The organism is Embleya sp. AB8, assembly GCF_049739465.1.
In the GTDB taxonomy this organism is placed as follows: domain Bacteria; phylum Actinomycetota; class Actinomycetes; order Streptomycetales; family Streptomycetaceae; genus Embleya.
This window is the reverse complement of sequence record NZ_JBMHHY010000011.1, coordinates 1-57671: the sequence shown is the minus strand read 5'-3', so window position 1 is coordinate 57671 and position 57671 is coordinate 1. Positions and strand designations below refer to the sequence as shown.

Here is a 57671-nt window from a genome sequence, read left to right as displayed (position 1 = left end):
AGGGTCGCGGTGGCGCCGGCGAGGACCGTGTCGGCCTCGGCGAACAGTTCCGCCTCGACCTCGGGGTGGGTGCCCAGCAGGTGCAACGCCCAGGCCAGCGACGCCGACGTGGTCTCCGCGCCGGCCAGGACGAGCACCATGATCTGGTCGGACAACTCCTGTTCGGTCAGCCCCGTGCGGTCGTCGTCGCGGGCCTCGATCAACCAGGACAGCAGGTCCTCCCCGGCGCCGTCCCGCTGTCGGCCCTCCGCGACGATCTGCCGTACGTAGCCGCGCCATTGTGCGACGGCGCGTTCGTAGCGGCGGTTGGCCGGCGTCGGCAGTCGGGTGGCGGCCGGGAGCAAAACGCGGGTGACCGTGCCGCGCAGGAACACGTCGAGGCAGCGGCGCAGTTCGACGGCGGTCCGCGCGTCCATGCCGGCGGCGAAGAGGGTACGTACGGCCACCGAGGTGGTGAGCGTGAACATCTCGTCGACCAGGTCGACCACTTGGCCGGGCCGCCACGACCGCGCCAGTGTGTCGATCTCGGCACACATCAGCGCCGCGTACCGCTCCATCCGGTCGCGGCGAAAGGCCGGCTGCACCATCCGCCGCTGTCGCCGATGTTCGGCGTGCACACAGGTGGCCAGGCCGTTGCCCATGTCCGCGCGCATCGCGTCGTAGATCGGCCCGGTCCGGTCGAAGGTAAGCCCGTCGGCGAACGCCTTCTGGGCCACGTCGGGATGGCAGGCGACGTACATGCGACGTTGTGGAAACCGGATCTCCACGAGATCCCCGTGTGCGGGCAGGGTGCCGAGGAACTTCAGCGGGTCGCGGCCGAAGGCGGGCAGGTGGCCGAGTACCGGCCAGGCTCCCGGGGCCAACTCCGGTCGTTGCGCGGCCGGTTGCGTATACGTCACGGTTCCTGTCCCTTCGGGAGAGCACGCCTGATCCATCCCCCGTGGTCGCCGACGCTAACGGAAACCACGGCGGCGATCGGGCCGGACGCGCCGCCGGCGCCCGAATGCCGGGGGCGTGCGCCGGGGCGGAAGGCGGTCCGGGGCGGGTCAGGCGTCTCCCGGAAGGAGGTGTTGGGCGACCTCCTTGAACGACCACGTGCCGGCGGTACGGGTGAGCACCCAGACCAGGTCGAAGCGGTTCGGCCAGGTCGCGGGGGCGCCGCTGCCCGGGGCGAGTGCCTTCACGATGGCCGGGATTCGGGAGTGTTCCCAGCAGATCAGTACCGGGCCGCCGGCCGTTGCGACGGCAGCCGCCAGGTCGGCCTCCTTCGACTCGGCGTAGGTCAGGTCGACGGTCAGGCCGAGCCGTTTGGCCAACGGGGTGACGGTCTGCCGCATCCGGTGGCCGCCGGCATGCGGGCCCTGGTCGGTGGCGGCGTAGATCCTGGTCGGCACCACCAGCCCGGCGACCGGTGGGACGAACAGCCGCGGCAGCGCTTCGGCTCGGGCCCAGCCCCGCTCGGTCAGCGAATGGCTGTCCGGCTTCCCGTTGTCGTCCCGGCCGGTTTCGCCGCCGGTGGGCTTCTCACCGTGTCGGATGATCATCACGACCAGATCGCCGCCACCACCGCCACCACCCCCGGCGGCGGCGGTCGGCACGCTCGCGGCCGCGGTGGGCCGGGACGCGGCGTGGCTCTCGTCCTTCGAGCCGCAGCCGACCAACAACAGCGACATCGCCCCGAGTCCGGCGATCAGCCGACGGCGGCCGATCGCGGGAGGTTCTTCTTCGTACACGTTCCCGATCGTGTTCTCGGCGATGTTCTCGGTGGTGTTCCCGGCGCTGTTCTCGGTCGTGTTCCCCATGGCTGAAGACGCCCCCTGTCCGTTCGCAACTGCCCTGCCCGGTCCGTGCCCGAGCACAAGAGCGTATCGGCGGAGGGCCGAGAGTCGTTGACAAAGCGGAACGAGGTTCCATATCTTAATTGGAACAACGTTCCGCTTTTTTGGTGGAGCTGTGACCAGTGAAGGGAACCACGCGTCATGAGCGAATCGACGTACCCGGCCGACACCTTCGGCCCGCCGCCCGTCCCCATCCCCATCCCCGCCTCCGCCCCCGTGCTCTCGGTCGGTCCGGTGGTGCTGCGCGCTCCCGGCCGAGCCGTCGACCTGGAGGTGCGCGTGTCCGCGCCGGTGACCGGGAACGACCTGCCGGTCGTTCTCCTCTCGCACGGCCAGGGCCCCTCGAACCACCTTTCCTCGCTGCGCGGTTGCGCCCCCCTTGCCGATTTCTGGGCGGCGCACGGGTTCGTGGTGATCCAGCCCACCCATCTGAGCTCCACGACGCTGCGTCTGGACCCCGACACCCCCGGGGCGCCGCTGTATTGGCGATCGCGGGCCGAGGACATGACGTACATCCTCGACCGGCTCGACACGATCGAGGCCGCCGCACCGCAGCTTCCCGGGCGGCTGGACCGCGGCCGGGTCGCGGTGGCCGGATACTCGATGGGCGGGCACACCGCAAGCCTCCTGCTGGGCGCCCGGCTCACCGATCCGCAGGACGGGACGGAAGTGGACCTGACCGAGCCCCGGATCAAGGCCGGTGTCCTGCTTGCCGCGCCCGGCCGAGGCGGCGACGCGCTCAGCACGTTCGCGACGGAGAATCTCTCCTTCCTCTCGACCACGGACTTCTCCACGATGCGGACACCCACGCTCGTCGTCGCCGGCGACAAGGACACCTCCCCCCATCTGACGGTCGTCGGCCCGGACTGGCACACCGATCCGTACTTCCTGTCCCCGGGCCCGAAGTCCATGCTCACCCTGTTCGACGCGGAGCACGGGCTCGGCGGGATCGCCGGGTATGACGTCGCCGAGACCACCGACGAGAGCCCCGAACGGGTGGCCGCCGTACAGCGACTCACCTGGGCCTACCTCCGCACCGAGCTCTACCCCGGGGATCCCGCCTGGCAGACGGCACACAACGCGCTCGCCGCCGACCACCACCCGCTCGGACGCGTCGAGTCCAAGTAGGCCGAGTAGTCCGAGTAGGTCAAGTTCCGCGCCGCAGTTCGAGCAGGCCACTGCCCAGCCGGCGGGTGGTGAGGCCGGCTTCGGCGGCCTCGGCCTCCAGGCGCGCGGTCGGGATCGGATACATCGTGAAGACCGCCGAGCGTTCGTCTAGCACCCGCCCGGCCCCGGTGGTGCGGTACGTCATCGTCCAGTCCATCGTGCCGGGCCCGCTGGGCTCGGCCTGCATCCAGCCCTCGTAGGTGAGTTCGCCGACTGCGGTGGTGTGGTAGCGGGTTCGCGGGACATGGCACGGCTCGGGCGGTTCCTGTACCTCGATGAACGCCGACGCCCCGGGAGCCAACCGCTCGGCCAACAGGCGGGCCAGGAACCGCCGTTCGGCGGCGTCGAAATGATGCAGTACGGCGGTCGCCACGACGGCGGACAACACCGGCGGCAATGCGGCCTCGGCGAGCGTGTCGGCCCGGACCGTCACCCGCCCGCGCAGCGCGGGGTCTTCGGCCACGCGCGCACGCAGCGTGGCGGACATCGCGGCGGATGGTTCCAGGGCCACGATGCGCGCGTCGGGCAGCGCGTCCGCGACGACCCGGGTGGACAGACCCGTACCGGCGCCGATGTCCAGGACCGGGCCCGCCGTGGGGTCGACGTGGCGCAGGGCGTCGGTCAGCACCGGGCGCAGTTGCCGCCAGTAGGGCTCGGACATCAGGTGGTAGTAGTCGGCGGTCGCGCCGTAGGGGTCGTTCACGGTCGTCTCCGGTGTCTTCGGTGTCTTCGGGCGTCACTAGTGGAAACGATTATCATGATCGATAGGGTGTGATGTCCACCGGGCGTCCGAGACCTTGCGGCCGGATCCCCGCCAACGAGAGGGAAGTGCCACGTGAGCGAGACAAGCGCGACAAGCACGACAACCGCGACGAGCGCAATGAGCGGCAGGAGCGCGACGAGCGGGACATTCGACGTGGTCGTGGTCGGCGCCGGTCCGGCGGGGCTGAACGCGGCCCTGGTGTCGGGGCGGCAGCGGCGGCGCGTGCTGCTGATCGACAGCGGCCGGCCGCGCAACGCCCCGTCCCCCGCGACCCACATGTTGCTCAGCCGGGACGGGTTCTCCCCCACCGCGCTGCGCGCCGCCGCGCGCGCCGACCTGGCGGCGTACGACACGGTGGAGATACGCGCGGGCGAGGTGGCCGACGCCCGTTCGCTGGACGACGGGTTCGAGCTGGTACTCGCGGACGGGAGCACGGAGCGTGCGCGCAAGGTGATCCTGGCCACCGGGCAGGTCGATGTACTGGCCGATATCCCCGGTCTGGCCGAGCGGTTCGGTCGCGGCGTCTTCCACTGCCCGTTCTGCCACGGCTACGAGACCCTCGGTATGACGGTCGCCGTGGTCGGTGCGGACCCGGCCAGTGTGATGCTCGCGCTGTATGTCGCCGACCGGTTCAGCGAGGACGTGGTCCTGGCCACGCTCGGGCAGGGGCCGACCGACGAACAGCGTGCACTGCTCGCCAAGGCCGGAGTGGGCCTGCGGGCGGAGGGGTTGACCTCGGTCTCCGGTGAACCGGGCGCCCTGCGCCTGGAGTTCGCCGCCGGCCCGGCGCTGGGCCGAGGGGCGATCTTCCATCGCACCCGGATCCACCAGCACTCCGCACTCGCCGCGCGCCTTGGTTGTGTACACCTGCCGGACGGGTGCGTGCGCGTGGACGAGTTCCAACGCACGTCCGTGCCGGGCGTGTTCGCGGCGGGCGACATGGCCCGCCTGGAGGCGCTCCCGGATCCGCTGACGTTCGTGGTGACCGGTGCGGCGGACGGCGCCCGGGCCGCGGTGTGGGCCGATCAGGAGTTGTTCCGGGCCGACGCCGAGCTGTAGTCGGGCGGTTCGCGCACCACAGGCAAACAAACACAAACAAGCAAATACAAATACAAACACACGCAAACACACGCACGCGCCGGGCGGGGAGATCCCCGCCCGGCGCGGTCGCCGTTCAGCGCACGGTGCCGTGCTCCTCCCGGATCGCCTCGGCGAGCGCCGCCACGGTCGGCGCGGTCAGGAACGTGCGTGGCGGCACCCGGCCCACGCCGCCGCGCGTGAGGCCGGCCAGCAGCCGTACCGCCAGCAACGAGTCCCCGCCCGTCGCGAAGAAGTCCGCCGCCCGGTCCACCGGTTCGCCCGCCGGCAAGCCGAGCACCGCGCGCCAGGCGTCGGCGATCGCCTCCTCGAGGCCGTCCCGAGGAGGGCCGGCCGCGGCGCGCGCGACCTCGCGGGCGCGGGCACGGGCGTGCAGGCGAGGTGTGTCCGAGTCCGGGTCGTGGCCGGGGTCGAGCGGCTGCGGCAACACGTGCACGATCCGCCATCCGTCGGCCTCGGCGAGGGCGTCCACCAGTGTCGTGAAGTCGGTGAACAGCGCGTCCAGGTCGGCGGGCGCGAAGAGTTCCTCGACCGCCGACATCCCGATCACCAGTTCGTCGCGGGCTTCGTACAGGCGGGCCTCGAGGGCGACCTGCGGCGTACGCAGTTCCTGGTGATGGTCCTTCAGGTCCACCGTGCCCAGCGGTCCGGCGTCCTCGGGGATCGCGCCGCCCATCGCGGCGTCGACGCCGAGCGTGCTCTGGAACACCACCGGTGCGACCGGGCGGGTGGTACCGCGCCGGCGGGCCAGTTCGCGGCCGATCTCCACCCCCGACACCAGGTTGTGTGCGAGCGCCTCGCCCAGATCCTCGCTCGCCGACCGGGCCGCGTCGGCGAGCGTGGTCCGCTCGGCGAGCTCGATCGCGAGCGGGACCGTCGTGGAGAACGCCCCGATCATCCGCTGCACGTCGGGATGCAGCGGCAGGCGGCCCAGTTGGAGGGTGCCGAGCAGGAAGCGCCGATGCCCCGCCGCCCGCGCGAGCGCCACCGTGTATGCGGCCAGCGTCGCCGCCGACGGCGTCACCGCGTGCGCGCGGCACTGCTCCTGAAGGGCGCGCCAACGCGTGGCCGACAGGCGCACCTCCCGTCCGGACATCATCGGTTCGGCCACCGCGTCCGGCTCGACCGCCAGCGGTAGTGCGGGCGATTGGGGCAGTTCCGCGAGCCGTTCCCACCACCAATCCCGGTCGGCGATCCACCTCGGCGTCGTCGGCAACGCGGCCAGCGTGGTCGCGTAGTCGCCGAAGTCCACGTCCAGCGGCGCCGGAACCGCGTTCCAGTCGGCGGCGAAGGCCAGCAGGTCGCGGTACAGCAGCCCCGAGGACCAGCCGTCGATCAGGAGCAGGCTGGTCGCGGAGTGGATCCGGGCTCGCCCGCCCGGCAGCAGGCTCAACCGGATGTCGATCCCGGGCCCCGTCTGCGGATTCGGCCCGTGATGCCGCATCCGCTCCCGCAACTCATTCACCCGCGCCCCGACTTGCTCCGGACTCGCCTCACGCCAGTCGTACACCGTCGGCGTCACGATCGCGTCCGGGTCGTCGGGGTCGAGGATGTGTTGGCGTCCGTCGGCGGTGATCCGGGCGCGCAACATCGGTTGATGGGCCATCAGGCGTTGCAGGGCGTCCCGCAGTGCCTCGGGCGCCTCGTCGGCGTCCACGTCGTGCAGCGCGAAGTCGAGGCAGTGGTGGGCGGATGTGTAGGACAGCTCCCACGCGCCCTGTTGGCCGACGAAGTACCCCTGCTGCAACGGGAGTAGCGGGAAGGGCGCAAGCGCGTCGGGGCGCGGGGTCACCTCCAGTCCCGGGGCGATCGATCCGCCCGACGGGTGTGCGCGGGCGGCAACGGCGGTGGCGAATTCGGCGAGGGTGTTCTCCACGCGTACGTCGGACAACGCGAGTACGGCTCCCGCCCGGCGGCGGACCAGGGCGGCGGTCCGCACGGCGAGGATCGAGTCGCCGCCCAGGGACAGGAAGGTGTCGTCGGGGCCGATGTCGGCCGCCGGTACGTCCAGGATGTCCGCCCAGATGCGGCGGACCAGGGTCAGCGGGTCGGTCGGCGCGGCGGGCGCGGGGGTGGTGGGCACGGGTACCTCCGAGGCGGGGTCACGGACGGGGTCACGGACGGGGTCACGAGCGGGTCACGAGCGGGGTCACGGGCGGGGTCATCGGGTGACCGCGATGGTGCGGGTGAGGGTGTCGACGGCGTGCGCCTCGATCGGGGCGAGCGCGGCGGGCAGTAGCTCGGCCGCGGCGGTCAGCACCACAGCCGGGTCGGGACGTGGTGGCGTGGGCTCGCGGCGGCGGGCGGTGAATACGTGTTGTCCGGCGGCGGCCAGGGGGCCGGTCGGGCCCGGGTTCACCGCGACGTGGTCGAAGCCTGCCGCGTGCAGCGACGTGGTCCATTCGGCGACGGTCGGGAAGATCCGGTCCTGCCCGGCGCGGAAGTCGGCGAAGCCGGGCGTGGGCTCGTCGGCGCGTGCCGACATCAGGAAGTGCATCCCGGTGGAGAGCACGGCATGCTCGCGGCACGATTCGAGGAAGACCAACGTGCCGTCGGGAGCCAGGAGTTCGCGGAGGGATGCGAGGGTGCGGGTGGTGTGGCGGGCGTTGTGCAGCACATTGGCCGCGAGGATCACGTCGAAGCGCGGTTCCGCGCTCAGCCATGGCGGCGTCGGGGCGTTGATGTCGACCAGCGCGTAGCGCAGTCGGCCCGGGTGGGCGGCGAAGCGGTCCCGGGCGGCGTCCAGGAAGAAGGCCGAAACGTCGGTGAACAGGTAGTCGGGCGACCCGAGTTCGGCCAGCACGTGCTCCGTTGTCGCGCCGACTCCGGCGCCGATCTCCAGGACGCGCGGTCGGCCGGCGGCGGCGCGGGCCACGGCCGTGGCGGCGACGGTGTTGAGGTGCCGGCTGATCACGTTGTCCCGGTAGTTGCCGGTCGCGGTGTCGGTGGCCCCACCCTCGAACAGGACGGACTGCACGGTACGTTGCCCGCTCACCAGCGTGGGCAGCCCGCGCAATGTGCTCTGCAGGAAGCGGCCCATCGCCGCCGGGTAGCCGAGGTCGCGCCGGGCGGCGTCCGACTCGGCCATGGCCGCGCCCAGTTCGGCGCGGGTGACGGCGCGCAGTGGGCCGTGGTGCGACTGTGGCGACGCTCCCCCGAGCAGGCCGTGTTCGGTCAATGCGGCCGGCCAGCGACGGACGATCCAGCGATGGCGTTCCGGCGCGCCCAGCGCGGCGCAGATCTCGGCCGCGGTATGCGTCGTGCCCGGGGCGAACAGGCCTGCCCCGCGCAACGTCTGCGCGATGGCCAGGACGGCGGCCCGGTTCAGGGCAGCGATGGCCGGTGCCACGTCGGGGCCGGGGTAGGGCGGGCTCGGGGTGGGCGTTCCGGGGGTGGTGGGGCCGTCGGGTGGGTGGTGGCCCCGGACCAGTGCGGCGACGGCGGCGGTGCGGCCGTGGGTGATCCGGAAGACCTCGGCCTCGGCGACGTCGGGGAGGGATTCGAGGACTTCGCGTACGCGGAGCAGGTCAGCGGACACTGGCGGCCTCGCGGGTGTCGGGCGGTGCCACGGACAGGCGCGGCGGGGTAATCGTGGGCAGGCGGGTGCGCAGGTGGTCGCGGAGGAGTTCGGGCAGGCGGCGGGCGACGAAGGCGGGCAGCGGTTCATGGGCGAGCGGCGGGCCGTCGGCGAGGTCCTCGACGGGTCGAAAGCGCGCGTTGTCGGGCCCGGCGACGGCCAGCCGGGTGGGGTCGTCGAGGTCGACCAGGACGACCGCGTCCCGGGTGGCGGCGTCGAGGTGCAGCTCGTGTGGCGTGCGTGCGTGGGCGTGATCGGTCAACAGCGCGTTCGGTACGGATGTCGACGGGCGCGTGGGCGCCGAGTCGGCCGGGGCATCGACGCGCAGGAGGGCGTCGTAGCGGTATCGGGTGAGTTCGGTGTCGGCGGCCATCGTGCGGGCGCGCACCGAGAGTTCGACCCGGCGGCCGGTCCCGGACGCGGCCCGGGCGAGGGCGCGCGGGTCGAGCGACATCTCCTCGTCCTGCGCGGCGCGGACCACGGCACGACGCGCGATCTGGTCGGGCGAGGCGTCGGCGTCCCTGGCCCGCTCGACCCAGCGGCAGTAGTGATCGAGCAGGCCGGCCTGGCGAATGTCGCCGACCAGTACGTAGCCGCCGGGGGCGACCAGGGCGATCAGGTCGTGCAGCACGGCCCGCAGGTAGGCCAGGTCGGGGAAACACTGCGTCACCGAGTTGAGCAGGATCAGGTCCGGCGGCATGTCCGGCCCGAATGCCTCGGCCAGCGCGCGGGCCACCACCGGCGATCGGGTCTCATGCGCGCCGGCCCGGACGATCGTGGCGTGTGGGAGGTGTTGCGCCCGCAGCCGGTCGACGGCGGCGCCGGAGACGTCGGTGCCGACGTACGCCGATACCCGGCCGCCGAGCGCGTGGGTGAACATCCCGCTGCCGCAGCCCGGTTCCAGCACGCGCGTGGGTCGGCAGGAGAGCACGAGTGCGGTGGTGGTGTCGCGCCAGTCCGCCATGTGCGCGGCGGGCAGCGGACGTCCGGTGTCGGAGGCGAGCCACCCGGAGAGGTCGGCGTCGGCGGGGCGTTCGGGGCCGTCCGGTCGGTCGTACACCCAGTCGTAGACGTCGCTCCAGTGATCGAGAAACTCGCGCAGCAGACCGCCCGGGGCGGGCCGCACGGCCAGGGCATCGGGGTGCGGTACGACGACCAGCCCGCCATCGGGTGCGGACCCGACCTCGGCAACCCAGGGATGCGCGCGCAGTTCGCGCAGAAGGAGGGCGTCGTCTTGGTGGTGGGTCATGGGCTTCCTTGGGGATCGAACGAAGTGGTGTGGGTGGTCGGGTCGGGCCGGATCGGGTTCGTCCGGCGGATCCGGCGCCGACTCGACGAGCGTGCCCGCGGCCACCCGCAGGACGCGGTCGGCGCGAGCGGCGACGTCGGGATCGTGGGTGGCCATCAGCACCGCCAGGCCGTCGGCCCGAAGGCCATCGAGCAGATCCAGGAGGGCCGCTGCCGTGTCGGCGTCCAGGGCCGAGGTCACCTCGTCGGCCAGCAGGATCTCCGGCCGAGCCGCCAACGCCCGGGCCAGGGCGACCCGTTGCCGCTGTCCGCCGGACAACCGCCCGGGTCGCCGGCGGCCCGCCGCCGGGTCCAGGCCGACGGCGGCGAGCACCCGCAGCGCCTCGTCCCGGGCGGGCGTACGCGCCAACCCGGCCGAACCGCGCAGCGCACGGGCAACGGCGCCGATCGCCCGGTGGGCCGGGTTGAGTTCGTCGCGTGAATCCTGGCCGATGTACTGGATGCGGCGTAGGTCGGCACGCGAGCGGGCGGCGGCCGACACGGCCAACGAGCGCTCCTCGGCCCCGAGGTGCAGGCTGCCGGCACGTGGTGGATGCAGTCCGGCCAGCGCCCGCAGCAGGGTGCTCTTGCCGCTGCCGGACGGCCCGAGCAGGGCCACGAACTCCCCCGCACGCAGGGTCATTCCGGCCTCGTCGAGCAGCACTGGACCGGAGTCCGCATGGCCCAGTTCCAGACCACGCGCAGCCAGGACCACGGGCCCGACGGGCACCGGCGCGCGGCGCGGCGCCACACGTCGGGTCGTCGGTCGGTCGAACCGCACGACGACGTCGGCGAGTTCGGCGATCAGACGCCGGTCGTGGGTGGCCATCACCGTCGCCCGGGAGCCGTCGCGGTGTCGTTCGCGAAGCAGGCTCGTCACCTGCTCGGCGGCATCCCGGTCCAGGCTCGCGGTCGGCTCGTCCAGGAACACCAGCTCCGGATCGGCCACCAACGCAACGGCCAGGCCCGCCCGCTGCGCCTGACCGCCGGACAACGCACGCGGCCGACGCCCGGCGAGCGCGTCGTCCAGTCCGAGTCGGGCCAGCATCTCGACGGCCTGTTCGCGCGCGGCCCGGCGGTCCGGTCCGCGATCCGCGGCGGCCTCCGTGACCTGGTCGACGACCGGCCGCCGCGGGTCGAGCGCGCCCTGCGGATCCTGGCCAAGCAGGCCGATGTGGCGCAGTCGCCGTACCCGCCCCGCACGTCCGGTCGGCAAGGCGGCACCGCGCCATGTCACCGCGCCGCCGGTAATCCGCAGACCGGCCGGAAGCGCGCCGAGCAGCGCGCGCAACGCCGTCGTCTTGCCACAGCCGGAGGGCCCGACCAGCGCCAGCACTCCACCGACCGGCGCATGCGCGCCGAATCCCTCCAGAATCGGCCGGCCGGCGGCGTCGACGACGCATACGCCGTCCGCACGCAAGCCCTCGGCGCAGGCGGTGGAATCCGCCGCCGGGCCGACCGCGAGCGCCGCGGGTCCGGGGGAAGTCATCCGGCCCCCGTTCCCGTACTCGCCCGCGCGGCGGTGTGTGCCGCGCCGGCCACGGCGAGCGCAAGGACCGTGAGCAGCAGCGCAGGTGCGGCCAGGGCGGCCGGGTTGAGCGTCGCGCCGGGCAGGTTCTCCCGGAGCATCACGGCCCAGTCCCCCGCCGGCGGGACGGTGCCGCCGAGGCCCAACACTCCCAGTACGCAGGAGAGTTGCAGTGCGGTCACGAAGCGTAGGCCGAAGTCGGCGGCGAGCAGCGCGGACATCGACGGGACCACCTCGCGCAGCAGGATCGTCGGCAGCCGCTCGGCGCGCAGTCGCGCCGCCCGGACGTAGCCGGAGGCCAGTGTCCGGGTCGCGGCGTCGGCCACGATCCGTGCGGTGAGCGGTACGCCGGACACCACGGTCGCGGCGATCACCGCACCGGGGCCGGGCAGCGCGGCGGCCAGAAGCAGCGCGGGCAACACCGCCGGCACCGCGATCAGCACATCCGCGACCAGGTCGACGGCCCGCCCGACACTCCTCCGCGCGCCGGCTGCGGCCAGCCCGCACAGCGTGCCGATCACGCACGCCAACGCCGCGGCCGGCGCGGCCACCGCAAGCAGCCGCCGCCCACCCGCCAACACCCGGGACAACACGTCGCGCCCCAACACATCGGTACCAAGCAGGTGTCCGCCATCCGCCCGGGCCCACGGCACATCGACCGGAGCGGCCGGATCGTAGGGGGTCAACGCCGGCCCGACCACGACGACCACCACCGCCAGGCAGGCCGTGGCGGCCGGCAGCAGCCGCGTCATCCTCCCGGGCCGGCGCACCGGGCCTCCCGCTCCGCGATCAGGTCGGCGACCGACGACACGGCGAGTACGACCGCCGCCGAACCGACGGCGAGCAGGTGCACGACGGGGGTGTCCCGGGTGGCGACAGCGGTGACCAGCAGCTCGCCCACGCCCGTGTATCCGAATGTGGTCTCGGCCAGGGCCGCGCCGGCGATCGTGGCCGAGACCGCGACCGCGAGCACCCGCAGTGCGGGAACGGTCAGCGCGGGCGCGACCTGCCGCCGCAGGATGCGCCCGGGCGGCACACCGCGCAACCGCGCGTCGGCGACATGGGGGGCAAGCAGCACATCGGCCACGGCGCCGCCGAGCAGCGCGGTGGCGAACGCCGCGATGGGCAGGGCGATCGTGAGTACCGGCAGGATCAGAATGCGAGGCTCCGTCAGGGGATTGCCACCGGCCGGCAGCAGCGATACGGGTGGAACGACGGCGAGGCCGCCGGAAAGCAGCGCGGTCAGTCCGGCGGCCACCACGGGTTGCGGTACGGCCGCCAGCGCCGTGGCGAATCCGGCGGGACCGGTATGCGGGCGGCGGATGGCCCGGCGCCCGGCGAGCAGGCAGCCGGCCACGCACACCAGCGCGGCGCACGCGAGCGACAGTCCGGCCAACACCAGCGTGGCGGGCAGCCGTTCGCCGATCACCTCACGCACCGAACGGCCGGTGAGCAAGGAATGTCCCGCGTCACCGCCCACCAGGTCCCGCGCGGTATGCCACCAACGCACCCACATCGGCTCCGACAGGCCGCGCCGGGCACGCAGTTCGTCGAGTTGTGTGGAGGTGACCCGTCCGCCACCGAGCGTCTCCGCCGCATCACCGGGAAGTGCGTCGCAGGCGGCGAACACGGTCGCGGAGCCGGCCACGAGCAGAACCACCGCGCGCAGCAAGGCGCCGAGCACCCGCACCCAAACGTGAAGTCGCGGTCGCGGTCGCGGTCGTCGTCGCAGTCGCGGACGGGTCGTGCTCATCGGCGTACCCGGCGATTCACCCGGCGATCCAGGCGGTGTCCAGCAGGAACCGTCCGAATCCCGGCGTGGTGGGCATCCCGTGCACGGCCGCCGAGGTCAGGTCGAGCCCGTCGCCCAGGCCCCACACCAGGTAGCCGCCGTCCGCCCACAGTTCCTTCTGGAGCGTGCCGAGTCGGGTCTGCCGGGCCCGGTCGTCCCGGTCGCCCATCGCCTCCCGGAATCCGGCGTCCCACGCGGGGCGACGCCACGCGCTCTCGTTGCCCGGCGACGTGGAGAGCAGCGTGACCCGGGCGACGTCCGGGAACGGGATGCCGCCGAAGTAGCCGGTGTAGAAGTCGGCGGTGCCCCATACGGCGGTGAAGTAGGTGTCGGGCGGCTCGTTGCGGACGGTGACCTGCACGCCGATCTCGGCGAGTTGGCGGGCGTACAGGGTCGCGGCGGTGTCCATGCCCGGGTAGGACGTGGTGGTCCGCAGGGTGACCCGCAGTCCGTCCGAATGCCCGGCCTCGGCGAGCAGTTGCCTCGCGCGGGCCAGGTCACGGGGTCGCTGGGCGAGGTCCTTGGGGTACGAGGGGTCGTACGGCGTCGGCAGGTCGTTGCCGACGTTGCCGAATCCGAGGAACACGGTGTCCACGAGGGCCTGGCGATCCGCGGCCAGTTTGAACGCCTCGCGCACGCGCGGGTCGTCGAACGGCGCACGATCCAGCCGCATCACGAACGGGTACGCGGTGACCGCCGTACGCCGGACCACCCGCGCCCCGGCGCCTGCGGTCTTCGCCGCGGCGGGTCCGACGCTGCCGGCGACGTCCACCTGCCCGGAGGTGACGGCCGCCGCGCGGGCCTGGGGGTCGGCCACGGCGCGGATCCGGACTCGATCCGGGTGCGGACGCGGGCCCCACCATTGGGTGTTGCGACTGAGCGTCGCGGTCTGCGCGTCGGCCGAGTCGAGTCGGAAGGGGCCGGAGCCCGGCGCCGGGCGGGCGAAGTCGGTGGTCCCTTCGGGTACCACGAAGGTGATGGATTCGAGGGCCTCGGGAACCAGTGCGTCGGGGGTGCGGCTGACCAGGACCACGGTGTGTTCGTCCGCGGCCGTGGCGGCGTCGGTGTCGAACTGGGCGAGCCTGCCGTAGTTTTCGGCGGCCTTGGTCTGGATGCGGCGCAGCGAGTACAGCACGTCCGCCGCGCGCACCGGGCGCCCGTCGGTGAAGCGCGCGTCGGTGCGCAGGTGCAGCGTCCATCGGGTCGAGGTCGGGTCGGCGTCCCAGGACGCGGCGAGGCGGGGTGCGGCGCGGCCGTTGGGGCCGGGCACGGTCAGGACGTCGTAGATCAGTGCGAAGCGCTGGACGTCCGCTTCGTTGGCGAGTCCGCCGTGCGGGTCGTTGCTCGCGGTCGCCGGGCTGCCCGCGAGGGCGTAGCGCAAGGTGCCGCCGTCGTGGGGCGCGGTGCCGGTGTCGGCGGCCTCGGGGGCGGGTGCGTCGGAGCCGGTGGAGCACGCGGCGAGGAGGCAGGTCGCGACGGAGAGGTGCAGGAGGGTACGAACGGCGTGGTGTCGGCCGGTCGCCCGGGGTCGGGCGGTGCGCATGGGGTCCTCGGGATCGTGGAGCGGTATCGGTCGGTATCGGTCGGTCCTGGTACGGGGTCGGCGGCGACGCCGGGTCAGGGACGCTCGTCCGGCAGTCCGCTCAGGGCCAGGTCCACCAGCGCCGTCACGTCGCCGAGCGCGGGGTCGCGCAGCAGCGCGTAGTGGTGGGCGTCGACGTCGACGCAGCGCGGCGACGCGGCCAGGAAGGGCGTCCAGCCCAGGTCGTCGCGTCCGGGAACGTCGTCCACGCCCATGCCCGTTCCGCTGTTGCGCGGGGACGGTCGGGTGGCGCGCACGATGAGTGTGTCGGTCGTGGCGTCCTTGAGGAGGTGGGCGGTGTGTGTGCCGAGCAGGCGTAGGTGGCGGGTGAAGACGTCGATCCGCTCGGCGGCGGTGTCGCGGGCGCCGAGCAGGCCGGCCGCGCGTAGTCGGCGGGTGACCTCGGGGATACGTTCGGCGGGCGGCAGGGCGCCGAAGTCGGTGTCGGCGGTGGCGAGGTCGAGGTCGAGGTCGAGGAAGGCTTCGAGGGAGGCGAGGTAGCGCAGGTTGGGTTCGGTGTCCCGGGTCTGTTCGGGTTCCTCGGGGAACGTGTGGATGTGGTCGGGCAGGTTGGCGTCGAGCAGCACGAGCAGTTCGACACGTTCGCCGGCCGCGCTCAGTCGGCCGGCGATCTCGTGGGCGAGGATGCCGCCCATCGACCAGCCGCCGAGGGCGTAGGGTCCGTGCGGTTGGTGCGAGCGGATCGCCCGGACGTGCCGCTCGACCAGCGCGTCCGGTTCGAAGAGGGCTTCGGCGCCGACCAGTTGCGGGTCGGTCAGGCCGATCACCGGACGGTCCGTGGTCAGTCGTCGGGCCAGTTCGCCGTAGCAAAGCACATCGCCGCCGGAGGGGTGGACCAGGAACAGCGGGCGCGGATGGGTACCGGCGCGCAGCAGCAGGGCGATGTCGTCCGCGTCGGGCTCGTCGCCCCACGCCCCGGGGTCGTCCGCGAGTCGCCGCACGGCGGCCACGTAGCGGGCGAACGCCGCGTCCACGTCGGCCGGTTCGAGAATCGTCTCGGCGGCGTCCCACTGCAGCAGCAGTGCGCCGCCCTGTTCGAATGCCTGGTGGTCCAGCCAGACCTGCGGCGTCTGGCTGACGCCGTGTACCGGGGTGCCGATCCAGTCCAGGTCGTGGCCGCCGTCGAGCACGTCGGCCAGGCCGAGCGCGCTGGTGAAGACGACGGGGGCGCCGGGCAACCGGGCGGTGCGGACGCCCTGTTCGGCCAGGACGTCCAGTGCGCCGAAGTCTCGATGGTCCAGGTCGGCGAACAACCGGCGCTGCGCCGCGCGGGCTCGGTTCGCGAACGGTTCGGGGGGTGTGGGGTGTTCGCTCTCGTGCAGGAGCAGTGTGGTGAAGTCGCCGACCACACGGTTGACGTCGGGATGGATGGCGGGTCGGTCGAAGAGGGTGAGGTTGACGCAGAACCGTTCGTTGCCGGACCAGCGGGCGAGGGTTTCGGTGTAGACGGCCAGGAGTACGGCGGTGGGGGTGAGTCCGCGTCGTGCCGCCGCGGTACGCAGTCGGCGCCACGTGTCGGGCGCGAGCCGTTCGGCGCGGCGGGCGAATCGGGGTGCCTGTTCCGTGCTCGGATCGGGCGTGCGCGGCAGTTCGGGTGGGCCGGGCAGGTCGGCGAGCCGGGCCCGCCAGTACGCGGCGGCGGCGTCGAACGTGGGACCGGCTCGGCGGGCCTCCAGGGCCGCCGCGCAGGTGGCGAAATCGAGTTCGGGGAGGGGAAGCTCGGCGGCGGGGTGGTCGTGGAAGTGTTTGATCTCGCGGTCCACCAGCAGGTAGCTCGCGGTGTCGCAGACCAGCACGTCGAAGCCGGTGAACAGGCGGATCTCGCCGCCGGGCAGTCGTGCGGCGGTCACCTCGAACAGCGGCCAGCGGTCCGGGCGTGGCGCGCGATGCGACAGCTTGGCGCGCAACTCGGCAAGTCTGGCGGCGCGTTCGGCCGGGCTCAGGCGGGTGAGGTCGTGGACCCGGATGCGGTACGTCGGCACCCGGTCGAGGACCCGGTTGCGGCCTTCGGGGGTGATCACGGCGCGGAGCATCGGGTGCCGGGCGACGACCCGGTTCAGCGCGTCCTGGTAGCGGTCCAGGTCCAGTTCGGGGCAGTGGTGTTCGAGGAAGAAGTGGCACGCGGTACCGCCGTGCCGATAGCCGCCTCCGCCGCCGACCCAGTAGGCGTGCTGGACCCGGGTGAGCGGGAAGTCCCGTACCGCAGGCGACGCATCCGCCCGGGGTGCGGCCGGCGGCGCCACGGCGACCGGGTCGGCGCGGTCGAGCAGGCGGGCCAGTCCACCGGCGGTCGGGTGGTCGAGGAGGTCGGCCAGCCGTAGCCGGACGCCGAAGGTGTCGGCCACCCGGGCCAGCATCCGGGTGGCGAGCAGCGAGTGTCCGCCGAGCGAGAAGAAGTCCGCGTCCGGGTCCGTGACGGCGAAGCCGAGCAGGTCGGACCAGATGGCCGCGACGGCCTGCGCGCGCGGATCCGGTCGGTCGGCGGCATCGGGTGCGGGGGGAGGCGAAGCCGCCAAGGTCGGCGTCGGCGTTGCGTCGTGCCGCAGGCGGGCGGCCAGGTCGGCCGGGGAGACGGCGACCACGGCCGGGGCGGTGTCCCCCATCGCCGCGGCGAGCAGCAGGTCCAGGGCCCGCGTGCCGTCCTCGGCGCCGAGGGAGTGGGCGGCGGCGACGATACGTTCCCGGCCCGCCGGGCCGACCCGCCAGCCGTCCCAGGCCGCGCACAACCACGTGGTGTGTTCGTCGGTGTGACGGGCGGCGGCTGCCTCCAGGGCGCGGTTGGCGGCGGCGTAGGGGCCCAGGCCCAGGCCGCCCACGGCGGCGGTCGCGGAGGACATCGCCAGGACGATCGGGGCTCGGAGTGTTATGGGTAGTCGGGCGATGGCGGTGTGCAGTGCGTCGGCGGCGCCGACCTTGGCACGAACATGGGCGGTGATCGTGTCCGGGTCGCTCGCCCGCAGGGGCGCGATGCCTGTGGAGGCGACGACGCCGGCGGCGTGCACGACCAGGCCGGGGCGGCCGTGTTGTTCGCCCAGGTCGCGCAGAAGCCGGTGGACGGCGTCCGGGTCCGCCGCGTCGCACCCGGCGATCTCGACCTGCCGACCGTGTGCCCGCAGGTGCTCGACCCAGGCTCGCCGGTCCGCGACGGCCTGCTCGGGCGGGGTGTTCGTCGGGGCGGGGATCCCGGTGCGTGAGGTCAGCACCACGCGCGCGTGCCGGCCCAGGTGTTCGGCGAGGGTGAACCCGACGTCGCCGAGGCCGCCGAGAATGACGACCGTGCCGCCGGGCTCGACCACCGACGTGCGGTCGGTGGGCCGCCAGGCGGCGAACGAGCGGACCCGGCGGACACGTTGGCGGATCGCCACCTCACCCACACCGTCCCCGGTCCGCAGGTCGGCGGCCTCGCGGACGACCGCGAGCACGTCGTCGTCGAGCCCGCCGAGGTCCACCGAGCGCCAGCGCAACCCCGGAGTCTCCTGGGCAAGGATGCGCGGCAGCGCCCGAACCGCGGCTGCGGCGGGATCGAACACATCGGTGTGCTCGACTCGTTCGCCGTGCCGGGTGAGCACGATCAGCCGGGTCGGCGGGTGCGCCCGAGCGGCCAGGCCGGCGGCGAACCGACCGAACGCGGCGATCGCGGACACCACGGCGGGCGCGGACCCGGTCACGGCCGGTTCGACGTCGTGCACGAAGACCGCTCCCGTACAGGGGTGTTCGTCATCGAGTGAGGCCGTCTCGGCACCGGCCGCCGCAAGCGCGCGGCGGACCGCGTCCGCGGTCCGGCCGTTCGAGCCGCGCTCGGGCTCGGGCCCGGGCTCGGACTCGGACTCGGGCTCAGGCCCGGACTCGGACTCGGGCTCGGGCTCGGGCTCGTGCTCGGCGACGATCCAGCGTTCGCCGTGCAGCGTGGGCGCCGCCAGTGGCGCGCTCTCCTGCCAGACCGGCACCTGGAGGAGCAAGTCCGGCTCGATCGAGGGCGGTTGCACCGGTGCGGGCTCGATCCACAGTCGGCGACGTCGGGTCGGATGGCCGGGCAGGGTGACCCGGCGGCGTCCGGGTCGATGCAGGGCTCGGGCGTCCAGGTCGATGCCGTGCGTCCACAGTCGGCCGGCCGCTGCGAGGAGCCCTGCACGTTCGTCGGTGCTGCCGAATCCGGGGAGTGCGGTCAGCAGCGAGGGAGGTGGTTGTCGGCGTGCGGCCAGGGCGAGTTCGCTGCCCGGGCCGGCCTGGAGCAGGATGGCCGCCTCATGCCCGGCGGCGGTGCGCAGGGCACGGGAGAACAGCACGGTGGAGCGCAGGTGCCGGACCCAGTGTTCGGGGTCGGCGCGCTCCTCCGGGCCCAGTTCCGCGCCGGTGACGGTAGTGATCAGCGGGATGGTGCCCGGTGCCGTGCGCACCCGCCGTGCGGCGGCTCGCAGGTCGGGCAACACCGGGTCGACCAGGCGGGAGTGGGCCGCCGCGTCCAGGCGCAGACGCTTGGCGTCGACCCCGCGGGCGTGCAACTCCCGGTGCAGGGCCAGGATCGCGTCCGTGGGTCCGGCGAGTACGCATGCGTCGGGCGCATTGACCACGGCCAGGTCGAGGTGTGGATGGCGGCGGGTCAGGTGCCGGGCCTCGGCCTCGGACAGTGGTACGGCGAGCATCGCGCCGGCGCCCGCCGCGTCGGCCATCCCGGCGCAGCGCACGGTGACGAGGTGGGCGGCGTCGGCCAGGGTCAGGATGCCGGCGGTGACGGCGGCGGCGTACTCGCCCAGGCTGTGTCCGAGCACCACGTCGGGTTCGATGCCCCACGAGCGCAGCAGGCGTGCGGTGGCCACCGAGACGGTGAACAGCGCGGGCAGTCCCACGCGCGGGTCCCGGGCGGCCACGTCGGCGCCGGGTCGGCGGGGGTCGGCGAGCAGCAGGTCGCGGACGGGGTGCGCGAAGTGTGCCGTGCAGGCGTCGACGGCGGCGGCGAACTCGGGTTCGTCCCGGTAGAGTTCGGCGCCCATTCCGGCGTACTGGGCGCCGCCGCCGGGGAAGGCGAAGAGCACGCGCGGGGCGGCCGGTTCGGCCTGCCGTCCATCGGCCGCGCGCAGCGCCGTGGCGGCCGTGGTCCGGTCCGTGCCGACGGCGGCGATCCGGTGGCGCAGCGCGGGTCGGCCGGTGTGCAGGGTCGCGGCGACGTCGGCGAGGGTGTCCGGGCCGTCGGGGTCGGTCAGCACGTCGGTGAGCGCCTCGACGGCGTCCGGGAGCGCGGCGGCGTGGTGCGTGGACAGCAGGATGAGCTGTGCTCGTGGATCGGGCGCGACCGGTTCGGGTGCGGGGGCCTGGCCCAGGACGATGTGGCAGTTGGTCCCGCCGATGCCGAAGGCACTCACCCCGGCGTATCGGCGTCCCGGCCACGGTCGTGTCGTATCGGCGACGGTGAACGGCGAGTGGGCCGGGTCCAGGGCCGGGTTGATCGGGTGGGCGTGCAGGGATGCGGGGATGATGCCGTGGTGCACGGCCAGGACGGCCTTGACGAAGCCGGCGATACCGGCCGCCGAGTTGGTGTGTCCGATGTTGCCCTTGACCGAGCCGAGTGCGCACCAGGCCGGGCCGGTGGTGCCGAACACCTGGTGCAGGGCCGCGACTTCGACCGCGTCGCCGAGTGGGGTGGCGGTGCCGTGTGCTTCGAGGCAGCCGATGTCGGCGGGTTCGAGTCCGGCGACGACGAGGGCTTCGCCGATGGCGCGGGCCTGGCCGCGTGGCGAGGGTGCGGTGAATCCGGCCTTGTCGGCGCCGTCGTTGTCGACGGCGGACCCGAGCAGTACCGCCAGGATCCGGTCCCCGGCGGCGACCGCGTCGTCCAGGCGGCGCAGGACGACCGCGCCGACGCCCTGGCTGTGCACGATTCCGGTGCCCTGTGCGCTGAACGGGCGTACGTGTCCGTCGGCGGAGAACATCGCGTCGGGCACATGCAGGTAGCCGCGTCCCTGCGGCACGATCAGCGATACGCCGCCGGCGAGTGCGGTGTCGCATTCGCCGGAGAGCAGGGCCTGCGCGGCGACATGGACGGCGACCAGCGATGTCGAGCACGTGGTGTTGACCGCGAGCGCCGGGCCGGTGAGGCCGAGGCGGTGGGCGACGTGCAGTGGGAGGTAGTCGGCGATGCCGGCCATCGCGGCCTGCAGGCTGCCGATGGGATCGGTACCGGTACCGGTGGGGTCGTGGCGGTCGCGCAGGTTGTGCGCGAGGTAGGCGCTGTACGCGGATCCGGCGTAGACGCCGACGGTGCCCGCGTCGGTGCCTTCGCCGTGGCCGGCGTGGTCGAGGGCCTGGCGGCAACATTCCAGGAACAGGCGCTGTTGGGGATCGGCGAGGGCACCTTCGGCGTCGGTCATGCCGAACAGGTCGGGGTCGAAGAGGTCCTGGCCGTCGATGATCGCGCCGACGGGGACGTAGTCGGGGCGGCGCAGCAGGTCGGCCGGGACACCTCGGTCGGCGAGTTCGTCGGGGGTGAATCGGGTCAGACCCTCGCGGGCGTGGACCAGGAGGTCCCAGTAGGCGTCGGCGTCGGGGGCACCCGGGAATCGGCAGGCGAGGCCGACGACGGCGACGGCCGGGCTGGGCGCGGGATCGGGCTCGGGGTGGGTCATCGGGAGATCTCCTGGGCGCGGGCACGGGCGTTCAGGCGTGAACTCCGGGCGGGCGCGCGGGTCTTCGTGGCTGCGGCCGGGGGCGGGGAAGGGGGTGCGGCGCGGCCGATGTGGGCGGCGAGGGCGTGGGCGGTGGGGTGTTCGAACAGGTCGACGACGGCGAGATCGCCGGTGCCGAGGGCCCGAAGCCGGCGATGGGCGCGGACCAGGTCGAGTGAGGAGGCGCCCGACACGAAGAAGGAGGTGTGCGGTTCGACGGGTCGATCCAGGAGTTCGGTGAACACGTCGACGACGGCGCGCAGTACGGCGGGGTCGATCCGGTTCGGCGCGGTCGGCGCGGTCGGCGGGGTCGGCGCGGTCGGCGGGATCGGCCGGGCCGGGGCCGGGTCGGGGGCGACGGTCGTCGGGTCGTCGTCCACCCTCGGCTCGCCCTGGTGGATCGGGATGCGGAGGGCCACCAGGGCCCCGGCCAAGGCCGTCTCCGGCAGCACGGTCGTGCCGTGTGCGGCGGCGGCGGTGGCGGCCGTGCTGCGGGCCCATTCGGCCGCCGCGGCGAGCGCTTCAAGCGCGTCGAGCGGGTCGCCGTCGCGCCGACCCGGGCGCACCGTCAGGACCGGTTCCAGACCCAGCCGGTGGGCGTGTGCCACGGCGTCGCGCAGCCATTCGGCGGGGTGCGTTTCGACGGCCGGTTCGGGCGCCGCCGGGCCGGTGTTCGGGTCGTTTCGGGCGGGTTCGGCCAGTGCCGCGTGGTCCACCTTCCCGTTGGCGGTGACCGGGAGTTCGGCCAGGACGACATAGCGGGCCGGGATCATGTACGCGGGCAGTCGGTCGCGCAGCGCCCGGGTCCAGCGTTGTTCGGTGTCGGCGTCGGGGTGCCGGCCGTGTTCGGGTACCACGTAGGCGATCAGCCGGGGCCGCCGGTCCGCCGTGTGTACCGCGGCTGCCACGCATTGCCGCACACCCGGTTCGCGGCCCAGGACGGCCTCGATCTCGCCGAGTTCGATCCGGTGACCGCGGATCTTGACCTGGCGGTCGACCCGGCCGAGGAACTCGATCGTGCCGTCCGGGCGCCAGCGGCCCAGGTCGCCGGTGCGGTACAGGCGTTCGCCGAGGTGCGGGTGGAACCCGAAACGTTCGTCGGTCTGCGTCGGGTCGGCGACGTAACAACGCGCCAATCCGGCGCCGCCGATGTGCAGTTCGCCGGTCTCCCCGAGCGGTACGGGGGTTCCGTCCGCGGCCAGGATGCGGAAGCTCTGTCCGCGCAGCGCGCGGCCGTAGGGGATGCTCGTCCAGGTCGGGTCGACCTGTTCGATCGGGTGGCTCACCGACCAGATCGAGGCCTCGGTGGCGCCGCCGAGGCCGACGATCCGGGCCTGTGGGGCGAGTGCGCGCAGCCGGTCGGGCAGGGTGATCGGGATCCAGTCGCCGGAGAGCAGCACCAGACGCAACGATCGCAACTGCCGGCGGCTTCGGGCGGGTTCGAGTTCGGCGTACTCGACCAGCATTTCCAGCAGGGCGGGTGCCGTGTTCCATACGGTGACGGCGTGTGTGTCGGCGAGGTCGAGCCAGTGTTCGGGGTCGCGTTGCCGGGTGGGTTCGGGCAGGACGAGGGCGCCGCCCGCACCCAGCACGCCGAACACGTCGAAGACGGACAGGTCGAAGCTCAGTGCGGACAGGCCCAGTACCCGGTCCTCGGGCCCGATATGGAAGCGCTCGACGATGTCGTCCACGGTGGTGCGGGCGGCCCGGTGCTCGACGGCGACGCCCTTGGGGGTGCCGGTGGAGCCGGATGTGAAGATGGCGTAGGCGAGTTCGTCGGGATCGGGGCGGCGACGTGGGGTCTGCGGGGCGTCCGGGCGGGGCGTCCGGTCCGGCGGGACCAGCACGATCCCCGCCGGCCAGCCGGCGGCCGCGTCCGGCGTGGCGACGGCGTGGGTGAGTCCGGTGCGTTCGCACACCGACGCGACGCGCGCGGCGGGCCAGGTGGGTTCGACGGGTACGTACCACGCGCCGAGCGCGCCGACGGCGAGGACGGCGGCGATCTGCTCGCCACCCTTGTCCAGCGCGACCGCCACCGGGGTGCCGGCGACGACCCCGGCGGCGGCCAGGGCGGCAGCGAAGTCCCGGACCCGGTCCGCGAGTTCGCCGTGGTCGAGGCTGCCGGATCCGAGTACGGCCGGGGTGTCGGGGGTGCGCCGGGCCGCCTCGATCCACGGGTCGTCCAGGAGCGGGCCCGCGCCCGGGAACGGGCTGGGGGCGGGTGGTTCGTCGGCGCGGAACGCCGGGTCGGCCGCGAGGGTCGGCGACGTCCAGGCGTCCGGTTCGGTGAGCCGGCGCAGCAGCCTGGTCTCGGCGGCGACACTCTCCCGGATCCAGTCGGCGGGCAGCGCGCCGTCCACGACGTCCCACGCGACGCGCAGCGTGCCGCCGTCGTCGCGCACGATGTGGTCGAGCAGGATCTGCGGGGTCTGGGAGATGGCGTACACCTCTTCCCCGAGCCATTCGGTCACCCGCGAGGTGCCGTCGGCGAGGCCGATGCCGCTGGTGAACACGACCGGGTGGGTGGGCGTACCGCCGACCCGGCCCGCGTCGCGGAGCACCTCGACGCCGGAGACGGCACGGTGTTCGAGGTCGGCCCAGAACCGCCGGTTGACCTCGCCCGCCCAGTCGGCGAACGTCCACGGCCGGGACAGGTCGGGCAGCGGCGGCTCGACCAGCACGGTGGTGGTGAAGTCCCCGACGATGTCGCGGAGTCCGGGGCCTTCGGGGCGGTCGAACAGGGTCGTGTTGAGGCAGAACGGCGTCCCGGCGCCGCGCCGATTCAGGGTCAGTGCGAATGCGGCGAGCAACACACCGGTGGCACTGAGCCCGTGCTCGGCGGCGCGGGCCCGCAGCCGGGCCCATTCCGGTGTGGTCAGCCCGTCCTCGTACCGGGAGAACCGCGGTGGGACGCCGGCCGTACGCCCCGCCTCGGCCCAGGGCAGTACCGGTCCCGGGGGCAGCTCGGCGGCCCGACCCGCCCAGTACGCCCCGGCCCGCGCCCGGCGTCGCATCTCCCCCGGATCGGCGGCCCGTTCGCGCAGGAGGGTGCCGAAGTCGGTCACGCAGGGTGCGGGGACGGCAGTCGGGTCGGCGACGAGTGCGCCCCATTGACGCATGATCAGCAGCCAGCTCGCCAGGTCCATCGCGAGCACGTCCATGCCCACGTACAGCCGGGTCCGGCCCTCCGGGAGCAGTGCGGCGTGGATGTCGTACAGCGGCCAGACCTCGGTGGGGCGCGCCTGATGCGAGCGCTCGGCGCGCAACCGCCCGAGTGCCCTTGCCCGTTCCGCCACGTCCACGTCCCGTAGATCGGTACGCCCGATGCGGTAGGGACCGGGGTCGGCGAGGATGCGCTGCATCCCGTCGTCGTCGATCACCACGCGCAACATCGGGTGCCGGCGGACCAGCACGTTCCAGGCGTCCTCCAACCGCCGCAGGTCGCCGTCGTGGTCCGCGTCCGTCGCCGGGCGCTCGAACTCGTGGAAGTAGAAGGTCGCCACGCCGCCCAGCGGGAAGGACGGATCCCGACCGACCCAGTAGGCCGACTGGACCGGGGTGAGCGCGAACGTATCCGGCTCGGGCTCGACCGCGGGCGGCAGCCGGGCCGCCAGCGATCGGGCCGAGGCCTCCCCCAGGAAGTCGGCGATCGGCAGGTCGGCCCCGGTCCGTTCGCGCAACCGCCGCCGCAACCGCACGGCGGTGAACGACTCCAGGCCCAGTTCGGTCAGCCGGACGTCGGGATCCACGGCGTCGTCGATGCCCAACACCTCGGCCACACAACTCGCGACGGCGGATATCGAATCGGGGCGAACGGGCGTGCCGGATCGAGGCATGGAGGTCTCCAGGGCAGACGAGGCAGAGGGCGTCGGCGCGCCCTCGAGGCATGGGCCGAGACCGGCGGAACCGGCATGGCGCACCCATGTCTATCAATACTGAAAATGATTTTCAATACCGATTGCTCGTCGCCGCCTCCCGCGCGGCGGCCCGGATCAGGCGTCCAGCGGCTGCCAGGCGGGCCCCTCCCCCGACCGGACCCGGCCGAAGACCACGTCCGCGAAGTGCACGCCGAAGCCGATCGTGTCGGGCTCGGCCAGTTCGGCCACCAGTCGGCGACGGTGCTCGGCGGAGCGGGCGCGGTCGTGGTCGAAGGCCGCGGACCAGTCGGGGTGGTCGATCTGGATCGACGTGTGCAGGGCGTCGCCGAAGGCGATCAGGCGTCGTCCGCCTCCGGTGATGACGTATTCGGTGTGTCCGACCGTGTGGCCGGCGGCGACCCGGGCCCGCACGCCCGGGAAGACCTCCTCGCCGTCCGCCACCGTGCGCACGCGCGGCGCGAGGGCGGCGGCCTCCTCGGCCGTGCCGTACTCGGCCCACTCCGGCTCGCTCACCAGGTACTCGGCATGGCCGAACGCGGGCCGGTCGTCGCCCGGTGCCGGATGCCGGGCCCACCCGATGTGATCGACGTGCAGGTGGGTGAAGGCCACCGCCTCGATGTCCCGCGGCCGACGGCCCAGTTCGGCCAGGCTGTCCAGGAGCGCACCGCCGTGGATCGCACCGCGCGGGCCGTCCGGCGCGGGCGGCATCGACTGCGGCCCGAAGCCGGCGTCGATCAGCAGCGCCCGGTCTTCGTACTCGACCAGCAGGCCGCCGATGCTCGCCACGAGGTTGCCGCCCTCGGTCAGGAACTCGGGGTGGGCGGCCCATACTTCGTCGGTGCCGTCCGGGAGCAGGTCGCGCGCCCTGAGCTGCACGGCGCCGTCCGGTAGGTAGGTCACCTTCGTGTCCCCCAGCCGGATCGAGCGGATCCCCGCCTGCCGCCGCAGCCGCTCGCCCGGTTCGGCCTGCTCGCCCCGCCCGTCCGGCTCGGCCCGGCCGCCCTGCCCGTCCGCGAAGTTGGTCATGTCGGTTCTCCCCTGTCGAGGTCGGGTCGCCGTGTCGTCCCTCGCGGGGCGACCACGCCACGATATGCATCAAGCTAGAACCATGCAAGCTTCAACTATGCTGGCTTGATGCACTTGGTAGGGTGGGCGCATGACGACATCCCCGGACCCGCAGGTCATCGCCGAGCGGCAGGTGTGCGGCCTGGTGAGCGGGCTGGCCCAGCAGATCGCCGACCACGTCCGCGAACGTGCCCTCACCCTGGGCCTCACCGCGCCCCAGGCCACCGCACTGCGCGAGCTGTCCGGGCCGATGACCATGCGCGAGCTGGCCGAACGCATGAGCTGCGAGCCCTCCAACGCCACCTTCGTCGTCGACAAACTGGAGAAGCAGGGCCTGGTCGAACGCCGCGCCCACCCCACCGACCGCCGCGCCAGGCACCTGGTCCTCACCACCGAGGGCGCCGCCCTCCGCGGGCAACTCCTCGACCTGCTCGCCCAAAACTCACCGCTGGCCGCCCTGACCCCGCACCAACAGCGCGCCCTCCAGGACCTCCTCGAACAGGCCATCGTGGGGCGCCGGTAGGAACCACGGCAGCCCAGAGGCGGGGGCTCCGAAATCGGGCGCCCGCCCCGGGCACAACCCGCACAACACCCGGAAGGTGCGACGGACCCGGGGTGGACGCCCGACAACTCTCGCAGGTGCCACGCCCGTTCGAGGGACATTCACCCGAGCGGGTCGCGGTCTTTGCCGGCCGCCGGTCGGCCGCCGGCTTCCGCGTTCATGAACGGGCGTTGTGGTCAGCGCCCTTCGGTCGCGAGCCGGCCGGTACCGGACCCCGGAGCGGTCAGCAGTAGTTCCAGACGGACCAGACCGGAGCCCAGTTGCCGTGCGCGTCGCTGGAGGGCGCGCCCGGAGTGGTGTAGAGCCAATTTCCGTTCTTCCCGTACATACCTGTCGTGGTGCCGTTGGTCTGGTTGTTGTACCAGGAGCCGCCGCTGTTCAGCCCGTCGGGGATCTCCTGCCGGTAACAGTCCTTGTAGCGGAACGACAGGTTCTTGAAGTTGGCGCTCTTGTACCCACAGAAGTAGCCCTTGGGACAGTCCGCGGGCGCCGCGGCCAACTGCGGCTGCCCCGCGGCTGATTGCGGCTGCGCCGATGCGGCGGTCGTCGCCCCGACCAGGCCCCCCGCCACCAATCCGGTAGCGGCGATGCTCATGAAAATCTTGTTCTTGAGAGCCATTCGAAAGGTCCTCTCCCGAACACGCGCCGGCCTCGGTGACCGGCAGGCGCGAGTCTTTCGCGGCCGACGCTCGGCCGGTAGGTGCGTTTCCTGCCAAGTTTCCTGCCAAGGTCATGCTTCCGGCGCCCCTGCATCCGACCCCGACCCGGCCCGCCGGCAAAGTCGGGAATCGGCCCGTCGCCGCCGGTGCGATATTCCGTCCGCAGGTCGGATGTGAAAGCGGCGATCACCTCGGGATCGGTGGCGCGGCGCTTTTCGTCCATGCCGTGCCCACCGGGGATCGCATCGTCATTCGCTCGACGTAGTTGTCATACGATGTTGCTCTCATTTGAATGACTTCGCGCGGGAATCACCGCAGGTCCGTGGCACCCTCCGGCCACCCGGTCGACCTTGACGCATTCGAACCCGAGACCCTAACGTCGAATCGAATTGCTTTAACGTGGCGTAATCCTCGCCCACTTCGAATACCAATGCGCGAAACTCCCATTCCTCGAACGTGCGCGCGTTCATCCAGGCGACACACGCCCGCACCCGATCGACGGGAGCCTCCCCCATGAGGCAGGACACCGAACGCTCCGCCGAGCACGCCGACCCGATCGCCCTGGTCGACTGCGTCGTCGTCGACGGCACCGGCGCGCCGCCGCTGCGCCACGGCGTCGTCGTGCTCGAAGCCGGTCGCATCGCGGCCGTCGGCCCCCTCGGGAGCGTGCATATCCCCGAACGGGCACGCGTGTTGCGCTGCGACGGGCGCACCGCACTCCCGGGCATCATCGATTCGCACACCCACATCGAGCGGGACATCCCGCACGTCCTGCGGGCGTTCCTGCACGACGGCGTCACCAGCGTCGGCAACACCGGCTGCGGTCCCGACCTGGTCGCCCGCCTGCACGACGCCGGCCAAGCCCCGGACGCCGCCCGCGTGTTCGCCGCCGGCCCCGCCGTCACCGCGCCCGGCGGCTATCCGGTCATCCGCGGCGACGGGTCGGCCGCCCGCGGGGTCGCGTCGGTTGCGGAGGCCGAGGCCGCCGTCGACGAACTGGTGGCGCTCGGCGTCGACTTCGTGAAGATGGCGCAGGAGCCCTTCGACTTCGACTTCCACACCCCGGGGCACCTGCCGGTGCTGGCCCCCGCCGTGTTCACCGCCGCCGTGCGCCGCGCGGCCGGTCACGGCCTGCTGGTGCGCTCCCACGTGCACAACGTCACCCAGCTCGACCTCGCCCTCGACGCCGGCGTCACCTCCGTCGAACACCTGATCTTCCCGCTGCCCCCCGACGTGGGCTACGTCGAGCTCTACCGCGACGGCACCCTCGGCCCCGACGCGCTCCCCGGACTGCGCCGGCGGCTGGCCCGGATGGTCGACCAGGGCGTCTACCTGGTCCCCACCATCGGCAACGAACTCGCCAACATCCACGCCGGCTTGCCGAACTTCCCCGCCAACGGCCTGCGCGCCGTCGCGGAACTGATGGTGCACATCCTGGCCCGCTACGTCGACGCGGGCGGGCGGGTCGCGCTGGGCAGCGACTGGGTCGGCCGGCCCGGCTTCCCGATGGGGATGCCGCGCCGCGAGCTGCGCTACCTGCGCGCCGCCGGGATGACACCGTCCCAGATCATCGAGGCGAGCACCCGGCACGCGGCCATCGTCTGCGGCCGGGGCGACACGGTCGGGGTGCTGGCCCCCGGGCGAGCCGCGGATGTGATCGTCGTCGACGGCGACCCGTTGACCGACCTCGCGGCCCTGGACCACGTCCAGGTCGTGATCAAGGACGGCCGGCTCGTCCGCGCCGACGACGCGATCCCGACGCCGCCCCGGCCGCCGGTCCCCGTCGAACCTCCGCGATGAGCGGCGCCCCGCGGCCCGCCGGCGAGGCAGCCGCACCCGGCCCGCCGCCGCGCGTACCGTCCCCGTGGGCGACGCTGCTCGCGGTGTCCGTGGGCTCGTTCATGACGATCCTGGACGTCACCGTCGTCAACGTCGCCATCCGGGCCCTGCAACAGGAGTTCAACGCGTCGACGGCCGACGTGCAGTGGGTGGTCAGCGGCTACGCCCTGGCCCTGGGCGTCGCCACGCCGCTGGCCGGCGCGCTCGGCGACCGGTTCGGAACAAAGAAGGTCTATCTGATCTCGCTGGGCTGCTTCACCGTGGCCTCCCTGCTGTGCGGCCTGGCCCCCACCCTGCCGCTGCTGATCGCGGCCCGCGCCGTACAGGGCCTCGCCGGTGGCTTCGCCCTGCCCCTGGGCTCCGCGCGGTTGTTCACCGCGTTCCCGGAGGAGCGACGCGGCCTGGCGTTCGGCGTGTTCGGCGTCGTCCTGGTGTTCGCCCCCACGATCGGTCCGCTGGTGGGCGGCGCGTTCGTCGACGCGGGGCAGCGCAGCTGGATCTTCTTCGTCAACGTGCCCATCGGCCTGCTCGGCGTACTCCTGGGCAGCCGCTTCCTCACCGCCGACGGCCCACGTCCGACGCCGGCCCGCCGGATCGATCTGCCGAGTGTGGGCCTGGTCTGCGTGGGCTTCGGCGGACTGCTGTACGGCGCCGCCCGGTTGGGCTCGCATACCGGCTCCTCCGGCGGCATCGTCACCTGGGCGGCGTTCGCCGTCGGCGTGGTGGCGCTGATCGTGCTGGTCACCGGGCAACTCCGGGCCACGGCACCGCTGCTCGACCTGCGGCTGTATCGGGTGCGGACCTACGCCATCGGCAGCGCGATCAACGCGCTCGGGCAAGTGCCGTTCTTCGGCACGCAGTTCCTGTTGCCGCTGTCCATGCAGGTGATTCTCGGGATCGACGCGCTGGACGCGGGCCTGGCGCTGTTGCCGCTGGCCCTCGCCTCCGGGATCAGCGGGGTGTTGGCCGGTCGGGCCCGGGATCGATGGGGGCCGAAGTTGCCGCTCACCGCCGGGTTCCTGCTCCTGGCCGGCGGCATCGCGCTGCTCCAGGCATCGGCCGACAACCCCGAACCGGCGCACCTGGTCGGGCCGTTGCTGCTGGCCGGGGCCGGCGCGGGGGCGATCCCGCCGACCACGCAGGTCACCGCGCTCGGGGACGTCCCGCGCGCCGCCGTGGGCAACGGCACCGCGCTGCTCCAGGCCACCCAGCGGGTCAGCCAGGCGCTCGGCGTCGCCGTCCTGGCCACGATCGTCGCCCGCTCGGTGCCCGTGTCGGCGGAGGACCCCACGTTCCGTACCCACTACGCGGACGGCGTCGCCACCGCGTATGCGGTCGCCCTGTACACCGCCCTGCTCTGCGCCGCGCTCGCGATGTTCCTGCCGGGCCGCCGGCCCGGGTCGGGCAAGGAGTCCATACCGACCGCGAGTTCGGCAGGGGAGACGGCATCCGGGCCCGGGCGGCCGGCGGATCCGTGAGCACCGCCGGCGCGCCGGCCGGCGGATTCGGACGAACGGGGAACAGGCAATGCGGCAGGACCCGCCATCGATCGCGCGTGGCTCCGGTGTCGCCCCACCACGCCGGCCCGGACTGCCCGGCGCGGGTGGAGCGGCTGCGGCGGGCGACGACGAGCGGCCCGGGTCCCGGGATCTCGCCGAGCCCGGCGAGTGTACGCACACGTCGCCGCCGCCCCTGCGGGGCCGGGAGGCGCAGACGCGGCTGATCGGCCGGGCACTGGATCGGGCGCGGAACGCGCGGCGGGCCACGCAGGGGTGGATCGGCGGGCCGGGCGGGATCGGCAAGTCCCGCCTGCTGCTCGAGGCCGAACGGATGGCCGCGGCGCGCGGTTTCACCGTCGTCCGGCTGCGCAGCGACGAGTTCTCCCCGGTCGGCTCGCCCGGGTCGCTGCTCGAGGCCCTGTCGGAGCCGTCGGCCCCGGACGCACCGCGCGAGGGGCGCGGGGACGAGCAGCAGGTGCGGATCGGCTGGTCGGGCCTGTTGCGCAACCATCCCCGGCAAGCGCCGCTGCTGATCAGCTGCGACGAGGGTCGGCTCGCCGCCGCGCTGCCGGCGCTGCCGGCCCGGTTGCGGGACCACCCGCTGGTCTGGTTGGCGACGCGGCGCACCGAGTACGAGCCGGGGGGCGCCGCGCACCCGGCGTACGACCCGCCGGACGTGCTTGAGTTGCCGCTCGGGCCGTTGGCCGAGGAGGCCGTCGCGCAGATGTTCGCCGACTGCCTCGGCGGGACGCCCGACCTCGAACTGCGCACCCTGCTCGGCCTCGCCCAGGGCAATCCGCGCCGGCTGGTCGCGGTGATCCACCAACTGCGCGACCAGGGCGACGTCCGGGTGCAGGACAACATCGCCCGCGTGGTCACCAGGGCGGCGGCGGGCGCGTCGTCCGGTCCGGTGCCCGCGTGGTTGCGTGGGTTGCTGGCCGAGCGGTTGGCGACGTTGTCCCCGCAGACCCGGCTGCTGATGGAGGTCGCCACCGTGCTTGGGCCCTCGTGCCTGCCCGAGGACATCGCCGAGATGCTCGGCGAACCCGTCGGCGCGCTGCTGCCGCGGTTCCGCGAGGCGATCACCGCCGGCCTGGTGCGACGCGACACCGAGACCGTCACGTTTCGCCACGACCTGATGCGGCAGGCCCTGGTGGACGACATGCCGGGGGTGGTGCGCGGGGCGATGCACCGGCAGGCGTTGGGGATGTTGATCGAGCGCGGCCGTTCGCCGGCGTCGGTGGCCACCCATCTGATCCACGGCGCACATCGGGGCGACCCGACGATCGCGAGTCTGCTGTGCCGGGCCGCCGAGGAGTCGGTCCTGCACACCCCGGGTACCGCTGCCGAACTGGCGTTGCGCGGGCTTGAGTTGGTGCGGCCGGTGGTCGACGAGGCGCACGAGCCGCTGACCGTGGTCGCGGTGGAGGCGTGTGTACGGTCGGGCCGGTTGCCGCCGGCCGTGGTGTTGGCCGAGGAGGCGTTGACCCGGACGGCCGGTCCGGAGACCACCGCCCGGCTGCGCTACTGGTTGTCGACGGCTCTGCTGCTGCTCGGCCGCACGTCCGGGTCGCTGGCGATCGCCGAGGCGCTGGTCGCCGATCCCGACTCCCCCGCCCAGTTGCGCCGGCGGGCCGAACTCAACCGGCTGTCCGCGTGGTCGGTCCGGGACGGCCCGCAGGGTACGCGGCATGCCCGGCGGGCGTTGCGCGAGGTCGGCGAGCGCGACCGGGACGGCGAGCCGGACATCCGCGCGGGGATCACCACCTCGCTTGCGGTGATGCGCTGGCGGGCCGGGCATCTGGACGAGGCGCTGGCCCTGTGCCGGAAGGCGGTCGAGCTGGCGGACGGGGGGTCCGTCGTCGAGTGGCACACCGATCCGCGGCCGATCCAGGCGGCGATACTCGCCCACGTGGGCCGGTTCGGCGAGGCCGAGACCACCCTGGGGCCGGTGCCGCGATCGGTCGGGTTCGTCGCGGACGCGGTGCCCGGGTTGGTCCGGGCGCGGGTCGCCCTCGCCGACGGCAGGTTGGACGACGCGCGGCGCGAGGCCGCCGCGGGGCTCGCGGTCGCGGAGCGGTCCGGGGCGCGGGTGTTGATGCCCGCGGCCTGGATGGTGCTGGCCACGGTGGCCCGCCATCGCGGCGAGACGGCCGACGTCGGGGACTACGCGGGCCGGTTGCGCGACGCGTTGCCGGACGACCGGGGGCGGGTGTACACCGCCGCCGCGGCGTGGTTCGAGGCACAGTCGGCGGTGGCCGGCGGGGACCCGCCCGGGGTCGAGCGCGCGGTCGAGGAGTTGTGGGCGAACGAGGCGGGCCGCCGGGGATTGGCCATCGAGGAGCCGGACTTCGCGCCCTGGCTGGTCCGGCTGTTGCTGGCCCGGGGCGATCGGGCCCGGGCCGTGGTGGTGGGCGAGGCGGCGGAGCGGCTGGCGCACCTCAGCCCGGGATTGCCGGTGGTGCGGGCCGCCGCCGAGCATGCCCGCGGTCTGCTGACCGGCGACGCGGAGGCGTTGGAGGCCGCCGCCGGGAGCCATCGGGACGCGTGGGCCCGGGCGTCGGCCGCCGAGGATCTGGGGGCGCTGCTGGTGAACGCCAACCGGGCCCGGGCCGTTCGCACCCTGGAGGGCGCGCTCGCGCTCTACCGGCAGGTGGGCGCCGAGGGCGACGCGGCGCGGGTGCGCCGCCGGCTGCGGGCCATCGGGGTGCGCCGCCGGCACTGGACGCACGCCGACCAGCCCGGGACCGGCTGGGCGAGCCTGACCCACACCGAGCGCACCGTGGCCGAGCATGTGCTCCAGGGCTTGACCAATCGTCAGGTGGCCGGGCGGATGTTCCTGTCGCCGCATACGGTCGCCTTCCATCTGCGGCAGATCTTCCGCAAGCTCGGGGTGCATTCCCGCCTGGAACTGGCCCGGTTCGCCCGGGACGTCGGGCCGGGCCCGGGTGCCGGGGATGGGTGATCACTGTGCGGTGCGCAGCAACACCCGCGCCGGGCCGTGGAAGATGAGATCGTCCGGGTAGGGCACCGGATCGTCGGTGCGCACGACGTCGGGGAGGAATTCCAGGAGTGCGCCGAGTCCGATCTCCACCTCGGCCCGCGCGAGTGCGGCGCCCAGGCAGTAGTGGATGCCCAGGCCGAACCCCAGATGCCGATCGGGGGCGCGACTCACGTCCAGCAGGTCGGGGTCGGTGAAGCGGCGGGGGTCACGATTGGCCGATCCCAGGACCACCACCACCCTGGCCCCGCCGCGGATGTCGGATCCGCCGAGCGAGACGTCGCGGTAGGCCCAGCGGCTCAGCGTCTGGACCGGCGAGTCGAAGCGTACGAGTTCGTCGACGGCGGCCGTGGGCAGGGGTCGCGACGCGCGCAATCCGGCGAGCGTGTCGGGTCGTTCGAGCAGGGCCAGGACGGACTTGGTGAGGGCGTGGGTGGTGGTCTCGTGCCCGGCGGTGAGCAGGTGCACGCAGTTCGAGGCGATCTCGTCGTCGCTCAGCGGCCCGCTCTCCCGCGGTCCGCGCACCAGGAGCGAGATCAGGTCGTCCCCGGTGCCGCCGCGCCGCAGGTCGGCCAACTCGCGGAAGAAGGCGGCCAGATCGGCGGCGGCGGTGTCGGCGCGGGCGTAGCCGCCGTGCCCGCCGCCGCGCGCGCTGCTCGCCTCCTGGAGTCGCAGTGAGCGTTCCCGCAACCAGGCGCGGTGGCGCCGGGGCACGCCGAGCAGTTCGCACACCACCATGACCGGATAGGGTGCGGCGAACTCCTCGACCAGGTCCACCACATCCGCCCGGCGCAGGCCCACGATCAGCTCGTCGGCGATCTCCCGCATCCGTTCGCGCAGCCCGACCACCGCCCTGGGGGTGAACTCCCGGCTGAGCAGGGACCGTACGGTGGTGTGTCGGGGTGGGTCCAGGAACACGAGCCAGTTGCGGATCATCGTGTCGAGGGCGTGGTATCGGCTCATCGGCGCCGCCCTCGGAAGCCGGGCGGGGTCTGCTCCGGGCGACGCCGCGGCGACGTCCGCGTTGCGCCCGAACCTGGGGTCGGCGAGCACCTTGACGACCTCGTCGTAGCCGAAGACGTAGTGCGTGTCGGGCTCCCCCGGCGGCCCCGGCACGCGGTGCACCGGGGCCCTCTCCCGGTAGCGCCGGTAGACGGGGTAGGGGTCGGCGAGGTCGGCGGCGGGCCAGCCGCGCAGGCCGAACGGTGGCAGGTCTTCGTCGGGCATCGTGTCCTGTCCTGTCCTGTCCTGTCGGTCGTCCGGATGGCTGCGCCGATGGGTGCGCCGATGCGTGCCCGGGGGCTCAGCCGGCTCCGCGCACGGTGTCCGCGAGGGCGCCGGGGTCGGTCGGCAGTTCCCGGCCGCGCCAGGCCACGTGTCCGTCCGGGCGGACCAGTACGAAGGGCCGTTTGTAGGCGTCGGCGACCGCGGGGTTCTCGCTCACCGTCACGGTCAACGGCACGCGGCGGTCGGCGAAGGCCCGTTCGTATCCGTCGTGGCGCGGGTCGCCCGGGTGGTCGCCGGGTGCACGGTCGGGCTCGGCGCCGGTGGCGCCGCCGGGTTCGGGCAGGCACAGCAGGCGGAAGCCGTCCCCGAACAGGTCGAGGGTGGAGACCCCGGGCTTGACCCAGGCGTGCGGGGCGCGTGATCCCGGCCTGCTGTTGGGCTGTTCGGTGCTCTCGTCGACCGGCGGCGGGTCGGCGTCGGGGACCACGATCGGGGACGTGTAGCGGTATCCCATGTGGATCAGCGGGGCATCGAACTCCTTGCGGATCCCGCTGCGTTCGAGTTGTTCGGCCATCTCGATCCGGGCCCGCTCGCCGGCCGGGGAGTCGTCGTGCAGGTCCTCGGGGATGGTGCGGTTCATGGTGCGGACCAGATTGCGGTTGGCCTCCTCGACGGCCTCCTCCGCGACCGGGCGGCGTTCGGTGCGGTAGGTGTCCAGGAGGGCGGGCCCGGCCCAGCCCGCGAGTTCGGCCGCGAGTTTCCAGCCCAGGTCGGCGGCGGCGGCGATGCCGGTGTTCATCCCGAACCCGCCGGACGGGGACAGTGTGTGGGCGGCGTCGCCGAGCAGGAAGACCCGGCCGCTGCGGAACTCCTCCGCGACCCGGTGGGTCAGGTGCCATTCGTGATCGGACAACACCTCGATGGGCGTCTCGACGGCCACTGCCCGACGGATCAGGTTGAGCGCGAGTTGCCCGGCCTCCGAGCCGCCGTCCATCCGCACGGACAGCCGGAACAGCCCGCGCCCGTCCATCGCCCGCATCGGGAAGCGCAGCGAGTTGGACAGCAGCAGGAAGTAGAACAGCGCTTTGTCGGGGCCCAGTTGCCGACCCAGCTCGGGGGCGCGGAAGAGGATGTTGCGGAACACCTGGGTGGGGTGCCGGGCCGGGGCGGCGATGCCGCACCACTTGCGGATCGGCGAGGAGGCGCCGTCGCAGGCCACCAGGTAGCGGGCCCGGATCGCCCGGACCGCCCCGCTGTCCAGGTCGGTGACCAGGGCGGTGACCCCGTCCGCGTCCTGGGTGAAGCCGTCCAGCCGCCGGCTCAGGCGCAGCGGGCCGTGCGGGTGACGGCCCACCGCGTCGGCCAGGAGCGGTGCGAGCCAGTGTTGCGGGCAGATCTCGTCCGGCTCCGGGGTGTGCCGGAAGGGCCGTCGGGTCTCGCTGGTGCCGACCGGCAGTCGGTAGACCTCGTGTCCGCCGACCCGGGTGACCCAGACGCTGTCGAGGGTGTGGTCGCGTGGCCAGCCGGCCGCGCGGATCCGGTCGGCGACGCCCCAGCGGCGGAAGAACTCCATGGATCTGGGGCCGATGTTGCTCACCTTGGGGTGGGTCACCGATCCGTCGCTCGCCTCGACCACGATGTGGTCCACGGCGCGCGATCCCAGGTCCAGGGCCAGGGCCAGGCCGACCGGGCCGGCGCCGACCACGAGTACGTCGGTCTGCTCCACGGGGTTCATCCGTGCCGCCTTTCGTCGAGATGTGGGGTGCTGCGGGGGTGCTGCGGGGGTGCTGCGAACTGCCGTCAGTGCGCGCGGAATCGGTCCGCGAGGAAGGCGAACGTCTCCCCCACCCGGTCCGGGACCAGCGGCAACCGCCGGGCATCCCCGGCCAGTTCCGTGCAGCGCGCGGCGAACACCCGGCGCGCCACCTCCGGGTGGGCGATCGGTTGTGGGGCCGTGCCCAGGGCGAACGGGGCACCGGCGGTGCGGCCGGGCATCCCGGACGGCAATACCGCAAGGAGTTCGGCGAGCGGCTGGAGTGCGCCGTTCATCACGTCGATCGAGACGTTCATCAGCTCCGAGCGGCGCAGGCTCGCGGTCGGGGCTTCGCCGAAGTGCTGGACCATCAGCTGGGCCATCATCCGGTAGGCGTCGTTGCACAGTCGGGCGACCCGGCGGGCCGTCGGCTCGGTGATCACCTGTCGGTTCCCGGTGCCCTCGGCCAGGGTCGGGTTGCGCAACACCGGATAGGCGACGTCGGGGGCGGGCCGGCGGCCGGGGGGTCGGTTCAGCCGCATCGTCATCAGCAGGTCCGAGATCCGCTCGAAGGCGTCGAAGTGCGATTCCTCGGCGGCGGGTTCCCGCGCCGGGTCGAGGACGCGGCCCTCGCCCTGTTCGGTGACGAAGTCGATCGCGAACAGCGCGCTGGACAGGTCGTCGACCCGGAGTTGGTAGTCGGGGTGCGCGGTGTTGACCGACTCCCGCAGGAACACGTGGTGTTCGCCGCCGCCCTGCCCCCGGTCGAGCACGAACAGGTCGGGGATGCGGACGAGGGCGGCGCGCACGTCGGCGTACAGTCCGCTCAACGAGGTGTACGGGTACGTGTGGCCGCCTCGGGTCGTACTCGTGCGGCCCTCGTCGCCGTACGCCACCTCCTCCCGGAGTCGTTCCGGCCGCTCGATCGTGATGAACCGCTGGACGCCGGCGACGTCGAGCGCTTCCAACGCGAAGTCCAGCGGTACCAGCAGTTCGCACTCCAGGCGGGCGAAGTCGATCGCGGGGAAGTGGAACGGCTCGCCGAGCGCGGCCAGGATGTTGTTGACGACCAGGAAGTGGATCATCTCCTCGCGGGCCACCCGCAACAACGTGCTGCGGATCCCGTCGTCGAGCGTCTCCCCACCGTCCCCGCACACCACCCGCAATCGCTCCGGCGTCCACACCTGCCGGCGGACGTACTCGAGGCCGGCGCCGTACAGCGGTAACGAGTAGGCGGCGTACAGGTATTGCAGCGTGACGGCCAGCTCGATCAGCGCCGCGTGCCGCAGCGTCGACACCAGTTGCGCACGTGTCGCGATCACCGGCCTCGGGCGGGTCCAAACCGGCGCGGCGGTCAATACCCGGTCCGGGGTGCCCCGGGCCCGCAGGTAGGCCAGCAGCAGCCGGGCCTGGGGCGCCGACAACTCGCGCGTCGGCGGCATGTAGTACGTCTTCGCCTTGTTCCTCGGGTCGGACATCTGCCAGATCAGCCGGACGTAGGTGTCCACCCGGAACCGGTCCGCCATGCTGAAGACTTCGTCCTTCATGAAGGAGAACGCAAGTTCGTAGAAGGCGAAGATCTCCGTGTAGACGAGTTCGAAGGACACCCCCTCGGGCGGCAGCGCGTCCAGTCGCCGGTCGTCGGGCAGGATCCGCACCGACACCTCCCCGGCGCCGGCCCAGTAGCCCAATCGGTCGTCGTTGTCGTATCCGACGGCAGCGGATCCGGGCGCGGACGGATCGACGGGTGGCGCGACCCCGGGCGGGGTCAGCAGGATGCGCGCACAGCCGGGCCGGGCGCCGCGCACCTCGAAGGTGCCTCGGCCCCGGTCGTCGGTGCGGATGACGCACTCGGATCGCCATCCGCAGTCCCGGTCGGGGCGCACCCGCACGATGTCGAGGTCTGTACAGAGTGCCTCGGGCGAGCGGGCCGCCTGGTCCCGGGGCAGCGCGCGCGGGTTGAAGAACTGCCGGATCTGAACGGCGTCGACGGGTCCGGGGCGACCCCGGATCAGCGATCGCACCACGACGCGCGTCTGCGGGTCGTCGTCGGGATGATCCAGGATCAGGCACGCGTCGTCCGTCTGGACGTTGACCTCCCGCTCGCGCCACACCGGGGCCCCGGTGCCGGCGTACCGGATCAGCAGCGCCTCGTGTTCGGCGGCGGCCGACCCGGGCCGACGCGGTACCACCACTACGCCGGCCGTCTCGGCGCCGGCGGCGTCCCGGGGCAGTTCGGCGACCGGGCGATCCCCGTGCGCCGTGCGCAACTCCCAGTCCTCGTCGCGCCGTTGCCCGGCCGCGCCGACCAGGTTGAAGGTGACGTGCGTCGGGTCCACGGCGACGGTCAGCGGGCGGGCCGCCGCCGGCCCGGCCGCGGTGAGCAGGCGCCCCGCCGGATAGGAGCGAAGTTCGTCCCCACGCCACGGCGCGATCGTTCCGTGGAGTCGCCATGGCGTGGGGTGTTCGGGGACCGGCGGCGCCGAGCTGCGCCAGAGCGCGAACTGCACGACCAGGCCATGCACTTCGTCGGCCGCCAGTACCTCGCGCAGGTGCTCCACGACCGGTGACCCGGGCCGCTGCGCCGGCCAGTGCAGCGACGCGTCGCCGGCGACCACGAACTGATGCACCGTCGACAGCGGCAGCCGCGACGCCGCCGCACCGGTGCCGTCGGGCGGCGGCGCCGCGAACTCCTGCCAGCGCGGCGGCTGGAACCCCTCCACGTCACCCGTGAACAGGTATCCGACGTCGTGCGAGCGGCCCAGTCGGCCGACCGCCAACTGCCCGATCATCAGCGTGGTGGTCCAGTTGGACGACGGATCGACATCGAAGACTCGGGCCCGGTTGGCGGTGGTGGCGAAGTACGCGTTGTAGTGGCCCCACATGTCCACGCTGCGCCCGATCACCGGATCGCCGACGAGCAGCACCCCCGGACGCCGCTCGGCGCCGACGACCACCGCATCCACCGTGAAGTGCCCGTTGCCGCCGAAGTTCGCCCCCGCGCCGGCGTCCGGACCCAGTGCGCGCAGGATCTCGTGATACTCGACGGCGGGCCGGTCGGTGGGGAACGGCCGTCCGTCGGGGGTCAGCGCGGTGTTCGTGGCCAGGTCGACCAGGCCGCTGCGCGGTCCGGTGGGCAGTTGGGTGGTGGCGGTGCCGGCGAAGTGCAGCCGGGGGAGGTCGAATACGCTCATGCGGGTTCCTCCGACACGGCGTATTCGTCGGCGGTGACCGGCGCGTCCGCACCGGGCTCGTGGTATTCGATCTCGCGGACCGCGTTGTCCGCCGACTCGATCGCGCCCTCGATCCAGGCCGGATGGGTCGAGCAGTGTTCCCCGGCGAAGAACAACCGCCCCTGCCGGCGGGCCGCCGAGCGGCGTTCGCTCTCGCACGTCGCGATGTCCTTGCCCCAGCGGACCGCCGCCGCCCCCATGCTCGACGGCGCGTCGCCCCAGACCTGGTCGGCCACCCCCAGAATCATCCCCGGCTGCCGCAACTGCGGGTGTACGGCCGAGACTTCGTCCAGCACCACGGCCAGCCGCGCGGATCGGGTCAGCCCGCCGAGCACGTCCGCGTCCTCCCCGATCGCATAGCTCGCCATCAGCGCCGCACCAAGCCGGGGATCGCCCTCCACCGGCGGGTAGTACGTCTGCCGGACCAGTCCGCCGGTGAAGGACGCGCCGCCGGTGATGCCCTCCCGCTCCCAGAACGCCTCGCGGCAGTGGAAGGAGACCTTCGTGGCGGACCAGTACTTCATGTCGTGCACGATCGCCGACTTCTCCGCGTCGAATCCCACCAGATCCATCCCGCGCAGTACCGAGAACGGCACCGTGCACAAGACGTAGTCGCAGCTCTTGGTGACCGTCCCGAAGCCGCGCCGCACCCGCAGCGACACCTCGCGCTCCCCGGTCTCGATCCCCACCACCTCCTGGCCGCGCCGGATCGGCCCCCGCACCCGATCACGCAGCCGATGCACGAGCTGATCCATCCCACCGCGCAGCCGGATCAGCCGGGTGCTGGTCTCGCTGACGATGTCCTCGACGAACCGGTACAGGCGACCCGTGCAACCTGCCTGGATCTGCGGATGGTGGGCGAACAGCGCATGCAGATCGATACGATCGCGCGCCGCGCCGTACACGAACGGCGACAGGTCGATCCCGTCCACCAGCCTGAGCATCTCGTGATCGAGGCCGTCGCTGATGCTCTCCCGGAACCGCCCCGGTGCGATCGCATTGACCCGCACCGCGAGCCAGGCACCGAACAACACCGTGGCGTCGTCGTACTCCTCGCACTCGCCCTCCGGCAGTCGGCGGCGCAGCTCCGCCACCAGCGTGCGGGAGGCGTCCCGGATCCGCTGATGCCCGGATCCGGTCTCCAGGTAGGCGTTCTCGTCCTGGAACAGCGTGGTGAACTCCCGCACCCGGTCCGCGAGACCGAGTTCCCCGATGCAGCGCATGGTGCGCCGATGGGTGATCGGCACCCGCATCGCACCGAGTTCGACCGAGGGGCCCGGCTGCCCGGGCAGAAATCTATGCGTTCGGACTCGTCCCCCCAACTCCAGTCGCCCCTCCAGTACTTCGACGCTGTGCCCGCGTCGTTCGAGTTCGTACGCGGCCACGAGCCCGGATATGCCGGCGCCGATCACGGTGATCCGCTTCCGCTGTCGGCGGACCTGAGGGGGAAATGGCAGTGCGGAGTCGGCGCTGTGCGGAGGTGGCTTCAACATGTCGCCTCGCCCTTCCTCGGGACTGGTACTTCGGGCCGGTACTTCCTCGGTGGATTCGGCGCCAATTGTGTACAGCCGAAATCCGCGACCACATCCCCGAAACGAACGGGGCGGCGGGTGGCGAAAAGCCCGGCCGGACCCGGGAATCCACGACGACGGCCCGGTCACCCCGCATGTTCGGACGGTTTTCGATCGGTGCCGCGATCACGCGCGGAAGACGGGGACATGCTGGGGACCCGGTCGACGAAAGTCGGCCACCGGACGCGTGTTCGTGACGCGTTCGGATCGTGACTCGTGGGATTTCGACGCTCCGGCCGAATCCGGACGCTCCGACGGAATCCGGGAAAGGGAACAGCTGTGGGAAACCCATCACTCGGCGGACCCGAGGCCATGCCCGAACCCCTGGAGCGGGCGATATTCGGCATGTACGCCACCCACGCCGTGCATCTGGCCGACCGCCACGGGGTATTCGCGTTCCTGATCGCCCACGGCCCGAGCCGCATCGGGAAGATCGCCGCCGCCACCGGGACGGACGAGGAGACCCTCGGCCGACTACTCGTCGCGCTGTGCGCGTTCGGCGTCGTGGCGGAGGGCGGGAGCGGCGAATACCGGGTGCCGGCGCGGTCCGTCCCCTACCTGGACCGCACCGACTCGCGCTACACCGGCGCGTTCGTCAGCCACCTGATCGGCAGTACCGCCGACCGCATGTCGTACCTGGACGCCTATCTCGTACACGGGAAGGCCCGGGTCGACGTCGATCTGCCCGACCCCTTCGAAACCATCTACACCGACGAGGAATCGGTCACCGCGTTCCTGGCCGCCATGTGGCAGCTGAGCTTCGACGTCTCCGGGGAACTCGCCGACCTGGCCGAACTGGGCGCCGTCGAGCACCTGGTGGACGTCGGCGGCGCCAACGGACCGTTCTCCGTGGCCGCGTTGTTGCGCACACCCACCCTGCGGGCCACCGTCTTCGATCTGCCCCAGGTCGGCCCGCACCTGCACCGGACCCGGGACGCCTACGAGTTCGGCGATCGGCTCGCGTTCGTGTCCGGCGACTTCTTCTACGACGAACTCCCCGAGGGGGACTGCGTGGCGTTCGGCTACGTGCTCTCCGACTGGGACGACGACACGTGCCTGGACCTGCTGCGCAAGGCGCACACCGCATGCCGGCCCGGCGGCCGGGTGCTGGTCATGGATCGACTCTTCGACGGCCACCATCATCCGCTCGCCACCGCGGTGATGAACCTGTCCATGCATGTGGAGACCCGCGGCCGGCACCGCACCGCCGAGGAATATGTCGGGCTGCTGCGCGCGGCGGGCTTCGTCGACTGCGAGGTACGCCGCTCCACCCGGGAGAAGCACCTCGTCCTCGGCCGCTCGGCATCCCAGGGAGGTTGACCCATGTGCGGAATGCCCCCCGCCGCGCGCCTGCCCGACGACGCCGAGGACATGGTCCGGATGCAGGGCGCGCGCGGCCGGGCCGGCCTGACGGAGGCGGTCCGCAACCGACTCGCGACCCGACACGACGACACCACGCTCGGCGCCGGCAGTGGTCCGGAGCAGGAGATCGTCCGGTTGTTGACCCGCCCGTTCAGCCGCAAGGAGCAGATCCCGGAGTACTACCGCTACACCAGCCTGCACGTCTACGACTGGTTCCTGGCCCACTACCCGGACGATCCGATCGCGGCCGGGATCGTCGCCATCCAGGCGACCGTGGCCGATCTGACCGCCCGGGAGGCGGCGCGCGCGGAGCAGCCCGGCGAGGCCGCGCCCTATCTTCCGGAACGCCTGGACCGGCTGCGGCAGTTGGTCGCCCGACTGGACGAGGTCGTGGTCGACCCGGTGGGTCCGCTGCGCGGCGCGGACCTTCGGGAAAGGGCGAAAAACGACGCGACGTTGCGTTGGCGGTTGTTTGTGCTCACCCGCTGCACCGCATTCCCGCAATCCGCCGACGCCAATGAACATATCTTCCTAAGATCCGTGCATTCCTGTGAACTCGGGTTCTATCTCGTGCGTTGGGCGGCCTGTCGGGCGATCACCGCGATCATGGCCGGGGATCACCCGACGGCGGCTTTCCGGATCGAGCAGGTAGGCGCCTGCTCGGAACTCCTCAACGCCGTCTTCCACACCCTCAAGACCCTCTCCCCCGAACAGTTCATGGCATTTCGCGAGGCGACCGGAGCGGCCAGCGCCGTCCAATCCCTCAACTTCCATCTCGCGGAACTGGCGCTGTTCGGATACGACCCGCGAAAATTCGAGGTCTTCTCTCGGTTCGGTCACCTGCGGATGCTCAACGATCCGCCGTATCGTGATCATCGACCGCTGCGCGCGGCGGTCGCCGATTCCGCGAGTCCGGAGCTGACGACGGCGTTCGACGCGGTGGAGCGGTCGCTGCTGAACTGGCGAGGCCGCCACTACGGGTTCGGCCGCCTGTATCTGCCCCGCCAACTCAAGGGATCCGGCGGCACCGAAGGTGCCGGATACCTCAAGACATTCGTGAACAAGGACAGTTGCCTGCCCGGCGAACCGGGCCCGGTCCACGAGGCCATGCTCCGCTTCGCCGCGCGGTAGCGCCGCCGTACGCATCCCTCCCGAACACCTACCTTCCCGAACACGTACAGGAGACCCATCAGTGACCACCACCACCCCGATCCTGCCCGCCGCGACCGCCCGCCGCGTGCTTGACGCCGCGCTCGCCAAGGCGGCCGAACTGGGCGTCGCGGTCGCCGTCGCCGTCGTCGACGCGGGCGGCAACCTGCAGACCGCGGCCCGGATGGACGGCGCCACCTTCTGGTCCACCACCGTCGCCACCCACAAGGCGGTCACCGCCGCCGGGCTCGGGGTCCCGACCGCCGTGTTCGGGCAGTTCGCCGCGCAGGATCCGATCCTGCTGGCCACGATGGCCGCGCAACCCGGCTTCGCGCTGCTCCCCGGCGGCATCCCGATCGTGATCGACGGGACCATCGCCGCCGCGATCGGTGTGGCCGGCGGCACCAAGGGCGAGGACCAGCCGATCGCCGAGGCGGGCGTGGCGGCGGCCCAGGGCTGAGGCCGCCGGCCCGGGCTCGGCACGCCCGACCCGAGACCACCCAGCCCGAGACCACCCAGCCCGAGACCACCGAGCCCGAGACCGTCGGGCCGGTGCACGTCACCCTGTCCCCGCCGACCGACGCAGCTCGGCGGGGACAGGGGATCATGGACGCATGTACCCGGTCCCGAATGCCGCCGCCTACCTCACCGGCCACTGGTCCATCGACCGCACGGTGGTGGACGAACGCTCCGGCGTCCAAGGCGGCTTCACCGGCACGGCCGTCTTCCGCCGCAGCGGCGACGAGCTACTCGAACAGGAGTCCGGCGAGTTCGTCTGGGCCGGGACGAGCAACCGGGCAAGCCGTACCCACCGCCTGATCCCGCACCCCGACGGCACGGCGGACGTGTGCTTCGCCGACGGCAGACGCTTCCACGACCTCGACCTGCGTACCGGGCACTGGACCACCCGACACCCCTGCGCCGCCGACCGCTACGACGGCGAGTTCACCGTGGTCTCCCCGAACGAGTGGCACCTGCGGTGGCAGGTCGCGGGTCCGGCGAAGTCGCAGACCCTGACCTCCGTCTACCGCCGCATCGACCCCATGCCCGGGGAGGTCAGGGGCCGGTGAGGATGACGAGTTGCCGGGTCGCCCTGGTCATCGCGACATAGCGGTCGACCGCTCCCTCGATGCCGGTGCCGAACGTCTCGGGGTCGATCAGCACGACCAGGTCGAATTCGAGTCCCTTGGCCAGCTCCGGGGTCAGCGACCGCACCCGGGACGTGCTCCGGAAGGTGGGGTCGCCGATCACGCATGCGACACCTTCGGCGTGTTGGGCCGGCCAGGTGTCGAGGATCGAGCCCAGCTCCGCCACGGATCCGTGCACCACCGGGACCTCGCCGCTGCGGATCGAGGTCGGCACGTTGGCATCCGGCAGGACCGCCCGGATGACCGGCTCGGCCTCGGCCATGATCTCCTGCGGCGTGCGGTAGTTGATGCTCAGCGAGGCCAGGTTGATCCGGTCGAGGCCGATCCGCTCCAGCCGTTCCTGCCACGACTCGGTGAACCCGTGCCTGGCCTGGGCCCGATCGCCGACGATGGTGAAGCTCCGGGACGGGCAGCGGAGCAGCAACATCTGCCACTCCGCGTCGGTCAGCTCCTGCGCCTCGTCGACGACGACGTGCGCGAACGGACCGGCGAGCAGGTCCGGTTCGACGCCGGGCGCGGCGGAGTCGTCGTCCAGGGTGTCCTTCATGTCCTGGCCGCGCAACATCGTCACCGCCCCTTCACCGTCGTCGTCGGCTTCCAGGATGGCGTCGACGACCTTGGCCATGTCCTCGCGCGCGGCGGCCACGGCGGCCCGCTGCCGGCGGCTGCGGTGTGCGGCCTCCGGGTCGCCGAGTCGCTGTCGGGCCGCGTCCAGGAGCGGCAGGTCGGACACCGTCCAGGCGTGGGCGTCGGCGCGTTGCAGCTTGTGTATGTCGTCGGGGTCGAGCCAGGGCGCGCACATCCGCAGGTAGGCGGGTACCGTCCACAAATCGCCGACCAGGTCGGTCGCCTCGATCAGCGGCCAGGCGCGGTTGAAGGCGGTGAGCAGTTCGCGGTGCCGCAGCAGGGACCGGCGGAGCAGGTCGGCCGAGGCTTCGTCGTCGTGCTTGTCCACCAGGATCGTGACCAGTTCCGCCCAGATCCGCTCGCGCGCCTCGTTGTGCGCGATGCCGGGTTCCGCCGCTTCGAACGCCTCGGCCCAGTCCGCGGCGCTCAGCCGGAGGTCGGACCAGTGGGTGGTGATCGTCATGCCCTTGGTGGGCGGCTCCTCGTAGCACCGGACGGCGGTCTCGATCGTCGAGGTCACCAGGTTCGCGGCGGACTTCAGCTGGGCCACCTCCGGGTCGGCCTCGACCACCGCCGCGGCTCCCTCGGGGACCAGGTCGCGCAGGGTGCAGGTCTGTACGCCCTCCTCGCCGAGGCTGGGCAACACGTCGGCGACGTAGCCGAGATAGGGCTGATGCGGGCCGACGAACAACACGCCGCCCCGACGGTGCCCGAGGTGGGGATCGGCGTAGAGCAGGTAGGCGGAGCGGTGCAGCGCGACGACCGTCTTCCCGGTGCCCGGGCCGCCGTCGACGACCAGGGCGCCGCGCGATCCGGCCCGGATGATGGCGTCCTGGTCGGCCTGGATGGTGCCGAGCACGTCGCGCATCCGACCCGAGCGGTTGCCGCCCAGACTGGCGATGAACGCGGACTGGTCGTCGAGCGCGGCGTGCCCGGCGAAGCCGTCCGGGGTGAACACCTCGTCCCAGTAGTCGCTGATCCGGCCTCTGGTCCAGCGATACCTGCGCCGGCTCGCCAGGCCCATCGGGTTGGCGTGGGTGGCGCCGAAGAACGGTTCGGCCGCGGGGGTGCGCCAGTCGATCAGCAGCCGCCGACCCAAGTGGTCGGTGAGGCCCAGTCGTCCGACGTACACGGGTTCGGCGTCGTCCGCGCCGACCATGTGTCCCAGGCACAGGTCCAGGCCGAAGCGACGCAGCGCGCGCAGTCGGGTGCTCAACCGGTGGATCTCGATGTCCCGGTCCATCGCCTGCCGGCCCCTGCCGCCGGGCGACCTGCGCTCGGCGTCGAGGCGGTCGGACAGGTCGGCGATCGTCTGGTCGAGGCACTCCGCGATGGCCGCGAAGTGCTGCTCGTCGCCGGCGATCAGGGCCGGGTCGGCCTTGCCGGCGAGGCGGTCGGGAAGGTCGAACGCACTGGTGGTGAGGGGGTTCATGGTGATCGGCTCCGCAGGTTCTGGGGTGCTGGGGTCCCGGCTCGACGAACGTGTGTGGTTCACCCGGACGCGGGTGCCACGCGGTTGCGGCCGGGTGCGTCGAACGTGCCGGGTGCGTCGAACGTGTCGAGCGCGTCGCGCAGGCGCCGGGCGGCCACCGTCGTGCCATCGGTGCGGATCAAGCGGGCCACGGCGCCGGCCCGGGCGCGGGTCTCGGGGTCACGCACCGGTCGGTACGAGGTCGAGGTCCGTCGGCCGGCCCGGCGCGGCAGTTCCTCCGCCGGCGGCGACGTCGGCCCGGTCGCCGGCGCCCGCACCGGCCGACCGACCGACACGATCGGCACGCCGACCCGGGCCGGGCGCTCCGCGAAGTCCGGCGGCGCGCACCCCCGCACCCCCGCGCCGAGCTCCGGCATCCACAGCCGCAGCCGCAGCCGCACCGCGAGCCCCGCCATCGGCTCGACGTCCCCGCGCGAGCCATCCGTCGACAACAACACACGCACTACGCGTACTCCCCGATTTCCGCAGATTTCGGCCGACTTCCGGCCCAGGTCGACGATTCTGCGGCACGAGGGGGGCCTTGCCGCAAGGCCCCCGGTGCGCTATATGTTGGATATGGCGAGGAGCGCGTGCACTCCTCGCCTTTGTCGTGCGCCGGCGGGCCCACGATCGGCCCGGTCCGGTCAGCCGGCCCGGTGAGTGCCGATCATGAGTTCGGCGAGGTCCTCGGGGGCGAGGAACGACGGCGGCGGAGGCGGGCCCCAGTTGAACAACCCGCGCGCCCCTTCGAACGTCTCCGGCGTCCAGATCTGCTCGTCCAGGACGCAGTCCATGTCGGAGTAGTACTCGGTGAAGTTGCCGGCCGGGTCCTTGAGGTACCAGAAGAAGTTCGACCCGGCACGGTGCCGGCCCAGACCCCAGACGTGGCGGTCGGGGTGGCCCTCCAACATGGCCACCGCACCGCGGCCGATCTCGTCGACGTCGTCGACCTGCCAGGAGCTGTGGTGCAGGAAGGTCACGGGCGCATCGAGGACCAGCAGGTTGTGGTGGTCGGTCGAGCAGCGCAGGAACGCTCCCTGCCCCTTGATCCGGTCGCTGACCTTGAAGCCCACCAGGTCGGTGAAGAACCGGATGGTGGCCTCGAAGTCGGTCGAGCCGAGCACGACGTGGCCGAGCTTGCGCGGCCGTACCGGCGCCGTGCGCAGGACGCCGGGGGCGCGGGCGGTTTCGCGTTCGATCCGGCCGGGACCGTTGTACACGACGGCCGGGGCGGGTGGTTGTCGGATGGGTTCGGCGACCCGGACCTCGACGCGCGTGCCGGTGACGGGCTCGACGGTACGCACGCCTGTGCCGTCCTGCTCGACGGGCGCCCCGGCGCCGCGGAGCCGGTGTGCCACGGCCGCGATGTCGTCGAAGTGCTCGGCGCCGATGCCGAGTTCGACGAGCCGCCGGGTCGGGGCGGGGACCAGGTGCAGTTGCCGGCCGCCGTCCGTGCCGGCCAGCCAGCCGTCCGGATGTGGGTGAAGACCGAAGTCGGTGTAGTAGGCGATCGCTTCGTCGACGTTCGGCACTCCGACGGTGATCGCGGTCAGACGATGTAGCGACATCGTTTCCCTCCTTGCGTCGTACAGCTCACGACGAGGACTTGAACCTGACACCCGGGTCAACTTCTACCACCTCGGCGTGACGAACACACCGGGTACGGAGGAGACGACGATGAGCGATCCGACCGGCAAGGTGGCGCTGGTGGCGGACGGCGGCCGGGCGACGGCGGGTACACCGGTGGCCACCACGCTCGCCGCGCCTCCCCCGCCGCAGCCGGGCGGACAGGGAAGCGAACCGCCCGGATGGGACGGCGCGTTCACCCTTGATCGTAGATCCGGCGCAGCCACGGCTCGCGGACGACCGGCAGTCGGGCCAGTGTGCGGCGGAACTCGTCCGGGTCGGGTCGGAACCACCCCCATGGGTGCAGCGGGAGTGGATCGTCGCGCAGGACGCCCGCGGGGAATCCGCCGGTGGCCGGGAGGGGCAATCGCTCGTGGGGGAAGGCGAGGTGTACCCACACGTCGGCGGAGACGGGCACGGCCGACACGGTGCCGCCGGGTGGCTGCCAAGTCTCCCCGGTGTACGGATGGATCGGAACCAGTGCGATGTCGAGGACGGGGTCGGGCGCGGGCAGGCCCGGTCCGGCCAGGGCCGCGTGCTTCGCCGGCGGTCCGGGCGGAAGCAGACGGTCGAGTGCGCGGCGGAACGTGGCCGCGACGAGGCCGTCCGGGACGGTCACCGGCGCGCCCGCCGAGGCCACCACCAGGTGGGCCAGGGCGACACCGGCGGCTGCCTCCCATCGCAGGTCCCAGCGCCCGGACTGGTCGAGCGGTGGCCTACCCGGCCACTCCCGCGCGAACGTCTCCCAGTCGAGCGCCGGGCGGGTGGGGCCGTCGACGGGGCGGCGGAGTACGGCGTCCGGGGCCAGCCGGACGGCCTGCCAGACCGAGCAGTCGTCGACGCGCGCCGCCACCGCGCGTCCGCACCGCTCGCAGGCCAGGTTCGGGCCTTCGCCACCGTCGAGTCCGCAGCAGTAGCCGGCGCAGCGCTCCGGGATCAGGACGGTGCCGCGGATGTCACCGGGCGCCAGGACGACCGCCCCCGGCGCGCCGTAGGACAGCGCGTACAGCGGTGCGAACACACCGCGCGCCGCCGCCTCGTCCACCCCGACCTGGTCCCACGACCGCCACGGCGGTCCGGACGGTTCGGGATCGACGGCGTATGTCCCCGACTCCATCAGCACCGGGAGCAGTTCCCCGTACCCGTACCTCTGGTGGGTGTGTGGCGGAAGCACGACCTGTGCCACCGGAACCGTCAACACGGCGCCGCACCCGACACACACGAACACATCCACATGGCCTCCCCCGCCCCGGAGTTGCGGATTATCCCGAGTCGGCGCGCCGACAGCCAACGCTTTTGGCGCCGGCATCGGCATCGGCGCTGTCCTGGCCGGGACTGGACTGGACCGGACTCGGGGTGGTCGACCCGCCACCCTCGCCCGGCCACCCCTCCCAAACTGTTCATCATCGACTGTATTATTCAGCTCATGATGAATGTTGCGGTGCACGGCGAAGTGCTGGCCCGGTTCGGTCACGCACTCTCCGATCCCACGCGTGCGCGGTTGTTGCTCGCGTTGCGCGAGGGTCCGGCGTATCCGAGCGAACTCGCCGACGCATTGGGGGTCTCGCGGACGAACCTGTCGAACCATCTGACGTGCCTGCGCGGTTGCGGCCTGGTCGTCGCCGTGCCGGAGGGCCGCCGGCTGCGCTACGAACTCGCGGACGCCCGGCTCGCCCACGCGCTCGGGGACCTGCTCGGCGTCGTACTGGCCGTCGACCCCACGGTCGCCTGCGCGGACGCCGACGAGAAGGGGTGCTGCTGAGATGGCCGCGGCGCCCGTGTCGATCCCGCCGGGGCCGTCGCCGGCCCGGCAGCGCGCACTCCGCCGCCGGATCCGCCTGCTGGTCGCGGCGACGATCACCTACAACGTGGTCGAGGCCGTGGTCGCCGTCTCCGCGGGCGCCGCCGCCTCGTCGACCGCGCTGGTCGGCTTCGGCCTGGACTCGGTGATCGAGGTCGCCTCCGCGACGGCGGTGGCCTGGCAGTTCAGCGCACGCGACCCGAGTCGCCGGGAGCGGACCACCCTGCGGATCATCGCGATCTCGTTCTTCGCGCTCGCCGCCTACGTGAGCGTGGCCGCCGTACGCGCCCTCGCCGGGAGCGGCGCGGCCGAACACTCGACCGTGGGCATCGTCCTGGCCGCACTGTCCCTGGCGATCATGCCCGGCCTGTCGTACGCGCAGCGCCGCGCCAGCCGCGAGTTCGGGTCCGCCTCCGCCGTCGCCGACTCCAAGCAGACCCTGCTGTGCACGTACCTGTCCGCCGTCCTGCTGGTGGGCCTGCTCCTCAACGCAACCCTCGACTGGTCCTTCGCCGACCCGATCGCCGCCCTGGTCATCGCCGCCGTGGCGATCAGGGAAGGCCGCGAAACCTGGCGCGGCGAGGGCTGTTGCGCACCGGCGCCGGCGAGCCGGGTCACCGCTCCGGACGCGGCGCCGGCGAGCACGGGCCGCGGTTGCGCGGCCGGTTGCGCCGGATCGGCGAAGTAGGGTCCCGCGACCAGGACTTCACAGCCGCGCTCGGTGCCGTTCGGCTCCATCGGAGGAGCGTACGGGCGGCCGGGGAGGGCGAAGTGCGTTCGGACGCCGAACGGGCCTTCTTCGTTCGCGCGTGGGCGCGTCCCCCCGTCCCGTGGTGCGTCGTGAGGCAACATCGCTCCGTACCCAGCGGCATGGGCGGGGACGGCTGGAAGGAGCAGGGATGCCGGATCGTTCGACAGCGCTGGTGCTCGGTTCGTCGCGCGGGATCGGTGCGGCGACGGCACGGGCGCTGGGGGCGCAGGGGCATCGAAGGTGTAGCACCGAGCCCCTGCGGGCCAGGGCGGCCTTGGCATGCAGAACGGGAGCAGGCGGGAAGGCACCGTCGGCTTCGAGCCGGCGGTGCAGGGTGCCGATGTAGCGGATCTCCGCCGGCTCGGTGCGGGCCCGCTTCACCTTGATCGGCGCTGTGTGGCGCCGGGGCAGGGCGGTGACCCGCGTGGCCGCGTGTCGGCGCCGACCCCGGTCGACCGCGCGCAAGGATGTCCTCGGGCAGCGGCCCGGCGAGGGGCGCTCCGCGTAGAGGGGCCACAGATGGCGGTAGCCGGTGCGGCGTTCCGGGCGGGACTCGTGGGCAGAAGGGTCGGGAGGGCCGAGGTCCGATCGGATCGCGGCCGCGTGCTCGCGCCCCGGGGCCTGCCGGCCCCACCCCGTGGTCGGAGGCTCTCGTGACATCGTTTCGGACCGGCGCCGCCGCATCGCGGGCCTCGCTTCCCTCCCGGTTCGGCGGCCGGCTGTCCCGGCTGACCTGGGTGGACGTGGTGGTCGCGGCGGCGGTGCTGGTGCTGCTCTACCTGGTTCTGCGGGTCGGGCAGGGGACCACGGTCCGCTTCTCCACCAGCCGGTCGGCGAAGGTCGACACCGACCCCACCCGGCTGCCCTACGACGCCGCGCGCTCGCTGCTGCGGATGTTCGTCGCGCTCACCGCCTCGACCGTATTCACCTTCGGCTACTCCTACGCCGCCGCCAAGAGCCGCCGCCTCGAGCGGATCCTGATCCCGACCCTGGACATCCTGCAGTCGGTGCCCGTACTCGGCTTCCTGACCGTCGCGGTGACCGGATTCATCGCCCTGTTCCCGGGCTCCATGCTGGGCCTGGAATGCGCGTCGATCTTCGCGATCTTCACCTCGCAGGCCTGGAACATGACCTTCGGCTTCTACCACTCGCTCACCTCCCTGCCGCGCGAACTCGACGAGTTGTCGCGGTCGTTCCGGTTCACCAGGTGGATGCGGTTCTGGAAGGTCGAGTTGCCCTCCGGGGCGATCGGTCTGATCTGGAACGGCATGATGAGCTTCGGCGGCGGCTGGTTCTTCCTGGTCGCCTCCGAGGCGATCAGCGTGAACAACAAGAACTACGCACTGCCCGGCGTCGGTTCCTACGCCGGCGCGGCGATCAACGACGGCGACCTCGGCCGGGTCGGCTGGGCCATCCTGACCATGACCGTGATGGTCGTCGGCGTGAACTTCCTCTTCTGGCGCCCGCTGACCGCCTGGGCGGAGAAGTTCAAGAACGAGCAGTCCGAGGCCGGCGAGCTGCAACGCTCGGTCGTGCTGAACTTCCTACGCCGTTCGCACTGGCCCCAACTGCTCGGCCGGGCGCTGCGCCCGGTGGGCCGCGGACTGAGCCGGGCGGCCCGGGTGTTCGGCGTCGACGACCGCCCACTCAATGTCGACCCGGCGCGCCGACGCACCGGCGACATCACCTTCGCCCTCGTCGCCGGCGGGCTGATCCTGTGGGGCCTGTTCGACCTCGGCAGCTACCTCCACGACAACACCGGCCTGGGCGTCTTCGGCGAACCGCTGCTGCTCGGTCTGGTCACCCTCGGCCGCGTCATCGTCCTGGTCGCGGTGGCGACGGTCGTGTGGGTGCCGGTCGGCGTCCGGATCGGCTTCTCGCCGAAGCTCACCCGGATCGCCCAGCCGGTCATCCAGGTGTTGGCGAGCTTCCCCGCCAACTTCCTCTTCCCGCTGGCCGTTTGGTTCTTCCTGAAGACGGGCCTGTCGATCAACGTCGGCGGCATCCTGCTGATGGCCCTGGGCGCCCAGTGGTACATCCTCTTCAACACCATCGCCGGCGCCCTGTCCATCCCCACGGACCTGCGCGAGGCCATGGACGACCTGGGCGTACACGGCCGGCAACGTTGGAAGCGGCTGATCCTGCCCGGCATCTTCCCGTCGTACGTCACCGGCGGCATCACCGCGTCCGGCGGCGCCTGGAACGCCTCGATCGTCGCGGAGGTCGTCACCTTCGGCGGTACCACCCTGACCGCCACCGGACTCGGCGCCTACATCGCCAAGGCCACCGCCTCCGGCGACTTCCCGCACCTGATCGCCGGGGTGGCGGTGATGAGCCTGTACGTCGTCGGCCTCAACCGCCTGCTGTGGCGCCGCCTCTACCGACTGGCCGACACCCGCTACACCCTGTGAGCCCCCTGACTCCCCCGACTTCCCTGACTCCCCCGATCTCCCCCGATCTCCCCCGATCTCCCCCGAGTCCTCCCACGTACGCACCTCCTGGAGCCCGCCATGGCCCTGAGCGCCCTCCGCAAGCTGCGCGCCAACCGCAAGAACCGTGCCGGCGGCGCCGACCGCAGCTCCGCCTCCGGCAAGCCGCCACGCGCCGCCGACGGCGAGATCCTGCTCGAAACGGTCGGCCTGACCAAGACGTACGCCGGCGCCGACGGCGAACTGCCCGTCCTGGCCGGGATCGACCTGAAGGTGCGGGCCGGCGAGATCCTCGCGCTGCTCGGCCGGTCCGGCTCCGGCAAGTCCACCCTGCTGCGCTGCCTGGCCGGCCTGATCCCGGCCGGCTCCGGCACCATCGCCTACCGGGACGAGCCGCTCAGGGGCGCCAATCCCGGTACCGCCATGGTCTTCCAGACCTTCGCGCTGCTGCCCTGGCTGACCGTGCAACAAAACGTCGAACTCGGCCTGGAGGCCCGCGGCGTGCCCGCCGACGAACGGGCCGACGCGGCGCTGCGGGCGATCGACCTGATCGGCCTCGACGGCTTCGAATCCGCGTTCCCCAAGGAACTCTCCGGCGGCATGCGCCAACGTGTCGGCTTCGCCCGCGCCCTGGTCGTCGAACCGGATGTACTGATGATGGACGAGCCCTTCTCCGCGCTCGACGTGCTGACCGCCGAGAACCTGCGCGGCGAGCTGCTGGAACTGTGGGAATCCGGCCGATTCCCCACCCGCGCCATCGTGTTGGTGACCCACAACATCGAGGAGGCGGTCCTGATGGCGGACCGGATCGTCGTCCTCGGTTCCCGCCCCGGCCGGATCAAGGAGTCCTTCGAGGTCGCCCTGGACCGGCCGCGCGACCGCAACTCGGCCGCATTCGAGGACCTCATCGACCGCGTCTACCGGGTGATGACCGGTCGGGTCAAGGAGACCCGCGTGCCCGGCCGTCCCGACGAGGTCGAGCCGGACCGGCGCACCCCGGCGAACACTCCGCTGCCCACCGCGAGCGTCGACGGACTCTCCGGCCTCGCCGAGATGGTCGCCCACCGCGGCGGCCGCTGCGACCTGCCCGACCTCGCCGACGACCTCGGCCTCGAGGTCGACGACCTGCTGCCCCTGGTCGACGCCCTGGACCTGCTCGGCTTCGCCAAGATCAGCGGCGACGACCTGCTGCTCACCGAGGTCGGTGCGGCATACGCCGGGGCCGACGTACAGCTGTCCAAGACGCTCTTCGCCGAGGCCGCACTGGGCGCACCTCTGGTCCGACTGATCACCACGAGCCTGCGCCAGAACCCCGAGGGCACCCTGCGCGCCGGGTTCTTCCGCGACGTACTCGCCCACCACTACACCAGCGAGCAGGTCACCGAACAGCTGGAAACCGCCACCGACTGGGGCCGCTACGCCGAGCTATACGCCTACGACGCCGACCCCCAGGAGTACCGCCTCGACGAGGACGAACAGCCCCCGCCGTCGGCGCAGGCGTAGGGGGTGGGGCCGGGCCGGGCCGCGCGAAGCGGCGGCGACGGGCTACGAGACGGGGTCCCGGTACTCGACCCTGGCACGAGGTCTGAACGCCTATGCGCGGCACCGCCGTTGCCGACGACGTGCGATGCGGCAACCACGGACTGCGCATGATCCAACTCCGCTCGACAAAGTACGCCTAATGCCAGTGTCCGGCCCAGGCTCGGGCTGCCCTGGTGAGTCGGTCGATGCCGGGGACGCCGTTCGCCTCCAGGTACTCCCATCGCCGTGCCTCGGCCCGTGCGAGGGCCCGCACCCCGGCGGGGGTGGCATCCGCGAACGCGGGGACGGGACGGCCGACCGAGCGGAGGCCGGCCCGGCCGACCGTCCGCCGAGCCGACCGCTCCGCCGCCCGCCGCCCGCCGTCAGACCTCCCGGGCGTCCTCGTGGACGCGGATGTCCTTCGTCAATTCCAGCAACTCCGCCTCGCGGTCCGCCCGGTGTCGCGGCCAGCCCGGTGCATCCGGACGGGTCTGCCACGGGTGCGGGCCCGCGAGCGGGCGATACTCGACACCGAGCGCGTCCAACCGGGCGAGGTGCGCCGAGGTGAGCCGCGCCTCGAAGTCCGCGTAGGCGCCCGGACCGGCCTCGGTTCCGGAGCCCGACCACACCGCTTCGGCGAACGCGCACAGCCGCGGGAACACCATGTAGTCCACGCGCCGCACCGAGTCCATGTGTTCGGTCCAGACCTGCGCCTGGCCGCCGAGCACCCGCGCGGCCTCCGCCTCGGTCAGGCCCGGAGGTACCGGGGTGAACCCGTACACCTCCTCCATCGTGAGCAGCGTGCCGACCGGGATCGGCTCGTCCGCGGCGTCGCTCTGCCGGTAGTCGAAGTACACCGTCGTGTCGGGGCAGGCCACCACGTCGTGCCCGGCCCGGGCCGCGGCGAGCGTGCCGTGCACGCCGCGCCAGCCGCCGATCAGGGCGCCCTCGGGGGCGCCGCCGGCCAGGATCTCGTCCCACCCGAACACCCGCCGCCCGCGCGCCGCCAGCATCTTCGCGAGCTCGGACACGAACCAGCCCTGGAGCGAACCCGGGTCCGGGTGGCCCATCGCCGCCCACGGCTCCGTCGGCACCTCGTCCCCGCCGATGCACACGTACTGCGACGGGAAGATCGCGCACACCTGGTCGAGCACGTCCGCGCAGAACCGCAGCGCCTCGTCGGTCGGCGCGAGCAGGCCGTCCGATCGACCGCCCCACCGGGTACGGACCTCCGACACCGGGACCGCGCCCAACGTCGGATACGCCGCGACGGCCGCCTGGACGTGTCCCGGCAGGTCGATCTCGGGCACGATCTCGATGTGCCGCTCGGCCGCGTACGCGACGATCTCGCGCAGGTCGTCACCCGTGTAGAAGCCGCCGTGCGGGCGGTCCTCGAAGATCTCGTGCTGACGCGAGCCCCGCATGCTGGCCGTGCGCCACGAGCCCACCGTGGTGAGCCTCGGCCACGTCGGCACCTCCATCCGCCAGCCCTGATCGTCCGTCAGATGCAGGTGCAGCACGTTCAGTCGGTGCAACGCCATCAGGTCCACGAACCGCAGCACGTCCTGCTTGGGCAGGAAGTGCCGGGCCACGTCCAGCATGATCCCGCGCCACCGGTGCGCCGGCGCGTCCTCGATCACGCACGCCGGGATCGCCCACGGACCCGAAGCCACCCGTCCGCGCCGCAGCGTGTCCGCGGGCAACAATTGCCGCAGCGTCTGGAGGCCGGCGAACACGCCCGCCGCCGAGCCGCCGCGCAGCTCGATCCGCTCGGCCGTGACCTCCAGGCGATACCCCTCGTCGGCAAGCCCGCCCGCGTCGATCGCCAGCGAGATCCCGGGACCCTCACCCAGGTAACAGCCGGTCGCGGGCCCGAGTACGCTTCGCAACCACGCGGCCTCGCCCGCGAGTTCCGGCGGGTGGGTCAGCCCCGTGGCGGGCGTCAGCCGATACTCGCCCACGCCGGGAACGACCCGTGCGGGCCGCGGAACGACCGCGATACCCGAACTCACGGACACAACCACATCATCAGAGGTAACCACAGTCGATTCAGTCCTTTACCGCTCCGCCGAGTCCCGATACCAGGTGCCGCTGAACGAACACGAAGAAGATCAGGACCGGGATGGTCATCAGGGTGGAGGCGGCCATGATGCCGCCCCAGTCGTTCTGGTCCGGTTTGAAGAACAC

General features: G+C 72.7%; 36 protein-coding genes and 1 pseudogene (1 of these 37 running past the window's edge). 14 read left to right on the top strand and 23 right to left on the bottom strand.

Going from position 1 to position 57671, the window contains the following annotated elements; translation table 11 throughout:
• Both ABIA38_RS17205 and ABIA38_RS17200 read right to left on the bottom strand, forming a co-directional pair.
• Positions 1-899 carry the 5' portion of a cytochrome P450 gene (locus ABIA38_RS17205; RefSeq protein ID WP_424639532.1) on the bottom strand. Its footprint begins 454 nt before the window's first position, so the window shows 899 of its 1353 coding nt (coding positions 1-899); its start codon is at positions 897-899; its stop codon lies beyond the left edge, outside the window.
• Positions 900-1046: 147 nt separating this feature from the next.
• Entirely contained in the window at positions 1047-1802 is a 756-nt protein-coding gene (locus ABIA38_RS17200; RefSeq protein WP_424639531.1) for a hypothetical protein, read from the bottom strand.
• Positions 1803-1979: 177 nt separating this feature from the next.
• Here ABIA38_RS17200 and ABIA38_RS17195 point away from each other — a divergent pair, with 177 nt between their 5' ends.
• On the top strand, positions 1980-2966 hold the full coding sequence (locus ABIA38_RS17195; protein ID WP_424639530.1) for an alpha/beta hydrolase family protein: 987 nt from the start codon (positions 1980-1982) through the stop codon (positions 2964-2966).
• Positions 2967-2985: 19 nt separating this feature from the next.
• Here ABIA38_RS17195 and ABIA38_RS17190 read toward each other — a convergent pair whose 3' ends face one another.
• A complete protein-coding gene (locus tag ABIA38_RS17190; RefSeq protein ID WP_424639529.1) occupies positions 2986-3708 on the bottom strand; it encodes a class I SAM-dependent methyltransferase in 723 nt (240 codons plus the stop codon).
• 177 nt (positions 3709-3885) lie between these two features.
• Here ABIA38_RS17190 and ABIA38_RS17185 point away from each other — a divergent pair, with 177 nt between their 5' ends.
• Positions 3886-4827 (top strand): NAD(P)/FAD-dependent oxidoreductase, encoded by a 942-nt coding sequence (locus ABIA38_RS17185; RefSeq protein ID WP_424639528.1) that lies wholly within the window; start codon positions 3886-3888, stop codon positions 4825-4827.
• 115 nt (positions 4828-4942) lie between these two features.
• Here ABIA38_RS17185 and ABIA38_RS17180 read toward each other — a convergent pair whose 3' ends face one another.
• The 9 genes from ABIA38_RS17180 to ABIA38_RS17140 form a co-directional block, all read right to left on the bottom strand.
• Positions 4943-6949 (bottom strand): condensation domain-containing protein, encoded by a 2007-nt coding sequence (locus ABIA38_RS17180; RefSeq protein ID WP_424639527.1) that lies wholly within the window; start codon positions 6947-6949, stop codon positions 4943-4945.
• A 78-nt stretch (positions 6950-7027) separates the two neighbouring features.
• Positions 7028-8404, bottom strand: coding sequence for a class I SAM-dependent methyltransferase (locus ABIA38_RS17175; protein WP_424639526.1), 1377 nt, complete (start codon positions 8402-8404; stop codon positions 7028-7030).
• The gene (locus ABIA38_RS17170) at positions 8394-11219 is read right to left on the bottom strand and encodes an ATP-binding cassette domain-containing protein (RefSeq protein WP_424639525.1); all 2826 of its coding nucleotides are present in this window, start codon (positions 11217-11219) and stop codon (positions 8394-8396) included. Before ABIA38_RS17170 ends, ABIA38_RS17175 begins: the two co-directional genes overlap by 11 nt.
• Complete coding sequence (locus tag ABIA38_RS17165) at positions 11216-12010, bottom strand: ABC transporter permease subunit (RefSeq protein ID WP_424639524.1); 795 nt, start codon at positions 12008-12010, stop codon at positions 11216-11218. The genes ABIA38_RS17170 and ABIA38_RS17165 overlap by 4 nt, the downstream gene beginning before the upstream one ends.
• Positions 12007-12942 (bottom strand): ABC transporter permease, encoded by a 936-nt coding sequence (locus ABIA38_RS17160; RefSeq protein WP_424639523.1) that lies wholly within the window; start codon positions 12940-12942, stop codon positions 12007-12009. The genes ABIA38_RS17165 and ABIA38_RS17160 overlap by 4 nt, the downstream gene beginning before the upstream one ends.
• A gap of 85 nt (positions 12943-13027) precedes the next feature.
• Positions 13028-14593 carry an ABC transporter substrate-binding protein gene (locus ABIA38_RS17155; RefSeq protein ID WP_424639522.1) on the bottom strand — a complete coding sequence of 522 codons (1566 nt, stop codon included), beginning with the start codon at positions 14591-14593 and terminating at the stop codon, positions 13028-13030.
• A 74-nt stretch (positions 14594-14667) separates the two neighbouring features.
• Positions 14668-21273, bottom strand: a complete 6606-nt coding sequence (locus tag ABIA38_RS17150) for a beta-ketoacyl synthase N-terminal-like domain-containing protein (RefSeq protein WP_424639521.1) — start codon at positions 21271-21273, stop codon at positions 14668-14670.
• Positions 21270-25148, bottom strand: coding sequence for an amino acid adenylation domain-containing protein (locus ABIA38_RS17145; RefSeq protein WP_424639520.1), 3879 nt, complete (start codon positions 25146-25148; stop codon positions 21270-21272). Before ABIA38_RS17145 ends, ABIA38_RS17150 begins: the two co-directional genes overlap by 4 nt.
• 156 nt (positions 25149-25304) lie before the next feature.
• A complete protein-coding gene (locus tag ABIA38_RS17140; RefSeq protein WP_424639519.1) occupies positions 25305-26216 on the bottom strand; it encodes an MBL fold metallo-hydrolase in 912 nt (303 codons plus the stop codon).
• Between the two features lie 130 nt (positions 26217-26346).
• Between ABIA38_RS17140 and ABIA38_RS17135 the strand changes: the two genes are divergently transcribed.
• On the top strand, positions 26347-26778 hold the full coding sequence (locus ABIA38_RS17135; RefSeq protein ID WP_424639518.1) for a MarR family winged helix-turn-helix transcriptional regulator: 432 nt from the start codon (positions 26347-26349) through the stop codon (positions 26776-26778).
• A 262-nt stretch (positions 26779-27040) separates the two neighbouring features.
• Here the strand turns inward: ABIA38_RS17135 and ABIA38_RS17130 are convergent, their stop codons facing one another.
• On the bottom strand, positions 27041-27412 hold the full coding sequence (locus ABIA38_RS17130) for a hypothetical protein (RefSeq protein ID WP_424639517.1): 372 nt from the start codon (positions 27410-27412) through the stop codon (positions 27041-27043).
• A gap of 577 nt (positions 27413-27989) precedes the next feature.
• Between ABIA38_RS17130 and ABIA38_RS17125 the strand changes: the two genes are divergently transcribed.
• Genes ABIA38_RS17125 through ABIA38_RS17115 form a run of 3 tightly spaced genes read left to right on the top strand, consistent with a single transcriptional unit; the run spans position 27990 to position 33779 of the window.
• Positions 27990-29276, top strand: a complete 1287-nt coding sequence (locus ABIA38_RS17125) for an amidohydrolase family protein (protein WP_424639516.1) — start codon at positions 27990-27992, stop codon at positions 29274-29276.
• Positions 29273-30793, top strand: coding sequence for a DHA2 family efflux MFS transporter permease subunit (locus ABIA38_RS17120; RefSeq protein WP_424639515.1), 1521 nt, complete (start codon positions 29273-29275; stop codon positions 30791-30793). Before ABIA38_RS17125 ends, ABIA38_RS17120 begins: the two co-directional genes overlap by 4 nt.
• A gap of 49 nt (positions 30794-30842) precedes the next feature.
• Complete coding sequence (locus ABIA38_RS17115; RefSeq protein ID WP_424639514.1) at positions 30843-33779, top strand: LuxR C-terminal-related transcriptional regulator; 2937 nt, start codon at positions 30843-30845, stop codon at positions 33777-33779.
• Here ABIA38_RS17115 and ABIA38_RS17110 read toward each other — a convergent pair whose 3' ends face one another.
• The 4 genes from ABIA38_RS17110 to ABIA38_RS17095 all read right to left on the bottom strand — a co-directional run bounded on the left by ABIA38_RS17110 (position 33780) and on the right by ABIA38_RS17095 (position 41521).
• On the bottom strand, positions 33780-35042 hold the full coding sequence (locus ABIA38_RS17110) for a cytochrome P450 (protein WP_424639513.1): 1263 nt from the start codon (positions 35040-35042) through the stop codon (positions 33780-33782).
• Between the two features lie 76 nt (positions 35043-35118).
• Positions 35119-36777 carry an FAD-dependent monooxygenase gene (locus tag ABIA38_RS17105; RefSeq protein WP_424639512.1) on the bottom strand — a complete coding sequence of 553 codons (1659 nt, stop codon included), beginning with the start codon at positions 36775-36777 and terminating at the stop codon, positions 35119-35121.
• Positions 36778-36842: 65 nt separating this feature from the next.
• The gene (locus tag ABIA38_RS17100; RefSeq protein ID WP_424639511.1) at positions 36843-39989 is read right to left on the bottom strand and encodes a ferritin-like domain-containing protein; all 3147 of its coding nucleotides are present in this window, start codon (positions 39987-39989) and stop codon (positions 36843-36845) included.
• A complete protein-coding gene (locus ABIA38_RS17095; RefSeq protein ID WP_424639510.1) occupies positions 39986-41521 on the bottom strand; it encodes a flavin monoamine oxidase family protein in 1536 nt (511 codons plus the stop codon). Before ABIA38_RS17095 ends, ABIA38_RS17100 begins: the two co-directional genes overlap by 4 nt.
• 390 nt (positions 41522-41911) lie before the next feature.
• On the opposite strand from ABIA38_RS17095, the gene ABIA38_RS17090 reads away from it, so the two are divergent.
• From ABIA38_RS17090 to ABIA38_RS17075, 4 genes are all read left to right on the top strand, one after another.
• Positions 41912-42919, top strand: a complete 1008-nt coding sequence (locus ABIA38_RS17090; RefSeq protein ID WP_424639509.1) for a methyltransferase — start codon at positions 41912-41914, stop codon at positions 42917-42919.
• A 3-nt stretch (positions 42920-42922) separates the two neighbouring features.
• Positions 42923-44092, top strand: a complete 1170-nt coding sequence (locus ABIA38_RS17085) for a tryptophan 2,3-dioxygenase family protein (protein WP_424639508.1) — start codon at positions 42923-42925, stop codon at positions 44090-44092.
• 61 nt (positions 44093-44153) lie between these two features.
• Positions 44154-44570 (top strand): GlcG/HbpS family heme-binding protein, encoded by a 417-nt coding sequence (locus ABIA38_RS17080; RefSeq protein WP_424639507.1) that lies wholly within the window; start codon positions 44154-44156, stop codon positions 44568-44570.
• 154 nt (positions 44571-44724) lie between these two features.
• Complete coding sequence (locus ABIA38_RS17075) at positions 44725-45180, top strand: DUF6314 family protein (protein WP_424639506.1); 456 nt, start codon at positions 44725-44727, stop codon at positions 45178-45180.
• On the opposite strand, the gene helR is transcribed toward ABIA38_RS17075, so the two are convergent.
• From helR to ABIA38_RS17055, 4 genes are all read right to left on the bottom strand, one after another.
• Positions 45167-47317, bottom strand: a complete 2151-nt coding sequence (helR, locus tag ABIA38_RS17070; protein ID WP_424639505.1) for an RNA polymerase recycling motor ATPase HelR — start codon at positions 47315-47317, stop codon at positions 45167-45169. The genes ABIA38_RS17075 and helR overlap by 14 nt on opposite strands.
• A 59-nt stretch (positions 47318-47376) precedes the next feature.
• Positions 47377-47820 (bottom strand): hypothetical protein, encoded by a 444-nt coding sequence (locus ABIA38_RS17065; protein ID WP_424639504.1) that lies wholly within the window; start codon positions 47818-47820, stop codon positions 47377-47379.
• Between the two features lie 180 nt (positions 47821-48000).
• Positions 48001-48924, bottom strand: coding sequence for a VOC family protein (locus ABIA38_RS17060; protein WP_424639503.1), 924 nt, complete (start codon positions 48922-48924; stop codon positions 48001-48003).
• A 254-nt stretch (positions 48925-49178) separates the two neighbouring features.
• Complete coding sequence (locus ABIA38_RS17055; RefSeq protein WP_424639502.1) at positions 49179-50216, bottom strand: hypothetical protein; 1038 nt, start codon at positions 50214-50216, stop codon at positions 49179-49181.
• A 192-nt stretch (positions 50217-50408) separates the two neighbouring features.
• On the opposite strand from ABIA38_RS17055, the gene ABIA38_RS17050 reads away from it, so the two are divergent.
• From ABIA38_RS17050 to ABIA38_RS17035, 4 genes are all read left to right on the top strand, one after another.
• Positions 50409-50744 (top strand): ArsR/SmtB family transcription factor, encoded by a 336-nt coding sequence (locus ABIA38_RS17050; RefSeq protein WP_424639501.1) that lies wholly within the window; start codon positions 50409-50411, stop codon positions 50742-50744.
• 1 nt (position 50745) lies between these two features.
• Positions 50746-51471, top strand: coding sequence for a cation transporter (locus ABIA38_RS17045; RefSeq protein ID WP_424639500.1), 726 nt, complete (start codon positions 50746-50748; stop codon positions 51469-51471).
• Between the two features lie 716 nt (positions 51472-52187).
• Positions 52188-53945, top strand: a complete 1758-nt coding sequence (locus tag ABIA38_RS17040) for an ABC transporter permease (RefSeq protein ID WP_424639499.1) — start codon at positions 52188-52190, stop codon at positions 53943-53945.
• 99 nt (positions 53946-54044) lie between these two features.
• A complete protein-coding gene (locus ABIA38_RS17035) occupies positions 54045-55466 on the top strand; it encodes a nitrate/sulfonate/bicarbonate ABC transporter ATP-binding protein (protein WP_424639498.1) in 1422 nt (473 codons plus the stop codon).
• 401 nt (positions 55467-55867) lie between these two features.
• Here ABIA38_RS17035 and ABIA38_RS17030 read toward each other — a convergent pair whose 3' ends face one another.
• A complete protein-coding gene (locus ABIA38_RS17030) occupies positions 55868-57496 on the bottom strand; it encodes a beta-N-acetylhexosaminidase (RefSeq protein ID WP_424639748.1) in 1629 nt (542 codons plus the stop codon).
• A 37-nt stretch (positions 57497-57533) separates the two neighbouring features.
• Positions 57534-57671: pseudogene (locus ABIA38_RS17025) on the bottom strand (carbohydrate ABC transporter permease); the annotation flags it as partial.

Excerpts from the sequence above, each read along its gene's own strand:
- ABIA38_RS17200 (WP_424639531.1), bottom strand. The coding sequence starts at position 1,802 with ATGGGGAACACGACCGAGAACAGCGCCGGGAACACCACCGAGAACATC.
- ABIA38_RS17195 (WP_424639530.1), top strand. The coding sequence starts at position 1,980 with ATGAGCGAATCGACGTACCCGGCCGACACCTTCGGCCCGCCGCCCGTC.
- ABIA38_RS17185 (WP_424639528.1), top strand. The coding sequence starts at position 3,886 with ATGAGCGGCAGGAGCGCGACGAGCGGGACATTCGACGTGGTCGTGGTC.
- ABIA38_RS17170 (WP_424639525.1), bottom strand. The coding sequence starts at position 11,219 with ATGACTTCCCCCGGACCCGCGGCGCTCGCGGTCGGCCCGGCGGCGGAT.
- ABIA38_RS17165 (WP_424639524.1), bottom strand. The coding sequence starts at position 12,010 with ATGACGCGGCTGCTGCCGGCCGCCACGGCCTGCCTGGCGGTGGTGGTC.
- ABIA38_RS17155 (WP_424639522.1), bottom strand. The coding sequence starts at position 14,593 with ATGCGCACCGCCCGACCCCGGGCGACCGGCCGACACCACGCCGTTCGT.
- ABIA38_RS17150 (WP_424639521.1), bottom strand. The coding sequence starts at position 21,273 with ATGACCCACCCCGAGCCCGATCCCGCGCCCAGCCCGGCCGTCGCCGTC.
- ABIA38_RS17145 (WP_424639520.1), bottom strand. The coding sequence starts at position 25,148 with ATGCCTCGATCCGGCACGCCCGTTCGCCCCGATTCGATATCCGCCGTC.
- ABIA38_RS17140 (WP_424639519.1), bottom strand. The coding sequence starts at position 26,216 with ATGACCAACTTCGCGGACGGGCAGGGCGGCCGGGCCGAGCCGGACGGG.
- ABIA38_RS17135 (WP_424639518.1), top strand. The coding sequence starts at position 26,347 with ATGACGACATCCCCGGACCCGCAGGTCATCGCCGAGCGGCAGGTGTGC.
- ABIA38_RS17130 (WP_424639517.1), bottom strand. The coding sequence starts at position 27,412 with ATGAGCATCGCCGCTACCGGATTGGTGGCGGGGGGCCTGGTCGGGGCG.
- ABIA38_RS17125 (WP_424639516.1), top strand. The coding sequence starts at position 27,990 with ATGAGGCAGGACACCGAACGCTCCGCCGAGCACGCCGACCCGATCGCC.
- ABIA38_RS17120 (WP_424639515.1), top strand. The coding sequence starts at position 29,273 with ATGAGCGGCGCCCCGCGGCCCGCCGGCGAGGCAGCCGCACCCGGCCCG.
- ABIA38_RS17115 (WP_424639514.1), top strand. The coding sequence starts at position 30,843 with ATGCGGCAGGACCCGCCATCGATCGCGCGTGGCTCCGGTGTCGCCCCA.
- ABIA38_RS17110 (WP_424639513.1), bottom strand. The coding sequence starts at position 35,042 with ATGCCCGACGAAGACCTGCCACCGTTCGGCCTGCGCGGCTGGCCCGCC.
- ABIA38_RS17105 (WP_424639512.1), bottom strand. The coding sequence starts at position 36,777 with ATGAACCCCGTGGAGCAGACCGACGTACTCGTGGTCGGCGCCGGCCCG.
- ABIA38_RS17100 (WP_424639511.1), bottom strand. The coding sequence starts at position 39,989 with ATGAGCGTATTCGACCTCCCCCGGCTGCACTTCGCCGGCACCGCCACC.
- ABIA38_RS17095 (WP_424639510.1), bottom strand. The coding sequence starts at position 41,521 with ATGTTGAAGCCACCTCCGCACAGCGCCGACTCCGCACTGCCATTTCCC.
- ABIA38_RS17090 (WP_424639509.1), top strand. The coding sequence starts at position 41,912 with ATGCCCGAACCCCTGGAGCGGGCGATATTCGGCATGTACGCCACCCAC.
- ABIA38_RS17085 (WP_424639508.1), top strand. The coding sequence starts at position 42,923 with ATGTGCGGAATGCCCCCCGCCGCGCGCCTGCCCGACGACGCCGAGGAC.
- ABIA38_RS17075 (WP_424639506.1), top strand. The coding sequence starts at position 44,725 with ATGTACCCGGTCCCGAATGCCGCCGCCTACCTCACCGGCCACTGGTCC.
- helR (WP_424639505.1), bottom strand. The coding sequence starts at position 47,317 with ATGAACCCCCTCACCACCAGTGCGTTCGACCTTCCCGACCGCCTCGCC.
- ABIA38_RS17060 (WP_424639503.1), bottom strand. The coding sequence starts at position 48,924 with ATGTCGCTACATCGTCTGACCGCGATCACCGTCGGAGTGCCGAACGTC.
- ABIA38_RS17050 (WP_424639501.1), top strand. The coding sequence starts at position 50,409 with ATGATGAATGTTGCGGTGCACGGCGAAGTGCTGGCCCGGTTCGGTCAC.
- ABIA38_RS17045 (WP_424639500.1), top strand. The coding sequence starts at position 50,746 with ATGGCCGCGGCGCCCGTGTCGATCCCGCCGGGGCCGTCGCCGGCCCGG.
- ABIA38_RS17035 (WP_424639498.1), top strand. The coding sequence starts at position 54,045 with ATGGCCCTGAGCGCCCTCCGCAAGCTGCGCGCCAACCGCAAGAACCGT.